The organism is Serratia sp. CY33525 (assembly GCF_052169115.1).
GTDB lineage: Bacteria > Pseudomonadota > Gammaproteobacteria > Enterobacterales > Enterobacteriaceae > Serratia > Serratia sarumanii.
The window spans coordinates 1-55,858 of record NZ_JBJNLK010000006.1; the positions used below are offsets into that span (position 1 = coordinate 1).

53 protein-coding genes (1 of these 53 cut by a window edge) are annotated in these 55,858 nt (G+C 61.0%); 13 read left to right on the forward strand and 40 right to left on the reverse strand.

Going from position 1 to position 55,858, the window contains the following annotated elements:
• Positions 1–39: 39 nt before the first annotated feature.
• The 4 genes from hemG to pepQ are packed head-to-tail and all read right to left on the reverse strand — an operon-like array spanning position 40 to position 4,027.
• Positions 40–573: a menaquinone-dependent protoporphyrinogen IX dehydrogenase gene (hemG, locus tag ACJ8IM_RS15710; protein ID WP_033655124.1), complete on the reverse strand. Its 534-nt coding sequence runs from the start codon at positions 571–573 to the stop codon at positions 40–42.
• 21 nt (positions 574–594) lie between these two features.
• Positions 595–2,046 (reverse strand): Trk system potassium transporter TrkH, encoded by a 1,452-nt coding sequence (trkH, locus tag ACJ8IM_RS15715; protein WP_004934492.1) that lies wholly within the window; start codon positions 2,044–2,046, stop codon positions 595–597.
• A gap of 35 nt (positions 2,047–2,081) precedes the next feature.
• On the reverse strand, positions 2,082–2,696 hold the full coding sequence (locus ACJ8IM_RS15720; protein WP_033649682.1) for an IMPACT family protein: 615 nt from the start codon (positions 2,694–2,696) through the stop codon (positions 2,082–2,084).
• Positions 2,696–4,027, reverse strand: coding sequence for a Xaa-Pro dipeptidase (gene pepQ, locus ACJ8IM_RS15725; RefSeq protein ID WP_033649681.1), 1,332 nt, complete (start codon positions 4,025–4,027; stop codon positions 2,696–2,698). Before pepQ ends, ACJ8IM_RS15720 begins: the two co-directional genes overlap by 1 nt.
• A 430-nt stretch (positions 4,028–4,457) precedes the next feature.
• Here pepQ and fadB point away from each other — a divergent pair, with 430 nt between their 5' ends.
• Entirely contained in the window at positions 4,458–6,647 is a 2,190-nt protein-coding gene (gene fadB / locus ACJ8IM_RS15730) for a fatty acid oxidation complex subunit alpha FadB (protein ID WP_033655125.1), read from the forward strand.
• A 10-nt stretch (positions 6,648–6,657) separates the two neighbouring features.
• The gene (gene fadA / locus ACJ8IM_RS15735; protein ID WP_060425116.1) at positions 6,658–7,821 is read left to right on the forward strand and encodes an acetyl-CoA C-acyltransferase FadA; all 1,164 of its coding nucleotides are present in this window, start codon (positions 6,658–6,660) and stop codon (positions 7,819–7,821) included.
• Between the two features lie 172 nt (positions 7,822–7,993).
• Here the strand turns inward: fadA and fre are convergent, their stop codons facing one another.
• The 3 genes from fre to pepE form a co-directional block, all read right to left on the reverse strand.
• Complete coding sequence (fre, locus tag ACJ8IM_RS15740) at positions 7,994–8,695, reverse strand: NAD(P)H-flavin reductase (protein WP_004934474.1); 702 nt, start codon at positions 8,693–8,695, stop codon at positions 7,994–7,996.
• A 50-nt stretch (positions 8,696–8,745) separates the two neighbouring features.
• Positions 8,746–10,242: a 4-hydroxy-3-polyprenylbenzoate decarboxylase gene (gene ubiD, locus ACJ8IM_RS15745; RefSeq protein WP_025304926.1), complete on the reverse strand. Its 1,497-nt coding sequence runs from the start codon at positions 10,240–10,242 to the stop codon at positions 8,746–8,748.
• Between the two features lie 86 nt (positions 10,243–10,328).
• On the reverse strand, positions 10,329–11,054 hold the full coding sequence (gene pepE / locus ACJ8IM_RS15750) for a dipeptidase PepE (RefSeq protein WP_101455721.1): 726 nt from the start codon (positions 11,052–11,054) through the stop codon (positions 10,329–10,331).
• 245 nt (positions 11,055–11,299) lie between these two features.
• Between pepE and rfaH the strand changes: the two genes are divergently transcribed.
• The gene (rfaH, locus tag ACJ8IM_RS15755; protein WP_004934466.1) at positions 11,300–11,788 is read left to right on the forward strand and encodes a transcription/translation regulatory transformer protein RfaH; all 489 of its coding nucleotides are present in this window, start codon (positions 11,300–11,302) and stop codon (positions 11,786–11,788) included.
• A 45-nt stretch (positions 11,789–11,833) separates the two neighbouring features.
• On the opposite strand, the gene hemB is transcribed toward rfaH, so the two are convergent.
• The 12 genes from hemB to udp all read right to left on the reverse strand — a co-directional run bounded on the left by hemB (position 11,834) and on the right by udp (position 22,454).
• Positions 11,834–12,856 carry a porphobilinogen synthase gene (gene hemB / locus ACJ8IM_RS15760; protein WP_033636707.1) on the reverse strand — a complete coding sequence of 341 codons (1,023 nt, stop codon included), beginning with the start codon at positions 12,854–12,856 and terminating at the stop codon, positions 11,834–11,836.
• Between the two features lie 14 nt (positions 12,857–12,870).
• Positions 12,871–13,653, reverse strand: a complete 783-nt coding sequence (gene tatD, locus ACJ8IM_RS15765) for a 3'-5' ssDNA/RNA exonuclease TatD (protein ID WP_033655127.1) — start codon at positions 13,651–13,653, stop codon at positions 12,871–12,873.
• 53 nt (positions 13,654–13,706) lie between these two features.
• Positions 13,707–14,477 carry a Sec-independent protein translocase subunit TatC gene (gene tatC, locus ACJ8IM_RS15770; protein WP_033649673.1) on the reverse strand — a complete coding sequence of 257 codons (771 nt, stop codon included), beginning with the start codon at positions 14,475–14,477 and terminating at the stop codon, positions 13,707–13,709.
• Positions 14,478–14,480: 3 nt separating this feature from the next.
• Positions 14,481–15,050, reverse strand: a complete 570-nt coding sequence (tatB, locus tag ACJ8IM_RS15775; protein WP_033655129.1) for a Sec-independent protein translocase protein TatB — start codon at positions 15,048–15,050, stop codon at positions 14,481–14,483.
• A 3-nt stretch (positions 15,051–15,053) separates the two neighbouring features.
• Positions 15,054–15,317 (reverse strand): Sec-independent protein translocase subunit TatA, encoded by a 264-nt coding sequence (gene tatA / locus ACJ8IM_RS15780; protein WP_033636704.1) that lies wholly within the window; start codon positions 15,315–15,317, stop codon positions 15,054–15,056.
• A gap of 80 nt (positions 15,318–15,397) precedes the next feature.
• Positions 15,398–17,029, reverse strand: a complete 1,632-nt coding sequence (gene ubiB / locus ACJ8IM_RS15785) for a ubiquinone biosynthesis regulatory protein kinase UbiB (protein WP_033655130.1) — start codon at positions 17,027–17,029, stop codon at positions 15,398–15,400.
• Positions 17,026–17,634, reverse strand: coding sequence for a ubiquinone biosynthesis protein UbiJ (ubiJ, locus tag ACJ8IM_RS15790; protein ID WP_033636702.1), 609 nt, complete (start codon positions 17,632–17,634; stop codon positions 17,026–17,028). Before ubiJ ends, ubiB begins: the two co-directional genes overlap by 4 nt.
• A 13-nt stretch (positions 17,635–17,647) precedes the next feature.
• On the reverse strand, positions 17,648–18,403 hold the full coding sequence (ubiE, locus tag ACJ8IM_RS15795) for a bifunctional demethylmenaquinone methyltransferase/2-methoxy-6-polyprenyl-1,4-benzoquinol methylase UbiE (protein ID WP_025304918.1): 756 nt from the start codon (positions 18,401–18,403) through the stop codon (positions 17,648–17,650).
• A gap of 78 nt (positions 18,404–18,481) precedes the next feature.
• On the reverse strand, positions 18,482–20,029 hold the full coding sequence (rmuC, locus tag ACJ8IM_RS15800) for a DNA recombination protein RmuC (RefSeq protein ID WP_033655131.1): 1,548 nt from the start codon (positions 20,027–20,029) through the stop codon (positions 18,482–18,484).
• A gap of 140 nt (positions 20,030–20,169) precedes the next feature.
• On the reverse strand, positions 20,170–20,700 hold the full coding sequence (locus ACJ8IM_RS15805; protein ID WP_033649669.1) for a DedA family protein: 531 nt from the start codon (positions 20,698–20,700) through the stop codon (positions 20,170–20,172).
• Positions 20,701–20,779: 79 nt separating this feature from the next.
• Positions 20,780–21,562, reverse strand: a complete 783-nt coding sequence (locus ACJ8IM_RS15810) for a tyrosine-protein phosphatase (RefSeq protein WP_033636699.1) — start codon at positions 21,560–21,562, stop codon at positions 20,780–20,782.
• Between the two features lie 130 nt (positions 21,563–21,692).
• Complete coding sequence (gene udp / locus ACJ8IM_RS15815) at positions 21,693–22,454, reverse strand: uridine phosphorylase (RefSeq protein ID WP_004934432.1); 762 nt, start codon at positions 22,452–22,454, stop codon at positions 21,693–21,695.
• Between the two features lie 489 nt (positions 22,455–22,943).
• On the opposite strand from udp, the gene ACJ8IM_RS15820 reads away from it, so the two are divergent.
• Entirely contained in the window at positions 22,944–23,771 is an 828-nt protein-coding gene (locus ACJ8IM_RS15820; RefSeq protein WP_033655132.1) for a dienelactone hydrolase family protein, read from the forward strand.
• 84 nt (positions 23,772–23,855) lie between these two features.
• On the opposite strand, the gene metE is transcribed toward ACJ8IM_RS15820, so the two are convergent.
• Entirely contained in the window at positions 23,856–26,144 is a 2,289-nt protein-coding gene (metE, locus tag ACJ8IM_RS15825; protein WP_080289932.1) for a 5-methyltetrahydropteroyltriglutamate--homocysteine S-methyltransferase, read from the reverse strand.
• Between the two features lie 90 nt (positions 26,145–26,234).
• Between metE and metR the strand changes: the two genes are divergently transcribed.
• The gene (metR, locus tag ACJ8IM_RS15830) at positions 26,235–27,179 is read left to right on the forward strand and encodes an HTH-type transcriptional regulator MetR (protein ID WP_033655133.1); all 945 of its coding nucleotides are present in this window, start codon (positions 26,235–26,237) and stop codon (positions 27,177–27,179) included.
• 22 nt (positions 27,180–27,201) lie between these two features.
• Here the strand turns inward: metR and ACJ8IM_RS15835 are convergent, their stop codons facing one another.
• A complete protein-coding gene (locus ACJ8IM_RS15835) occupies positions 27,202–28,062 on the reverse strand; it encodes a carboxylate/amino acid/amine transporter (protein WP_033649666.1) in 861 nt (286 codons plus the stop codon).
• Positions 28,063–28,213: 151 nt separating this feature from the next.
• On the opposite strand from ACJ8IM_RS15835, the gene ACJ8IM_RS15840 reads away from it, so the two are divergent.
• On the forward strand, positions 28,214–28,543 hold the full coding sequence (locus tag ACJ8IM_RS15840) for a hypothetical protein (protein ID WP_033649665.1): 330 nt from the start codon (positions 28,214–28,216) through the stop codon (positions 28,541–28,543).
• Here ACJ8IM_RS15840 and ACJ8IM_RS15845 read toward each other — a convergent pair.
• The 12 genes from ACJ8IM_RS15845 to ACJ8IM_RS15900 all read right to left on the reverse strand — a co-directional run bounded on the left by ACJ8IM_RS15845 (position 28,524) and on the right by ACJ8IM_RS15900 (position 40,810).
• A complete protein-coding gene (locus tag ACJ8IM_RS15845) occupies positions 28,524–29,480 on the reverse strand; it encodes an AEC family transporter (protein WP_033655134.1) in 957 nt (318 codons plus the stop codon). The genes ACJ8IM_RS15840 and ACJ8IM_RS15845 overlap by 20 nt on opposite strands.
• Positions 29,481–29,540: 60 nt before the next feature.
• Positions 29,541–30,278 (reverse strand): glycerophosphodiester phosphodiesterase, encoded by a 738-nt coding sequence (ugpQ, locus tag ACJ8IM_RS15850; RefSeq protein WP_033649663.1) that lies wholly within the window; start codon positions 30,276–30,278, stop codon positions 29,541–29,543.
• On the reverse strand, positions 30,278–31,348 hold the full coding sequence (locus ACJ8IM_RS15855; RefSeq protein ID WP_033649662.1) for a sn-glycerol-3-phosphate import ATP-binding protein UgpC: 1,071 nt from the start codon (positions 31,346–31,348) through the stop codon (positions 30,278–30,280). Before ACJ8IM_RS15855 ends, ugpQ begins: the two co-directional genes overlap by 1 nt.
• 5 nt (positions 31,349–31,353) lie before the next feature.
• Positions 31,354–32,199 carry a sn-glycerol-3-phosphate ABC transporter permease UgpE gene (gene ugpE, locus ACJ8IM_RS15860; protein ID WP_019455301.1) on the reverse strand — a complete coding sequence of 282 codons (846 nt, stop codon included), beginning with the start codon at positions 32,197–32,199 and terminating at the stop codon, positions 31,354–31,356.
• The gene (gene ugpA / locus ACJ8IM_RS15865; RefSeq protein ID WP_060423382.1) at positions 32,196–33,083 is read right to left on the reverse strand and encodes a sn-glycerol-3-phosphate ABC transporter permease UgpA; all 888 of its coding nucleotides are present in this window, start codon (positions 33,081–33,083) and stop codon (positions 32,196–32,198) included. Before ugpA ends, ugpE begins: the two co-directional genes overlap by 4 nt.
• 78 nt (positions 33,084–33,161) lie before the next feature.
• Positions 33,162–34,481, reverse strand: coding sequence for a sn-glycerol-3-phosphate ABC transporter substrate-binding protein UgpB (gene ugpB, locus ACJ8IM_RS15870; protein ID WP_033636688.1), 1,320 nt, complete (start codon positions 34,479–34,481; stop codon positions 33,162–33,164).
• 188 nt (positions 34,482–34,669) lie between these two features.
• On the reverse strand, positions 34,670–35,857 hold the full coding sequence (locus ACJ8IM_RS15875) for an aminotransferase-like domain-containing protein (protein ID WP_033655137.1): 1,188 nt from the start codon (positions 35,855–35,857) through the stop codon (positions 34,670–34,672).
• A 44-nt stretch (positions 35,858–35,901) separates the two neighbouring features.
• Complete coding sequence (livF, locus tag ACJ8IM_RS15880; RefSeq protein WP_033649661.1) at positions 35,902–36,603, reverse strand: high-affinity branched-chain amino acid ABC transporter ATP-binding protein LivF; 702 nt, start codon at positions 36,601–36,603, stop codon at positions 35,902–35,904.
• Between the two features lies 1 nt (position 36,604).
• Entirely contained in the window at positions 36,605–37,375 is a 771-nt protein-coding gene (livG, locus tag ACJ8IM_RS15885) for a high-affinity branched-chain amino acid ABC transporter ATP-binding protein LivG (protein ID WP_033636686.1), read from the reverse strand.
• Entirely contained in the window at positions 37,372–38,655 is a 1,284-nt protein-coding gene (locus tag ACJ8IM_RS15890; protein ID WP_033649658.1) for a high-affinity branched-chain amino acid ABC transporter permease LivM, read from the reverse strand. The genes livG and ACJ8IM_RS15890 overlap by 4 nt, the downstream gene beginning before the upstream one ends.
• Positions 38,652–39,578, reverse strand: coding sequence for a high-affinity branched-chain amino acid ABC transporter permease LivH (gene livH / locus ACJ8IM_RS15895; protein ID WP_015376290.1), 927 nt, complete (start codon positions 39,576–39,578; stop codon positions 38,652–38,654). Before livH ends, ACJ8IM_RS15890 begins: the two co-directional genes overlap by 4 nt.
• A 116-nt stretch (positions 39,579–39,694) precedes the next feature.
• Positions 39,695–40,810 (reverse strand): branched-chain amino acid ABC transporter substrate-binding protein, encoded by a 1,116-nt coding sequence (locus tag ACJ8IM_RS15900; RefSeq protein ID WP_033636684.1) that lies wholly within the window; start codon positions 40,808–40,810, stop codon positions 39,695–39,697.
• A gap of 405 nt (positions 40,811–41,215) precedes the next feature.
• Between ACJ8IM_RS15900 and panM the strand changes: the two genes are divergently transcribed.
• From panM to ACJ8IM_RS15915, 3 genes are read left to right on the forward strand one after another with little or no spacing between them, the layout of a single operon-like run.
• A complete protein-coding gene (gene panM / locus ACJ8IM_RS15905) occupies positions 41,216–41,608 on the forward strand; it encodes an aspartate 1-decarboxylase autocleavage activator PanM (protein WP_033655138.1) in 393 nt (130 codons plus the stop codon).
• Complete coding sequence (locus tag ACJ8IM_RS15910) at positions 41,605–42,822, forward strand: DUF3142 domain-containing protein (protein ID WP_033655139.1); 1,218 nt, start codon at positions 41,605–41,607, stop codon at positions 42,820–42,822. Before panM ends, ACJ8IM_RS15910 begins: the two co-directional genes overlap by 4 nt.
• Positions 42,823–42,865: 43 nt before the next feature.
• Complete coding sequence (locus tag ACJ8IM_RS15915; protein ID WP_101455720.1) at positions 42,866–44,878, forward strand: hypothetical protein; 2,013 nt, start codon at positions 42,866–42,868, stop codon at positions 44,876–44,878.
• A gap of 63 nt (positions 44,879–44,941) precedes the next feature.
• Here the strand turns inward: ACJ8IM_RS15915 and rpoH are convergent, their stop codons facing one another.
• The 4 genes from rpoH to ftsY all read right to left on the reverse strand — a co-directional run bounded on the left by rpoH (position 44,942) and on the right by ftsY (position 49,371).
• Positions 44,942–45,799, reverse strand: a complete 858-nt coding sequence (gene rpoH, locus ACJ8IM_RS15920; protein ID WP_004934345.1) for an RNA polymerase sigma factor RpoH — start codon at positions 45,797–45,799, stop codon at positions 44,942–44,944.
• Between the two features lie 317 nt (positions 45,800–46,116).
• Positions 46,117–47,070, reverse strand: a complete 954-nt coding sequence (ftsX, locus tag ACJ8IM_RS15925; protein ID WP_033636680.1) for a permease-like cell division protein FtsX — start codon at positions 47,068–47,070, stop codon at positions 46,117–46,119.
• Positions 47,060–47,731, reverse strand: coding sequence for a cell division ATP-binding protein FtsE (gene ftsE / locus ACJ8IM_RS15930; RefSeq protein ID WP_004934337.1), 672 nt, complete (start codon positions 47,729–47,731; stop codon positions 47,060–47,062). The genes ftsX and ftsE overlap by 11 nt, the downstream gene beginning before the upstream one ends.
• A 5-nt stretch (positions 47,732–47,736) precedes the next feature.
• Positions 47,737–49,371 carry a signal recognition particle-docking protein FtsY gene (gene ftsY, locus ACJ8IM_RS15935; RefSeq protein ID WP_101455719.1) on the reverse strand — a complete coding sequence of 545 codons (1,635 nt, stop codon included), beginning with the start codon at positions 49,369–49,371 and terminating at the stop codon, positions 47,737–47,739.
• 242 nt (positions 49,372–49,613) lie between these two features.
• Between ftsY and rsmD the strand changes: the two genes are divergently transcribed.
• A complete protein-coding gene (gene rsmD, locus ACJ8IM_RS15940) occupies positions 49,614–50,234 on the forward strand; it encodes a 16S rRNA (guanine(966)-N(2))-methyltransferase (protein ID WP_101455718.1) in 621 nt (206 codons plus the stop codon).
• Positions 50,224–50,496, forward strand: a complete 273-nt coding sequence (locus tag ACJ8IM_RS15945; RefSeq protein ID WP_004934327.1) for a DUF1145 family protein — start codon at positions 50,224–50,226, stop codon at positions 50,494–50,496. Before rsmD ends, ACJ8IM_RS15945 begins: the two co-directional genes overlap by 11 nt.
• 3 nt (positions 50,497–50,499) lie before the next feature.
• Here the strand turns inward: ACJ8IM_RS15945 and ACJ8IM_RS15950 are convergent, their stop codons facing one another.
• Complete coding sequence (locus tag ACJ8IM_RS15950) at positions 50,500–50,856, reverse strand: DUF2500 domain-containing protein (protein ID WP_033649654.1); 357 nt, start codon at positions 50,854–50,856, stop codon at positions 50,500–50,502.
• 159 nt (positions 50,857–51,015) lie between these two features.
• Here ACJ8IM_RS15950 and ACJ8IM_RS15955 point away from each other — a divergent pair, with 159 nt between their 5' ends.
• Positions 51,016–51,642, forward strand: coding sequence for a lysoplasmalogenase (locus ACJ8IM_RS15955; RefSeq protein ID WP_033636676.1), 627 nt, complete (start codon positions 51,016–51,018; stop codon positions 51,640–51,642).
• Positions 51,643–51,684: 42 nt separating this feature from the next.
• Here ACJ8IM_RS15955 and ACJ8IM_RS15960 read toward each other — a convergent pair whose 3' ends face one another.
• Positions 51,685–52,062, reverse strand: a complete 378-nt coding sequence (locus ACJ8IM_RS15960) for an AprI/Inh family metalloprotease inhibitor (protein ID WP_038874139.1) — start codon at positions 52,060–52,062, stop codon at positions 51,685–51,687.
• A 55-nt stretch (positions 52,063–52,117) separates the two neighbouring features.
• Positions 52,118–53,581, reverse strand: coding sequence for a serralysin family metalloprotease (locus ACJ8IM_RS15965; protein WP_033636674.1), 1,464 nt, complete (start codon positions 53,579–53,581; stop codon positions 52,118–52,120).
• A gap of 681 nt (positions 53,582–54,262) precedes the next feature.
• On the opposite strand from ACJ8IM_RS15965, the gene ACJ8IM_RS15970 reads away from it, so the two are divergent.
• On the forward strand, positions 54,263–55,858 hold the 5' portion of the coding sequence (locus ACJ8IM_RS15970; protein ID WP_230116420.1) for a zinc/cadmium/mercury/lead-transporting ATPase. It continues 723 nt past the right edge of the window; the window shows 1,596 of its 2,319 coding nt (coding positions 1–1,596); the start codon lies at positions 54,263–54,265; its stop codon lies off the right edge, out of view.

Sequence of the window (55,858 nt, forward strand, 5' to 3'; positions counted from 1 at the left end):
GATTTTTTCGGCAAAACGCTGGCCAAACCCGCGTTTTTGTCACTTTTCGTACGGGATCTGGCTAAATTCCTGGGCGAAACGATCGACCTGCTGCCAATCGGTGTACTCCACTTCCTTACTGGTATCCGTTTCACCACCCGTCATACGCATAATAAATTGAATCATGATGCGGTCGAACCAGCGATAGCGCGGATAACGCAATGCGCCGGCAAAAACCGCGCACTGTTTTGGCTGCCACGGCGAGGTCAGCAGAAACTTGCGGGTATAAGCGTTGGTTTGCGGCGAGCGCTTTTCCGGTTTGCGCGCCGTCAGGTTCACGGCAAAGAACGCGCTCGGCATTCGATTCAGCTGCTCGGCATGACGTTTGACGAATTTATCCAGCGCCGGGTTAAAGTGCCCGTAACGGATAGAAGCACCGATCATCACCAACTGATACTGATTAAGGTCGACCTGTTCCGCCTGCAGCAGATCGATCACCTCACAGCGCAGCGTATCCTGCAATTTGCTTGCTATATAAGAAGCGATAGCACGTGTTTGCCCGTCACGGCTCGAATAAAGTATCAATGCCTTCATGGCGTACTCCTTATATCAGGCTCACTCACGCCAGAAGGTTGGCGTGAACAGCACCAGCAATGTAAACACTTCCAGGCGCCCGAACAGCATCGTCACCACCAGGATCCACTTGGCCGCCGCCGGCATCGTGGTGAAGTTATCCGCCACTACGCCCAGGCCGGGGCCGAGGTTATTCAGCGTTGCCGTCACTGCGGCAAACGCGGAGAAATCATCAACGCCGGTAGCAATGATCGCCAGCATGCTGACGATAAACACCAGCGCATAGGCGGAGAAAAATCCCCACACCGCCTCCAGAATGCGTTCCGGCAGCGCGCGGTTGCCCAATTTGATGGTATAGACCGCGTTAGGGTGCACCAGCCTTTTCAACTCGCGCGAGCCCTGCAGGTACAACAGCAGAATACGGATCACCTTCAGGCCACCGCCGGTCGAGCCGGCGCAACCGCCGATGAACGCCGAGCACAACAACAGCATCGGCAGGAACAGCGGCCACTTGGCGATGCTGTCGGTCGTAAAACCGGCCGTGGTCGCCATCGATACCACCTGGAAGAACGCCTGATTGAGCGTTTCCATACCGCTCTTATAGACGCCATGTCCCCAGAGCACCAACGTGCACACCACCACCAGCGTCAGCTGGACGAAGATGAACATGCGGAATTCAGGATCGCGCCCGTATACCTTCAGACTGCGGCCGCTGAGCAAAGCAAAGTGCAGGCCGTAGTTACAGCCGGAAATCAGCAGGAACACGGCGATGATGGTGTTGATGGTCGGACTGGCGTAATAACCGATACTGGCGTCGTGGGTAGAAAAGCCGCCGATGGCGATGGTCGAGAAACTGTGGCCGATGGCATCGAACACCGACATTCCGGCTCCCCAGAGCGCCAGCGCACAGGCTACGGTCAGCAACACATAGATTAGCCACAGGGTTTTGGCTGTTTCGGCGATGCGCGGGCGCATCTTGTTATCTTTCAGCGGCCCGGGCATTTCCGCCCGATACAGCTGCATGCCGCCGACGCCGAGTATCGGCAGTATCGCCACCGCCAACACGATGATCCCCATGCCGCCCATCCATTGCAGCATTTGGCGATAGAACAGAATGGCCTTCGGCAGCGAATCCAGTCCCACCAGCGTCGTCGCACCGGTGGTCGTCAGCCCCGAGAAGGATTCAAAGAAGGCGTCGGTCAGCGACAAGTTGGGCCGTTCAGAAAACAGGAACGGCAATGCCCCCACGCTGCCCAGCACGGTCCAGAACAGCACGACGATCAGGAAGCCTTCGCGGGGTTTCAGTTCGTGTTTCTGTTTGCGGTTCGGCCACCACAGCATCAGACCGATGGTCAGCGCCACGAAGAAGGTTTGGCTGAACGCGCGCCCCGCCCCATCGCGGTAAATCAATGCCACCAGGCCGGGAATAAACATCGTCCCGGAGAACAGGATGACCAGCAGACCAACGATACGGGTTATGGCGCGAAAATGCATTTCAGCACGATCCTTAGCAATTCAATTGGGAGGAATTATTGCGAAATGGGGGTTAATTGCAAATTACCGCGACTAAGATCACGCAATTTATTCCCAAACAGCTCGACCTCGGTGGCCGGCAACGCCAGATGCAGCACGACGGCGGCGCCGTATTCGCCCTGCAGGATCCGACCTGCGGTTTGCTGCAGCAAGTTCTCCACCAACGCCAACTGCGCATAGTCGCACTGCAAGATATATTCGGCTTCCGGCACCTTTTGAGCCAACGCCAGCTGCTTCAACGCCTGTTGAACACCGTTGCCATAGGCTTTCACCAATCCGCCGGTGCCCAACTTGACGCCGCCGTAGTAACGAACGACCACGGCGGTCACTTCCCCGATACCGCTGCCCATGAGCTGCGCGAGGATCGGTTTGCCGGCGGTACCCGACGGCTCTCCGTCGTCGGAGAATCCCAACTGCTGCGAGTCATCGGGGCTGCCGGCGACGAAGGCCCAACAATGGTGCCGCGCCGCCGGGTGTTCATCCCGCACCTGCTGAATAAACGTCTTTGCCGCTTCTACCCCGCTGGTCGGCGCCAGCAGGGTGATAAAACGGCTCTTCTTTATTTCTTCGGTAAAGCAGGTTGCTTCCGCCGGTATCGGATACGGCCGCATCAGGCCAGGTTCAGATCGCGCGTCATGTTCTCGATGCGCTTTTCGTGGATCACTATGTTGTCTTCGATGCGGATGCCGCCATACGGCTTCAGCGCATCGATGCGATCCCAGGCGAAGTGCTGCTTGAACTCACCGCTGCGCCACGGCGCCAACAGAGACTCGATGAAGTACAGACCTGGCTCGATGGTCAATACCATGCCCGGCTGCAACACGCGGGTGCAACGCAGGAACGGATACTTGGCCGGCGCCGCCAGATGGGTGCCTTGCTCGTCCTGCATAAAGCCGGCGGCGTCGTGCACCTGCAGGCCCAGCGGGTGGCCCAGCCCGTGCGGCAGGAACGGCGTGGTGATGCCCGTTTCAACCATCGCCTCTTCGCTGAGGCCGTTCACCAGCTTGTGATTCTTGAGCAGCTTGGCGATGCGCTGGTGCATCTGCACATGGTAGTCGGTATAGCGCACGCCGGTTTTGATGGTGTCGATCAGCGCCAGCTGTTCACCGTTGAGATCTTTCACCAGATGGGCGAATTCGCTGCCGCTTTGCGCTGCGTAGGTGCGGGTCAGATCGGCGGCGTAGCCGTTGTATTCCGCGCCGGCGTCGATCAGGAAACTCAGGGATTCGGCCGGCGGCTGATGATCCAGCTTGGTGTAGTGCAGTACCGAAGCGTGTTCGTTCAGCGCCACGATGTTGTCATAAGGCACGTCGGTATCGCGGTGGCCTGTCGCCGTGAGGTAGGCCAGATTGATGTCGAACTCGCTCATGCCGGAGAGGAAGGCTTCATGCGCCGCACGATGGCCGGTTACCGCCGTCTTCTGCGCTTCGCGCATGCAGGCCAGCTCGTAGCCGGTTTTGATCGAACGGTGGAAATCCAGGTAGTTCAACACCGCTTTCGGGTTGATATTTTCCGAAGGGATGCCGAGATCGCGGGCGCGCTGTTGCGCATAACCGATATAGCCCACGCGCTCGCGCTGCGGCGGAAGCTGCTGGGCGATAGCGTCGGCGTTGGCCAGCGGCATCAATTCAAGGGATTTGGTCCAGAAACTGTCCGGCAGCGGCTCTACACTGTGCCAGTAGTCGACCGGGGAGTAGAACCACAGCTTCGGCTTGTTGACGCCATCAATCCACAACCAGCAGTTCGGCACCGACGTCACCGGCACCCAGGCTTTGAAATGCGCGTTCACTTTGAACGGATAGCTATGGTCGTCCAAAAATACCTTTTGCAGTTCACCGGAGTGAATCAGCAGCGCATCCAACTTGTTGCGCTCCAGCACTTCGCGCGCGCGTTTTTGCAGCTCTGCCAGGTGGTCGTTATACAAAGAAGCCAGCGTTTCCATCACATTACCCTTATGCCTTAGCACGAAAGAAGTCATCTTAACACAGCGCTCCGGCGCACCAACCTCATCGCGTTGGGCATGCGGAGCAGCTCGCAATTCCCGGCAAATGCCGTTACATCCGCAGTTTAACCTTAGCCAGCCGAGTGCCATCGTCAGCCCCGCATCGTCGTCGCCATGACACCAGCCGCCTTATTCATGCCTAACCTCGCCTGAATGATAAATCGCCGCTGGCAAGTGTATGGAGGCCGACAACCGCCAGCAAATGCCGATAGCACATAAAATATAACTTCGTTTTAAATCAAAACGCTAACTTGGTGAGATGTGATCCGACCAGCAAATATGCAATCTCTCATTTGCATATTTTTAACATAAAAACCACACTCCTCATCATCTGGTCATACCAGATCATACGCTGATTCAGGAGATAGACATGCTCTACCAAGGCGAAACATTACAACTGCACTGGCTCGATAACGGCATCGCCGAGCTGGTGTTCAACGCACCGGGCTCGGTCAACAAGCTGGACACCCGCACCGTCGCCAGCCTGGGCGAAGCGCTCACCGTGCTGGAAAACCAGCCTGAGCTGAAAGGGCTGCTGCTGCGTTCCTCCAAAGCCGCGTTTATCGTCGGCGCCGATATCACCGAATTCCTTTCTCTGTTCGCCGCACCGGCTGAAAAGCTGCAAGAGTGGCTGGTGTTCGCCAACAACGTCTTTAACCGGCTGGAAGATTTGCCGGTGCCGACCATTTCGGCCATTAACGGCTATGCGCTCGGCGGCGGTTGTGAATGCATTCTGGCGACCGATTTCCGCGTCGCCTCACCGGACGCGCGCATCGGCCTGCCGGAAACCAAATTGGGTATCATGCCGGGCTTCGGCGGTTCCGTCCGCCTGCCGCGCCTGCTGGGTAACGACAGCGCGCTGGAAATCATCGCCGCCGGCAAAGACGTCAGCGCCAAAGACGCGTTGAAAGTCGGCCTGGTGGATGCGGTGGTGGCACCGGAAAAACTGGCCGAAGCGGCGCTGAAAATGCTGCAACAGGCGATCGACGGCAAGCTGGACTGGCGCGCCGCGCGTCAACCTAAGCTGGAGCCGCTGAAGCTCAGCCCGATTGAAGCGGCGATGAGCTTCACCACCGCCAAAGGCATGGTGCTGCAGACTGCCGGGAAACATTACCCGGCGCCGATGACCGCAGTGAAAACCATTGAAGCCGCCGCCAAACTGGGCCGCGATGAAGCGCTGAAACTGGAAACCGCCAGCTTCGTGCCGTTGGCGCGTTCCAACGAAGCGCGCGCGCTGGTCGGCATCTTCCTTAACGATCAGTTCGTGAAGGGCCAGGCGAAAAAGCTGGCCAAGAATGTGGATGCGCCGAAACAGGCGGCGGTACTGGGCGCCGGCATCATGGGCGGCGGCATCGCTTACCAATCGGCGCTGAAAGGCGTGCCGGTGATCATGAAAGACATCAGCGACAAGTCGCTGACGCTGGGCATGAACGAAGCGGCCAAGCTGCTCAATAAGCAACTGGAGCGCGGCAAGCTGGATGGCTTGAAAATGGCGCAGGTGCTCTCGACCATTCAGCCGACGCTGGACTACGCCGGCATCGAGCGCGCGCAGGTGATCGTTGAAGCGGTCGTCGAGAATCCGAAGGTCAAAGCCGCCGTGCTGTCGGAAGTGGAAACCCTGATCGGTGAGGACACCGTTCTGGCGTCGAACACCTCGACCATTCCGATTAATCATCTGGCAAAATCGCTGAAGCGCCCGCAAAACTTCTGCGGCATGCACTTCTTTAACCCGGTACACCGCATGCCGCTAGTTGAAATCATCCGCGGCGAACAGACCAGCGATGACACCATCGCCAAAGTGGTGGCCTACGCCAGCCGCATGGGCAAAACGCCAATCGTGGTGAACGACTGCCCGGGCTTCTTCGTCAACCGCGTGCTGTTCCCGTATTTCGCCGGCTTCAGCCTGCTGCTGCGCGACGGCGCCGACTTCCGTCAGATTGATAAAGTGATGGAAAAACAGTTCGGCTGGCCGATGGGCCCGGCCTACCTGCTCGACGTCGTGGGCATCGACACCGCGCATCATGCGCAGGCGGTGATGGCTGCCGGCTTCCCGGATCGCATGAGCAAAGACTACCGCGACGCCATTGACGTGATGTTCGACAACCAGCGCTTCGGTCAAAAAAATCAGCTGGGCTTCTACCGCTATAGCCAGGACAGCAAAGGCAAGCCGCGCAAGGACAACGACGAGCAGACCGATGCGCTGCTGGCCGAAGTGAGTCAATCGCGCCAGACCATCAGCGACGAAGAAATCATTGCGCGCATGATGATCCCGATGATCAACGAAGTGGTTCGCTGCCTGGAAGAGAAGATCGTCGCCAGCCCGGCGGAAGCCGATATGGCGTTGGTCTACGGCATTGGCTTCCCTCCGTTCCACGGCGGCGCGTTCCGCTACCTGGATACGCTCGGCACCGCCAACTACGTTGAGCTGGCCCAGCGTTACGCACACCTCGGCGCCCTGTATCAGGTGCCGGCCGGTCTGCGCGCCAAGGCCGAACGCAATGAAAGCTACTACCCGGTGGCGACACCGCTGTCCGACGTCGCTACCCGCCAACCGGCATGAGGTCATAAAGATGGAAAACGTAGTTATTGTTGATGCCGTACGCACGCCGATGGGCCGTTCCAAGGGCGGCGCCTTCCGCCAGGTGCGCGCCGAAGATCTCTCCGCTCACCTGATGCGTGAAGTGCTGAGCCGCAACCCGGCGCTGGACGCCGCCGAGATCGATGACATTTACTGGGGCTGCGTACAGCAGACGCTGGAACAAGGCTTCAACATCGCCCGCAACGCCGCGCTGCTGGCCGAGATCCCGCACCGCGTGCCGGCGGTGACCGTCAACCGCCTGTGCGGCTCTTCGATGCAGGCGCTGCACGACGCGGCGCGCGCCATCATGGTTGGCGACGCAAACGTCAGCCTGATCGGCGGCGTGGAACACATGGGCCATGTGCCGATGAATCACGGCGTTGACTTCCATCCGGGGCTGAGCCGCAGCGTGGCCAAAGCCGCCGGGATGATGGGGCTGACCGCCGAAATGCTGGCCAAGATGCACAACATCAGCCGCCAGATGCAGGATGAGTTTGCCGCCCGCTCCCACCAGCGCGCGCATGCGGCGACGCTGGCCGGCTACTTTAAAAACGAGATCATACCGACCAACGGCCACGACGCCGATGGCGTGCTGACCCGTTACGATTTCGATGAAGTCATTCGCCCGGAAACCACCGTCGAAAGCCTGTCGGCCCTGCGCCCGGCGTTCGATCCGGTCAACGGCACCGTCACCGCCGGCAGTTCTTCCGCCCTGTCGGACGGCGCTTCCGCCATGCTGCTGATGAGCGAATCGCGCGCCAAAGCGCTCGGTTTGAAGGCACGCGCCCGCATCCGCTCGATGGCGGTCGTCGGCTGCGATCCTTCCATCATGGGTTACGGCCCGGTGCCGGCCAGCAAACTGGCGCTGAAACGCGCCGGTCTGAGCGTGCAGGACATCGATCTGTTCGAGCTGAACGAAGCGTTCGCCGCCCAGTCGCTGCCGTGCATCAAGGATCTGGGGCTGATGGACAGCATCGACGACAAGATCAACCTGAACGGCGGCGCCATCGCGCTCGGCCACCCGCTGGGGTGTTCAGGCTCCCGCATCTCGACCACCCTGTTGAACAACATGGAACGTCGCGACGCGCAGTTCGGCCTGGCGACCATGTGCATCGGCCTGGGTCAGGGCATCGCCACCGTCTTTGAACGCGTTTAGCTGTGTCTATCTTGGGATGACCGCGTCACCACTTCAAATCGCGGCATCCCGCCAAGTTTAGTTGCCGTTCTTCCCGCCTGTCAGGGGCGGGTTTTTTATGCCTGACGTTTGCCGGCGCCCAAATAAAAACGGGGCGACCCTCGGCCACCCCGTTCACTGCGCATCGCATCGGTCAGATAAACGAAAACGCGTCACCGAACATATGCGCTTCCAGCGCGCCGCGCTCGGCGCAGAAACGCTCACGGGCGATTTTCGCCATCTCGAAACGCCCGGCGATATAGATGTCGTGCTCCGCCAGCGTGCCGAAATCCTGCAGCACCGCGCTGAGCACGGTGCCGCTGCGGCCGCGCCATTCGGCTTCCGGCTGCTCGACCACCGGGATCACCTTCAGATTCGGATGCTGCAACGACAGCGCTTCCAGCTCGCTCAGATCGTACAGGTGCTTCAGCTCACGCCCGCCCCAGTAGATAGAAATATCTCGATCGGGCTGCTGCTCCAACGCGGTCAACAGGATTGAACGCGCATAAGAGAAACCGGTGCCGCCGGCAATCAGCACCAGCGGACGGCTGCCCTCTTCCCGCAACCAGGCGTCGCCGTGCGGCACGTCGACGGTGATCGCCTGCTCTTTCAGAATGCGATCCATCACCGCCATGGCGTACAGATTCAGCTCCGAAGCGCCGATGTGCAGCTCGATGTAATCTTGCTGCGTCGGGGTAGATGCCAGCGAGAACGGGCGCTTGTCGCGCTCGTCCATTACCACCATCAGATATTGCCCTGCCTTGAAAGAAAACGGCTGCTCGGGCACCAGACGTACCCGATAAACCGTATCGGTAATGGCCTCTACCGAGGTCACTTTACAGCTCAATATTGTCATGCGTTCCCTCTGTCGGGTCATCAATGCAAAGCTGAGAACAGGGTCTGACGCTACAGCGTCGGTTCCCTGTCACTGAAGATTGCGAGCTCATCCCAGATTTCGTCGACGCGCGCACGTACCTTTTCATCCATCTGAATCGGACGGCCCCATTCGCGATCGGTTTCACCCGGCCATTTATTGGTGGCGTCCAGCCCCATCTTCGAACCCAGGCCGGAAACCGGTGAGGCGAAGTCCAGATAGTCGATCGGCGTATTCTCCACCAGAACGGTATCCCTTGCCGGATCCATTCGTGTGGTGATCGCCCAAATTACGTCGTTCCAGTCGCGCGCATTGACGTCGTCATCGCAGACGATAACAAATTTGGTGTACATAAACTGCCGCAGGAACGACCAGACACCCATCATCACGCGTTTAGCGTGGCCGGCGTACTGTTTCTTCATGGTCACTACCGCCAGGCGGTACGAGCACCCTTCCGGCGGCAGATAGAAATCGACGATTTCCGGGAACTGCTTTTGCAGAATCGGCACGAACACTTCATTCAGCGCCACGCCCAGGATCGCCGGCTCATCCGGCGGCCGGCCGGTGTAGGTCGAGTGGTAGATCGCGTTGCGGCGCTGGGTGATGTGGGTGACGGTGAATACCGGGAACTGGTCGATTTCATTGTAGTAACCGGTGTGGTCGCCGTACGGGCCTTCCGGCGCCATTTCACCCGGCTCAATATAGCCTTCCAGCACGATTTCGGCGCTGGCGGGCACTTCCAGATCGTTGGAAAGGCACTTGACCACTTCGGTTTTATTGCCGCGCAGCAGCCCGGCAAAAGCGTATTCAGACAGGGTATCCGGCACCGGCGTCACCGCGCCGAGGATGGTGGCGGGATCGGCGCCCAGCGCCACCGCAACCGGGAAACGCTCGCCGGGGTGCGCCTGGCACCACTCCTGATAATCCAGCGCGCCGCCGCGATGCGACAGCCAGCGCATGATCACTTTATTCTTGCCCAGCACCTGCTGGCGATAGATGCCGAGATTTTGCCGTTCCTTATGCGGGCCGCGGGTCACCGTCAGCCCCCAGGTGATCAGCGGCGCGGCGTCTTCCGGCCAGCAGTGCATCACCGGAATACGGCCCAGATCGACGTCCTCGCCCTGCCATACCTGCTCCTGACAAGGCGCAGACCCCAGCACCTTGGTCGGCATATTCAGCACCTGCTTGAACTTCGGCATTTTGTCGAACAGATCGCGGAAGCCTTTCGGCGGCTCCGGCTCTTTGAGGAACGCCAGCAGTTTGCCGACTTCGCGCAGCGCGCTGATGTCTTCCTGCCCCATGCCCATCGCTACGCGATTGGCGGTGCCGAACAGGTTGCACAGCACCGGCATGTCGTAGCCTTTCGGGTTTTCAAACAGCAATGCCGGGCCGCCCGCCCGCAGGGTGCGATCGGCAATCTCCGTCATTTCCAGGTAAGGATCGATCGGCTGGCTGATGCGTTTTAGTTCCCCTCTCTTCTCCAGCAACGAGAGGAAATCGCGTAAGTCACGGTATTTCATGCTGATCATTATAACGGCCAGTGGGGAGGGCATTATAAGCCCTCTTCACGGTTGTTGCTGCAATTTTGTTAACGCCGCCCGCCATCGGGTGGCCCTCAGCCGCAGTTGAACGGCACCAGCGCAGCCAGCGCACGCGTATCCTGATATTCGCGCGTCTCCTCGCCGTGGCGGAACACCTTGAAGCCCTGCTCGTTGGCGCTGAAGTAACGCAGCTCGTTGCCTTCAACGTGCAGCAGGCTGCCTTCACGCAACGCCACCACCGATTCACTTGGGTTGATCGCGCAGAACTCCGCCAGGCGCTCGTCTCGGGTTTCGCCCATGTGGCCGCTGATATGCGCGTCGATGTAATGCGGGTTGATTTGCACCGGGAACAGCCCCAGCGCCGGCAGCACCACGCTGCAGCGCACCGGCATATCATTGGTGGTGCGAATGCTCGGCGTGGCCACGTTGCAACCGGCGCTCCAGCCGACGTAAGGCACTTCACGCTCGCGCACCGCGCGCTGGATGGGCACGATCAGGCCTTGTTCGTGCAGCATTTGGTTCAGCAACCAGGTATTGCCGCCGCTGACCAAAATGCACTCCGCCTGCGCGATCGCCGCCGCCGGCGAAGCGGCGTGGTGGATACTGGTGACTTCGATGCCCAGCGTTTGCGCCAGCTCCTGCGCACGCTGGTCGTAGTCGTAACGGATCAGCGCATAAGGGATAAAGACGGCGGATTTGATGCCGCGACGCGCAATCATCGCCAGCAGTTGGCTTTTGGCATACCCCAGCAGCTCGGCTTCGCCAGACAGCTTGCCGTTGCTCAACAGAAACAGCTCCATTTATCTTCCCTCGGTCAAAAACGATGAATAGCGTCACAGCCGGTGGCGCAACGCCTTGCCATACTGTGACGGTAACAAATTTTTAGCCCTCTGTTATACCAGCGCCGTATCGATAAGTGTGTGACCCCTCGCTAATAGCCGCATATTCATAGAGATAGGTGATGTTACACGCTGAAACTTGCATCACTATGTATCCGGAAGCGCTTTTGATATGCTTACCGGCTGGCAGAAAGGCATGTGAAATTATGGAATCCTGGTATCTACTTTATTGCAAACGCGGTCAGCTGTTGCGGGCGCAGGAACATCTGGAACGGCAGCAGGTAAACTGCCTCAGCCCGATCATCACGCTGGAAAAGATCGTGCGCGGCAAGCGTATCGCGGTCAGCGAACCCCTGTTTCCCAACTATCTGTTTGTGGAGTTCGACCCGGAGCGCATTCACACCACCACCATCAGCGCCACCCGCGGCGTCAGCCACTTCGTGCGCTTCGGCGCGCTGCCGAGCGTCATCCCGAGCAAGGTGATCGATGAGCTGCGCACGCACGCCAGCGAAACCTATGTCGATCCGGAAACCCCGCAGCCGGGGGATACCGTCCTGATCGTCGACGGCGTGTTCGAAGGGCTGCAGGCGATCTACACCGAGCCGGACGGCGAGGCCCGCTCCATGTTGTTGCTGAACCTGATCAACAAACAGGTCAGCCAAAGCATCGACAACCGACAGTTCCAGAAGATGTAATGCAAAAGGCGCCCTCAGGCGCCTTTTTGTTGGCTCATTTCACGCTTAGCGACGCATCGCGTCGTCGTGCAGCCACTGGGCGACACGCTTGGCGAAGTAGGTCAGCACGCCGTCGGCGCCGGCGCGTTTGAAGCACATCAACGACTCCATCACCGCTGGCTGCTCCTGCAGCCAGCCGTTCTGAATCGCCGCCATATGCATGGCGTACTCACCGGACACCTGATAAGCGAAGGTTGGCACGCCGAAGGTATCCTTCACGCGGCGCACAACGTCGAGGTACGGCATGCCCGGTTTCACCATCACCATATCCGCGCCTTCCTGCAGATCCTGTGCAATCTCCTGCAGCGCTTCATCGCTGTTGGCCGGATCCATCTGATAGGTCTTCTTGTTGCCACCCTTCAGATTGCCGCTGGAACCCAGCGCATCGCGGAACGGGCCGTAGTAACAGGAAGCATACTTGGCGGAGTAGGCCATAATCTGGGTATTCACCAGACCCTGCAATTCCAGACGATCGCGGATCGCCCCGATGCGGCCGTCCATCATGTCGCTCGGCGCCACGATTTCCGCGCCCGCTTCGGCATGGGAAAGCGCCTGACGCACCAGGATGTCTTTGGTCACGTCGTTAATCACATAGCCCTGCTCATCGATTACCCCATCCTGCCCGTGCGTGGTGTAGGGATCGAGCGCTACGTCAGTCAGAATGCCCAGCTCAGGCACCGCGTCTTTCAGCGCGCGCACCGTGCGCTGCACCAGCCCTTCCGGGTTATAGGCTTCTTCCGCATGCAGCGATTTCAGACCTGGCTCAATCACCGGGAACAGGGAGATCACCGGCACGCCGAGTTTGGCGATGGTTTCCGCTTCCTTGACCAGCAGATCGATCGTCATGCGCGATACGCCCGGCATCGAGGCCACTTCTTCCTGACGGTTGCTGCCTTCCATGACAAACACCGGATAAATCAGGTCGTTGACCGTCAGTTGGTTCTCGGCCACCAGGCGGCGGCTGAAGTCATGACGGCGCACGCGGCGCATACGGCGACCAGGGAAGGTGCCCGGAAATGCATAGCTCATAGTTTTCTCCTAGCTCAAACCAGCCGGAATAGCCGGCGGGCGTTCTCATCGGTTTTTTGCCCCAGCCATTGCGGCTCTTCCTGTCGCCAGACGGCGACCTGATGCACGATATGGGGCAGGAAACAGGGTTCGTTGCGGCGAGATGCGGGTTTAGGCTGTAAATCCCGGGGCAACAGATAAGGGGCGTCCGTTTCCAGCAGCAGACGCTCGGCCGGGATCTGCGGCAACAGGGCGCGCAATTCCAGGCCGCGCCGCTCGTCGCAGACCCAACCGGTAATCCCGATCGACAGGCCCAGCGACAGGCAGCTAGTTAATTCTTCGGCGGTGCCGGTGAAGCAGTGCACCACGGCCGCGGGCAGTTTATCCAACCACGGCGTCAGTAGCTCGGCAAAACGTGCGTGTGCGTCGCGGCAATGAAGAAACACCGGCAGCGCCAACTCCGCCGCCAGCGCCAGCTGCGCGGTGAACGCCGCTTCCTGCTGCGCGGGCGTCGAGAAATTGCGGTTGAAATCCAGGCCGCATTCGCCGATCGCCGCCACTTCAGGGCGCGCGGCCAACGCATAAATCTGCTCGGCGGTGTGTTCATCCCAGCCGCTGGCGTAGTGCGGATGCACGCCGGCGGTAGACCAACAGTAGCCCGCATGTTGCCGCGCCAATTCGGCGGCCTCGCGGCTCTCCGCCAGATCGGTGCCGGTAATCAACATCCCCGTCACGCCCGCGGCGCGGGCGCGTTCCACCACCGCCTGGCGATCTTTGGCGAATTGGCTGCTGGTGAGATTAACGCCGATATCAAACATGGTTTTTTCCAAAGCAAAAGCCGCCCAATGGGCGGCTTAGCAATCAATATGGCTCAGGAGGCTGGGGGTTCGTCACCCTCGTCTTCTTCTTCCGCTTGCGGACGACGCTTGCCGGTATAGAAGCGAGCGAAGAATACCCCCACTTCAAACAACAGATACATCGGTATTGCCAACAGGGTTTGCGAGAACACGTCCGGCGGCGTCAACAGCATGCCGACCACAAACGCGCCGACCAATACATACGGCCGTTTCTTCTTCAGATCTTCCGGCGAGGTGACGCCACTCCAGCACAGCAGAATGATGGCGACCGGCACTTCGAAGGCGACGCCGAACGCCATAAACAGCGCCATGACGAAATCGAGGTAGTTTTTAATGTCGGTCGCAATGGTCACCCCCATCGGCGCGGTCTTGGCAAAGAAGCCAAAGGCCAGCGGGAACACGATGAAGTAGGCGAAGGCCATGCCGAGGTAGAACAGCAGGCTGCTGGACACCAGCAGCGGCATCATCAGGCGGCGTTCATGCTTGTACAGCGCCGGCGCGATGAATGCCCACACCTGATACAGAATCATCGGCGCGGAGACAAACACCGAGACGATCATGGTCAGCTTGATCGGCGTAAAGAACGGTGACGCCACGTCGGTGGCGATCATGCTCGCCCCGGCCGGCAACTGCTTGAGCAGCGGTGCAGAAACCAGCTGGTAGATGTCGTTGGCGAAAAACACCAGCACCACGAACACCGCCAGCACGCAAATAATCGAGTTCAACAGCCGCTTGCGCAGCTCTATCAGATGACTGATAAGGGGTTGGGTATCTTCAACAGCCATGTATTAACGATCGCCACTAGGTTGGTGAGACGCTGGGATTTTATCCGCAACAGGTTCGACAGGTGCCGGCGCGGTTTCCACCGGTGCTTTGGCCGGTTGCGCCGCCACGGGCGCAGCCGGGGATGCAGCCGCAACGGCCTCAGGCTCCGCTGCCGGTTTTGGCACGGCGGCGGGCGCGCTGGCGCGGGTTGCCGCTTCCGCCGGCGTCACGCCGTCGTGCAAAGCTTCCGGATCGGTGATCTGCGGGTTATGAATGGTGTTCGCCAGCTCTTCTGTCTCGCCCCGGTAGGTGCGTTTCAATGATTCCGCCGCGTCTTTCAGCTCATCCATCGATGCCTTCAGTTCCGGCGTCAGGTTCTGCAGGCCGGCCTGTTCGGCTTTTTTCAGGCTGTCCTGCAGCTCCTGCAGCTTCAGTTCCTGAGACAGTTCGTGCTGCACCGAGGCCGCCAGCGAGCGCAGCGCGCGGATCCAGCCCGACACCGTTCTGACCGCGACCGGCAACCGTTCCGGCCCCAGAACAATCAGGCCGATCACCAGCACCAGCAGCAGCTCACTAAACCCAATGTCAAACACGGTTTATACCTGCTCTTTGTTCTTCGACTCTTCCGGTTTCACTTCCGGCTGCTTATCGGTAATAGGCTTGGCCGCGAAGTCAGCGTCATCCAGGCTGCTTTTTTCAGCCGTGTTGGGGTTCGACGGCGTATCGTCGCCGATCGCCTTTTTGAAGCCCTTGATCGAGGCGCCGAGATCGGAGCCCAGCGTGCGCAGTTTTTTGGTGCCGAACAGCAGCACCACGATCACTGCGATGATCAACAATTGCGTAATACTAATACCGCCCATTTCAATTACCTCTAATTTTAAAGGGTCTTTTAAAGCCAGCCCGCATTATAGGCTCGGCCTTACCAGAGTAACGAATTAAATCAGGTGGTTCGCTTCCAGCCAATCACCCAGCATACGATGCCGGCGGCCATCATCCAGGCGGGAAACACCTCGATTTGCCCCAGCAGCAACAGCGTACCGCTTACTAACAGTGTAGCGCCAACGCCGAACAAATAACGTGACTGCCCCTGACGAACCCGCTGAGCCTGCATTTGGTTGGTCAGCTTATCAACGCTTTGTTGCAACAGTTTATGCTGCTGCAGGCTGTCGTAAAACAGCTCGGGCAGTTCGGGCAGCTTCTCCGCCCAGAACGGCGCTTTCTCTTTCAGCGCGCGCACCACGGCAGGAATGCCGACCTGATCGCGCAGCCAGCTCTCGAGGAACGGCTTAGCGGTAGTCCACAGATCCAGCTGCGGGTAGAGCTGGCGCCCCAGCCCTTCAACATACAGCAAGGTCTTCTGCAATAACACCAGCTGCGGCTGCACTTCCATATTGAAGCGGCGCGCAGTGTTGAACAGGTTGAGCAGCACGTTGCCAAAGGAAATTTCCGCCAGCGGCTTCTCGAAAATCGGCTCGCACACGGTGCGAATGGCGAATTCGAAGTCTTCCACGTTGGTGTCGCGCGGCACCCAACCGGAGTCGACGTGCAGTTCCGCCACCTTGCGGTAATCGCGGTTGAAGAAGGCGATGAAGTTTTCCGCCAGATAGCGCTTGTCATCCTTGTTCAGCGAGCCGACGATGCCGCAGTCGATGCCGATATAGCAAGGATCTTCAGGATGTTCGTAGCTGACGAAAATATTACCGGGATGCATGTCCGCATGGAAGAAGCTGTCGCGGAATACCTGGGTAAAGAACACCTGGACGCCGCGTTCCGCCAACAGTTTCATGTTGGTGCCCTGCCGTTCAAGCGTGGCGATGTCCGAGACCGGAATGCCGTAGATGCGTTCCATCACCAATACGCTTTCACGGCAGTAGTCGGAATAAACTTCCGGTACGTACAGCATTGGGCTGCCGTCGAAATTGCGGCGCAGCTGAATGGCGTTGGCCGCTTCGCGTAGCAGGTTCAATTCGTCCAGCAGGGTTTTCTCGTACTCGCGCACCACTTCACGCGGGCGCAGACGGCGGCCGTCCGGCAACAGCTTCGGCACCCAGCCGGCCAACCGGTACATCAGCCGCACGTCGGCCTTGATGATCGGCCCGATATCCGGCCGGATCACCTTCAGCACCACTTCCTGGCCGGTGGTTTTCAACCGCGCGGTATGCACCTGCGCGATCGAGGCAGAGGCCAACGGCTGCTGATCGAAATCGTCGAACCAGGTTTCCAGTGGGCCACCCATCGCCAGCTCGATATGTTTACGCGCCAGCGCGCCGTCGAAAGGCGCCACCCGATCCTGCAGCAACGTCAGCTGATCGGCAATGTGCGGCGGAAACAGATCGCGACGGGTCGACATCATCTGGCCGAACTTGATCCATACCGGCCCCAGCTCCTGCAGCGCCAGCCGCAGACGTTCGCCCAGCGGCTTGTCCTTGTGCCGATTCGGCATCCAGAACAGCAGACGGCGGCCAAAGCGCAGCGGCAGCGTCAAACGCATTTTAGGGATCAGTTCGTCCAGCCCATAGCTGAGAAAAACGCGGACGATAAAATACAAACGGCGCAGTTCGCCTGGGGTCATCGCTTGCCCTCCAACTTGTCCATGCGGGCAAACAGCGCTTCCGCGCTGCGGGCGAGAGCATCAACTTCTTCGTTGAACCACACCACTTCCAGTGGCCCCGGCGCCAGGCGCCACTCTTCCGTCAACGTCTCCGCCATGTCCTGCTGCCGGCGCATAAAGCCGGCTTTCAGCAGCGAGGCGCCTTTTCCCAGCGCCTGCGTAATGCCCTGGGCGGCGATATCGCCGATGTAAGGCGCCAGCCACTCCGCCGGATCCCACTCCGCCAGATCGAGCAGGCCAACCAGCTGTTGCACCACCTGAATATCGCCTTCCACCGTCAATTCGCCGCTGCGCATCAGCACCGGCAACTGCTGGCGATCGCGCAGCTTCAGTAAGACGGGAATGCGGCTGCGCACCGTACAATCGGCGCTGTCTTCGGACTGCCCCAGCACGTCCACGCGCAGTTCGCTGAACACCAGCACCAGCGGTGAAGCCAGCTCTTCCAGTTCGATGCGCAGCACCTTGCCCGCCAGGCGTTGGCGAGCGGCTTTCATGCTGCGATCGCGAAACAGCAGGTTATTCAGCGAGGTTTCCAGCGCAGCGGTCAGCAGAGGGGTAAACAGCATCGGCATCTCCCTCTCAGAACTTGAAGCCGCGATGCAGGGCGACAATCCCACCGGTCAGGTTGAAATAGGTGACGTTTTCAAAACCGGCGTTGCCCATCATGCCCTTCAGGGTTTCCTGATCGGGGTGCATGCGGATCGATTCCGCCAGGTAGCGGTAGCTGTCCGGATCTTTCACCACCAGCTCGCCGATCTTCGGCAGCACGTGGAAGGAGTAGGCATCGTAAGCCTTGCTCAGCGGTGCCAGCAGCGGCTTGGAGAACTCCAGCACCAGCAGGCGGCCGCCCGGCTTGAGCACGCGGAACATCGAGCGCAGCGCTTTGTCTTTGTCGGTGACATTGCGCAGGCCGAAGGAGATGGTGATGCAATCGAAGTAGTTGTCCGGGAACGGCAGCGCTTCGGCGTTAGCCTGCACGTAATTGATGTTGCCGACGATGCCGCGATCGCGCAGTTTCTCGCGCCCCATCTTCAGCATCGAATCGTTGATGTCCGCCAGCACCACCTGCCCCTGCTCGCCGACCATGCGGGAGAACTTGGCGGCCAGGTCGCCGGTACCGCCGGCCAGATCCAGCACGCGCTGCCCGCGGCGCACGCCGCTGCAGTCAATGGTGAAACGCTTCCAGATACGGTGGATGCCGAACGACATCAGGTCGTTCATCACGTCATACTTTGCCGCTACCGAATGAAAAACGTCCGCCACCATGGCCTGTTTTTCGTCTCTAGCGACGGTGCGAAAACCGAAATCGGTGGTTTCCTGCGGTTGATCTGCCATTGTCCTGCCTGCTATTCAGTCAATTTTGTGTGGATGAGTGTACCAGAAGCTCGGAGAATACCCCACCTCGCCACGGCCTCAGCCGTGCGAAACGAAGCCCGGTTCCCCGGCGGTATCGTCATCGTCTTTCGTCTGCGGCAGCGCGGCGACATCGTCGTCGTTCGCCTCTTCCGCTTCATCGTGTTGCGCGCCGGCTTGCTGCGCCAACAGCGGGTTTATCGGCCGTTTGACCTCAACCCCCAGCGCGCGGAAACCTTCAATTTGGCCGATAAGATTACCACGGCCTTCGCTCAGTTTGTTCATCGCCTGACGATAACTGCCCTGCGCCTTGTCCAGGCTCTGCCCCAGCGCGGACATATCGTCCACGAACAGCCGCATCTTGTCATACAGTTTCGCCGCGCGATCGGCGATGCGCTGCGCGTTCTGGCTTTGATGCTCATAGCGCCACAGGTTGGTGATGGTGCGCAGCGCCACCAGCAACGTGGTCGGGCTGACCAGCATGATGTTGTGCTTGAGCGCTTCGCTGATCAGCTCCGGTTCGCGATCGATAGCCAGCAGGAAGGCGGGCTCGACCGGAATGAACATCAGCACATAGTCCAACGAGCGCAGCCCCGGCAGCTGCTGATAGTCCTTGCGGCCCAGCATGCGAATGTGGCCGCGCAGCGAGGCGATATGTTCGCTCAGCGCCGCTTCGCGCTCCACCTCGTCTTCACCGTTGAAATAGCGCTCGTAGGCAATCAGCGACATCTTGGCGTCGATCACCACGTCCTTGCCCTGCGGCAAGCGCACGATCACATCGGGCTGCATGCGGCTCTGGTGATCCACCCGCACGTTGACCTGCGTTTCATACTCGTGCCCTTCGCGCAGGCCGGAAGCCTCCAGCACCCGGCTCAGCACCACCTCGCCCCAGTTGCCCTGCGTCTTGTTGTCGCCTTTGAGCGCCTTGGTGAGGTTGATGGCTTCGCGCGCCATCTGCGCGTTCAACTGCTGCAGATTGCGTATCTCGTGCGTCAGCGTGTGGCGCTCCCGCGCCTCCTGACCAAAACTGTCCTGCACCTGCCGGCGGAACCCGTCCAGTTGTTCACGCAGCGGCAGCAGCAACCGATCCAAGCTTTGCTTATTTTGCTCGTCCACCTTGCGGCCACTGTGTTCAAAAATGCGGTTGGCGAGGTTTTCAAACTGGGTGGTGAGGCGCTGTTCGCTGTTGATAAGCAGGCGCTGCTTCTCTTCCGCCGCCATGCGCGTCTCTTCCAGACGGATGGTGACTTCGCGCAGCTCGGCCTCCTGCGCGCTGTTGACCTCGCGCTGGGCGCGCAGCTCCTGATTAAGCAGTTCACATTCGTTGCGCCAATGGTTGAGCTGTTGCAGCTTTTCATGCCCGGCCGCCAGCTGGCTGTGCAGGTTGCGTAGCTCCAGCTCGCTCTGCCGCAGCTGCTGCTCGTGGCGCTGCAGAGCCTCTTGCCGCGCCGCCGTTTCCTGCTGCGCCTGCTGCAACGCTTGCTCCAGCAACCGCAGTTCGGTTTCATGTTGCGCATTCGCCTGCTGCACCCGCAGACTGGCGATCAGCCACCCCAACAGCATGCCGATCGCGACACCGCCAATCCCATAAATCAGACTGGTATCCACCCTGCCTCCTGTTGCACCTTGCCGTTCCGGCGTTTCGCACGCCCATTGCCCGTCACGTTAAGGGGAGGCTGTATGGATGTCCAGCCTGATTTTGCCCGCCGAGCACAATATTGCGCGGCGCTGCGCAATTTAGCGAGAAATCAGCCAAGCCACTGGCTGAGCCACTTGATGCCGAATGCCCCCGGCGCCAGAATGCCGAACGCCCAGATCATCGCCGACGTGACGTTGGCTAACTGGAAATAACGCTGCGGCATGCCGCAAATGCCGCCCACCAGCGGCACCACGGCGCGCAGCGGGCCGAAGAAGCGGCCGATGAAAATGCCCAGCACGCCCCAGCGTTCAAAGAACGCGTGGCCGCGCACCAGCAGCTGCGGATTGCGCGACAGCGGCCACATATGGGCCACGCGATCCTGATAGTGATAGCCGATCCAGTAAGAGAGCCAGTCGCCGAAAAACGCCCCGACGGCGGCGGCGGCCCAAATCGGCCAAAAGGCGATGCCGCTTTCGCCGATCAGCGCGCCCAGCGCCAGCAGGATCACCGTGGCCGGCAGCAGCAGCGACAAAAACGCCAGCGACTCGCCGAACGCCAGGAAGAAGATGATGGGAATGGCCCAGCCTTCGTGCTGACGCACGACGTCGCTGACCCAGTTGATAACGTCATTGAGGCTCAATGCGGGGCTCCTGATACGCGATAATTCGCCGCCTAGGATAGGCCGGGGCGAGTTAAACCCCGGCTAAACGCGCGGCGATTTACTCGAGGTAGAACGCCTGCAGCGCTTCGCGCTGGGCTGCGCCCAGGCCGTATTCCGCTTCCAGCCAGCGGTCGGTGGAACCGTATTGCTGACGGATGCAGCCCAACGCCGTCATCAGGAACTCCTCGCGCGCGCTGAGCACGTAGGCGAATTGCTCCAGCGCCGCCGCATTCAGCTTGATAGACAGCTGATCCAGCATCTGCTCGCGGAAAGTGGCCAGCGTGGTTTCGGTCAGCAGATAGTCTTCCAGCACCGTCGCTTCGTCTGCCCCCAGCGCGAACAGCACCAGTGCCGAACCGACCCCGGTGCGATCCTTGCCGACCGCGCAGTGCTGCACGATGGCGCCGCCGCCAGGATTGCTCAACAGCTGCGCCAGCCGCTGATAGGCCGCATTGCCGAACGGCAGGCGGCGATACAGCTCCAGCATGAACGCGCGGGCGTCGAAGGCGGCCAGCGTTTCGTTGGTGAGCTTCTCCAGGTTGGCGTTGACTTCGCTGCTCAGCGGGTTAGCCGGCACGTGGTGATAGTCGGCGCCACTCCACAGAATATCCGGCTTGGCCTGCACCTCGTCGGCATCACGGTAGTCCAGCACCGAGCGCACCGGCACGCCGGCGAGAAAGGCGCAGTCGTTTTCCGTCAGCCGCTCGAGGGAACCGGAGCGGAACAGCAGGCCGCGCTTGATGCGGCGCCCGTCGGCCACGCCGTTGCCGCCGAAGTCGCGGAAATTGATGCCGCCGTCGAGCGGCGCGAGCGAAGGATGAAGCAGGATCTGGGCGGTCATAAACGTCCTCGTTGTTTTTGTTATGACAACGCGCGGCGGCCATCGGCGCAGCGCTGAGGAGTATCACCGTAACAGATTCGCCGCGAATGGAAAAACGGGCCGCGTCGGCGGCCCGTTGGGGGAAAGGCGATTACAGCAGGCGGCGGGCGGCGTCCACCACGATCTGCACCGCTTTGCTTTCGGTGTTTTTCATGGTCTCGGCGTTCGGGATCTCTTGCTGGGTGCGGTTGACGATCACCCCGGCCACCATGCCGGCACGCAGGCCCTGGCTGGCGCACATGGTCAGCAGCGTGGCGGATTCCATTTCATAGTTCATCACGCCCATCGCCTGCCACTCTTCCATCGAGCCTTTGAAGCGGCTGACCACGCGGCCGGAGTAAGTGTCGTAACGCTCCTGGCCCGGATAGAAGGTATCGGAGGAGGCGGTCACGCCGATGTGCGTGGTGGCGCCGCTGGCCTTGGCCGCTTCCACCAGCGCGGTGGTGCAGGCGAAGTCCGCGACCGCCGGGAACTCCATCGGCGCAAAGTGCAGGCTGGCGCCGTCGAGGCGTACCGCCGCCGTGGTGACCAGTACGTCACCGACGTTGATGTTTGCCTGAATGGCGCCGGTGGTGCCGATGCGCAGGAAGGTGCGAATGCCCAGCTGCGCCAGCTCTTCCACCGCGATAGAGGTAGACGGGCCGCCGATACCGGTAGAGCAGACGATCACCGCCTTGCCGTCCAGCTCCGCGCGCCAGGTAGTGAATTCACGATGGGAGGCCAGATGCACCGGATTTTCCATCAGCTTGGCAATCTTCTCTACGCGCTGCGGATCGCCCGGCACGATGGCAAGCTGGGCCCCTTGTAAATCGTTCTTGGTGAGGCCGAGATGAAAAACGTCAGACTGAGACATACGAGACTCCTCATGGATCATGTTTATTGGGAGGAACAAAAAAGCACTCTACTGAAAATCGCCGCTTAATTACGTGACGACAATCACTATGAAAAGAGAAACAAATTACATGCTACATATTTTTTGTGATTTTTATCACAAAAAAAAGAACTATGACGCATCCGGAACGCGCCGCTAAACCTCAGTCTAGCCGACAAACTCGGCTGCTCCTCGCCCGTTGGTTGCCGGCTGAAACTATTTAGCTCATCAATCCGAAATAACCCCAACTTATCGGTTGCTTAGGGACAAAAAAGCCCTCTAACGCACCTTATGGCACTTACGCGGGGCAAAACGCGTAATAACATGATAAAAAGCGCTTAAAAATGCCGCAAAGCCAGATAATTAGCCGTTTTTTATCGACTTGTCCGAAAGTGCGCCACGCAGCGCCAATAATGGGTAATCTTTCCTATAGTTAATCTCAGCGCTTTTTTCTATTGCACGGAGACCGCAATGAAAACCGAACATGTGATGACATTAGAACAGGCTCAGGGGGGATTCGCCCCGGCCGCCGCGCCATTGGCCGCCTCCGCGATTATCACCGACGAACAGGGCATTCACGCCGGGCAAACGACCATCCCTTCCCAAGGCGATGCGCTGCCGGCCTACGTCGCCAAACCCGCCGACCAGAGCGGCCCTTTCCCCATCGTGCTGGTGGTGCAGGAAATCTTCGGCGTCCATGAACATATTCAGGATCTGTGCCGCCGCCTGGCCAAGCAGGGCTATCTGGCGATCGCGCCCGAGCTCTATTTCCGCCAGGGCGACGCCAACGACTACACCGATATCGGCGAGCTGTTCCAGCAGTTGGTGACCAAGGTGCCGGATCGTCAGGTGCTGTCGGATCTGGATCACGCGGCGCACTGGGCTATTCGCCACGGCGGCGACGCCGGCAAGCTGGCGATCACCGGTTTTTGCTGGGGCGGCCGCATCACCTGGCTGTACGCGGCGCATAACCCGCAGTTGAAGGCGGCGGTCGCCTGGTACGGCAAACTGGTCGGCGAGAAAACGCTGAACTCGCCGAAGCATCCGGTCGATGTCGCCACCCACCTGTCGGCGCCGGTGCTGGGGCTGTATGGCGGGCAAGACAGCGGCATCCCGCTGGAGACGGTGGAAACCATGCGTCAGGCGATCCGCGCCGCCAACGCCGAGGCCGAAATCGTGGTGTATCCCGAGGTCGGGCATGCGTTCAACGCCGATTATCGTCCCAGCTACAACGCCGAAGCGGCGGAGGACGGCTGGCAGCGCATGCTGGCGTGGTTTGCCCAGCACGGCGTCAAATAATTTCCCTCGCATAAAAAAGGGCGCCGAAGCGCCCAATCATCACACCAGTAAATCTATAAGCGGCGGTTTATCCGCCGCACGACATCACGCTTGCTCGCGCAGGCGCTGTGCCGCCAATACCATGTTGGCCAGCGACTGCCGGGTTTCCGGCCAGCCGCGGGTTTTCAGGCCGCAATCCGGGTTAACCCACAGGCGTTCCGCCGGGATGTTCTGCGCCGCTTTACGCAGCAGCGCTTCAATCCATTCCACGCTCGGCACGTTCGGCGAGTGGATATCGTAGACGCCCGGTCCGATTTCGTTCGGGTATTCGAACTCTTTGAAGGCTTCCAGCAGATCCATATCGGAACGCGAGGTCTCGATGGTGATCACGTCGGCGTCCAGCGCGGCGATGGAGTCCATGATGTCGTTGAACTCGCAGTAACACATGTGGGTGTGGATCTGGGTGTCGTCCCGCGCCACGGCGGCGTTCAGTTTGAAGGCGTCCACCGCCCAGTTCAGGTACGCCGCCCAGTCGGATTGGCGCAGCGGCAGCCCTTCGCGCAGCGCGGGTTCGTCGATCTGGATGATGCCGATGCCGGCTTTTTCCAGATCTTCCACCTCATCGCGCAGCGCCAGCGCAATCTGCTTGGCAATCACTTCGCGGGTCACGTCTTCACGCGGGAACGACCAGCACAGGATGGTCACCGGCCCGGTCAACATGCCTTTCACCGGCTTGTCGGTCAGCGACTGGGCGAATTTGGCCCATTCGACGGTGATGGCTTCCGGGCGGCTGACGTCACCGATGATCACCGGCGGCTTCACGCAGCGGGAGCCGTAGCTCTGCACCCAGCCATTCTGGGTAAACACGAAGCCGTCCAGGTTCTCGCCGAAATACTCCACCATGTCGTTGCGCTCGGCTTCACCGTGCACCAGCACGTCCAGCCCAAGGCGCTCCTGCTCGACGATCGCCTGTTTGATGTGCTCACCGATGCTGGTGCGGTAGTTGTTGCCGTCCAAACGGCCCTGTTTGAAGTCCAGACGCAGGCCGCGGATCTCGGTGGTCTGCGGGAACGAACCGATGGTGGTGGTCGGCCAGGCCGGCAGGTTGAAACGTTCGCGCTGCGCCCTGGCGCGCTCGGCGTAAGCGCTGTGGCGTTCGCTGTCCTGCGCGGTGATCGCCGCCAGGCGGCGCTCGACCTGTGGGTTGTGCACGCGGCTCGACTGACGGCGGGCGCGGATCGGCGAGCTGTAGGCGTCCAGTTCGGCCCGTTTCGTCGCGTCAGGCGCGTTCAGCGCCGAGCTCAACAGCGCCAGCTCGGCGCATTTTTGCAGCGCGAAGGCGAACCAGCTTTTCACTTCTTCGTCCAGACGGCTTTCCACGCTCAGATCGATCGGGCTGTGCAGCAGCGAACAGGAGCTGCCGATCCACAGTGGGCGGCTGCCCACCAGCGGCTGCAGACGTTCGAACCAGCGGCTCAGATCGGCGCGCCAGACGTTGCGCCCGTTGATTACCCCCAGCGACAGCAGCCAGTCTTGCGGCAATGCGGCGCTCAGCGCGGCGATATCGTCATGGCCGGCGACCAGATCGACATGCAGCCCCTGCACCGGCAGCGTGCGGACGGTATCGAGGTTGTGGCCGACGCTGTCGAAATACGTGGTCAGCAGCAGCTTCACCTGCCCCTGCAGCGCGTCGTAAGCCGGTTTGAACGCATCCAGCCAGGCTTGCGGCAGTTCCAGCACCAGCGCAGGCTCATCAATTTGCACCCACTCGACGCCGCGTTTCGCCAGCTCGGCCAGCACCTGTTGGTAAACCGGCAGGATGTCTTTCAGCAGCGACAGGCGGTCGAACGGCTCGCCCTTCACCTTACCCAGCCACAGATAGGTCACCGGGCCCAGCAGCACCGGCTTGATGCGATGGCCGAGCGCCAGCGCTTCGTCCACTTCGTCCAGCAACTGAGTCCAGCCCAGCTTGAACTGCTGGCCTTGCTGGAATTCGGGCACCATGTAGTGATAGTTGGTGTTGAACCATTTGGTCATTTCCGCCGCGGCCGCCGGCTCGCCGGTCGGTGCGCGGCCACGGCCGATGCGAAACAGCGTGTCCAGATCGATCGTGCCATCCGCATTCTGATGGCGCGCCGGCACGTTGCCCAGCAGCAGGCTGGTGGTCAACACATGATCGTACCAGGCGAAATCGCCGACCGGCACCAAATCCACCCCGGCCTGCTGTTGCTGTTGCCAATGACGAGCGCGCAGCTCGCGGCCAACCGCCAACAGCTCTTCCTGCGTTGAGTTGCCGGCCCAGTAGCTTTCCTGAGCTTTTTTCAGCTCACGTCGTAGCCCAACGCGAGGAAAACCCAGTGTGTGATTCAAAATTGCCATCGTCATATTCCCCATTTAGCCGTCCAGATGTTTACACATCCATAATCAGCAGGTACTGTATTAACCACAAGCGCAATTTATTCACTGTCAATGTGAAGGACTCTCATGATCGAACTGAAACATTTACGGACGCTGCAGGCCCTGCGCAACAGCGGTTCGTTGGCGGGGGCGGCGGCCCAACTTCATCAGACGCAGTCTGCCCTGTCGCACCAGTTCAGCGATCTTGAGCAACGTCTGGGCTTCAAGCTGTTCGTGCGCAAGAGCCAGCCCCTGCGCTTCACCGCCCAGGGCGAGATCCTGCTGCAGCTGGCGGAGCAGGTGCTGCCGCAGATCCAGCAGGCGCTGCAGGCCTGCCACGAGCCGCATCAGACCACGCTGCGCATCGCCATCGAATGCCACAGCTGCATTCAGTGGCTGACGCCGGCGCTGGACAACTTCCGCCGGCGTTTCCCGCAGGTGGTGATGGACTTTACTTCCGGCGTGACTTTCGATCCGCAGCCGGCCTTGCAACAGGGCGAGCTGGATCTGGTGATGACGTCGGATATTCTGCCGCGCAGCGGCCTGCACTATTCACCGATGTTTGATTTCGAGGTACGCCTGGTGCTGGCGCCGGATCATCCGCTGGCCGGCAAGCCGCACATCGAGCCGGCAGACTTGAGTGACGAAACGCTGTTGATTTACCCGGTGCAGCGCCAGCGGCTGGATATCTGGCGGCATTTTCTGCAGCCGGCGGGCGTTAGCCCGGCGTTGAAGAACGTCGATAACACGCTGCTGCTGATCCAGATGGTATCGGCGCGGATGGGGATTGCGGCGCTGCCGCACTGGGTGGTGGAAAGTTTCGAACAACAGGGGCTGATAGTGACCAAAACCCTGGGTGACGGCCTGTGGAGCCGCTTGTACGCCGCCGTGCGCGACGGCGAACAGCGCCAGGCGGTGACCGAAGCCTTTATCCGCTCGGCCCGCCAGCACGCCTGCGATCATCTGCCGTTTGTGCGCGACGCGGCACGCCCTGGCGCTGCCGGCGCCAAAGCGTTGACGGCCGACGTATAAACGTGCCGGGTGGCCCGCCCGCTTAGCCGAGCCGTTTCGGCGCCACCCAGCGGCGATGCACCCACAGCGAAGCGACGATCACCGCCCCGCCGATGATAAAGCTCGGCCAATGCGGTTGCTGTTGCCAGATGGCCAGGTTGACCAACAAACCGGCCGGCACATGCATGTTGTTCATGATGCCGAGCGTGCCGGCATCCACCTGCGTCGCGCCATAGTTCCACATGAAGTAGCCCAGCCCCGATGCCACCACGCCCAGCCAGATCAGCACGCCCCACTGCAGATTGGTGGTCGGCAGTTGCTGCGGATTGCCCCACAGGAACCAGGCCACCACCGCCACCACCGCCGCCCCCAGGTAGAACCAGGAAAAGGCGGTGTGCTGCGGCAAGGGGTGCACTTCCATCAGGCGCTTATAGCCGACCATGCCGATGGCGAAGCTGATATTCGCCGCCTGCACCAACAGCAGCCCCCACCAAAAGTGTTCGCTCAGCTGGTGATAGCGGATGATCGCCGCGCCCAGCACCGCCAGCAGCGCGCTGAATACGTAGCCCCACCGCAGACGCCGGCCGCTCAGCAAATCGTAGATCAAGGTGATGTACAGCGGCGTCAGCACGGTGAACAGCAGGAATTCGGGCACCGTCAGGTAGAGATAGGCGCGGAAGCTGAACAGGTACATGATGCCCAGTTGGAAGGCGCCCACCAGCATATACAGCAGGATCACCCTGGGCTTGATATTGCGCCAGCGCAGAAACGGCAGGAACACCAACGCCGCCAGCCCGATGCGCACCAGCGCCGAGAACCCGCTGTCGACCTGGCCCGCCAGGTACTCGCCAATCAGGCTGAAAGAAAACGCCCACAGGATGGTGGTTATAACCAAAAGCAGCACGATGGGTTCACCCTAAAAAGACCGAAAGGGCGATTGTAACGGAAGATGCGCGCCGCGTTGGCGAAAAGGCGGTTTACATCTGAACAAAAGACAAACTACCGGCAAAATTTCACCGTTGGGTTAGGCTTAATAAAAAGGCGAGGTAACCATTATGAAAACTTCTCACATCCTGTTTGTTCTGCTGTGGCTGCCCGGCCTTGCTGCGGCGGCCAACGGCGTAACCGACCTGCGCTCACAGCAGCAGTTGCTCAACCAAAACAGCCAACAGGCTCAGCAACAGCGCCTGTTGAACAATCGGCAGATGGATCAACGCCGCCTGCAGCAGCAACGGCAGTTCGACAATCAACGGCAGCAGCTGTTGCAAACCACGCCGAACGGCGGGCAGCTGCTGCCCAACGGCAACCAGCCGCGCGATCCGTTCAATCGCACCGCGCCGGCGGTGCCGCAGGCGCCGATGCCGGCTACGCCCGCACGCCCATAACGGTGAGGATCAGCGGCGTAGTGATCGCCGCCAGCACGGTGGACATCACCAGGCTGGTGGCGGCCGGGCCGGTGAGCGTATTGAACTGGCGCGACATCAGGTAGACGTTCACCCCCACCGCCATCGAGCCCAGCAGCACCACAACGCGGGTTTCCATCGGCGGCAGATCCATCATCCAGGCCAGCAGCCAAATCACTAATGGCTGCACCAGCAGTTTCAGCACGCAGATGGCGCTGCTCAGCCGCCAGCCTTCGCCGATGCGGTACTCCGCCAGCCCCATGCCAAGCACCACCAGCGACAGCGGCGCCGCCACCTGGCCGAGCATGCTGATCGGCCGATCGACGAAGGTCGGCAGCGGCAGGCCGGTCAGGCTGAACAGGGTGCCGGACAGAATGCCGACGATCAGCGGATTGGTCAGCACGCTGCGCGCGGTTTTAACGAAACCGCTCAGCGTCGGCGAGCCGTTGCGCGCCCATTCGATCGACACCGTCACCAGCGTCCACAGGATCAGGCCGTTGAACACCAGCACCAGCGCCACCGACGGGATCGCCGCCTCCCCCAGCATTACGCCGGCGATCGGCAAGCCGAGCATCACGTTATTGGAGAAAATGCCGCCCAGCGCAAACACCGATCCGGCGACGCCATCCAGCCGAAAGAGGTGCCGGGCGACGAGACGGCCGAGCACGAACACGATCAGGCAACTGCCGAAAAACGCGATCAGCAGCCGGGCGTCGACCGCCGGGCGCTGCGAGAAGTCGCACATCATGCGAAACAGCATGGCGGGCAAGGCGAGGGAAAACACGAAGCGCGTCAGGCCATCGGTGATGCCGGCAGGCCATTTCCCCCAGCGAATCAGCCCATAACCCAACGCGATCAGCACAAACAGCGGTAAAGACAGCACGATCTGGTGCCACAGTGACATCATAAAGCCAGGCATCGCATTCCTTCCGGTGGTGCGGCGGCAAGGCTTGTCGTCGCGGGATTCATCGGCGCCGGATTAAAAATCCGGGCCGATTAAATCTATCCGGTCGGTGCAAATGCAGTCAACGCCCCAGTCGAGCAGCAGGCGCGCGCGATCCGGCTGGTTGACGGTATACACCAGAATGCGCAGCCCGGCGTCTTTCAACGCTTTTACCCGCTCGGCGGTCAGCGCTTTGTGATCGATATGCAGCGAGACGCAATCCAGGCGTTCGGTCAGCTCGCGCCAGTTGTCGTCCCAGTCCTCCAGCAGCAGGCCGCGCGGCAAATCCGGCACGGTGCGCTGCGCCGCCGCCAGCGCGTCCACCGAGAAGGAAGAAAGCAGCGGATCGGTCTGCCCTTGCCACAGCAGCCGCGCCGCCAGCGCCACCACCCGGCCGGTTTCATCGTCGCTGCCGGTGGTCGGCTTGATCTCGATATTGGCCATCAGACCGTGTTCCTGGCAGCGTTCTGCCACCTCCGACAGCAGCGGCAGCCGCTCGCCCTTGAAGGCCGAGCTGTACCAGTTGCCGGCGTCCAGCTGCACCAGTTTGTCCCACGGCAGCTCGCCCGCCACGCCCCAGCCGTTGCTGGTGCGATCCAGCGTGTCGTCGTGCAGCAGGAAAATTTGCCCGTCCTGCGCCAGCTTGGCATCGAACTCGATCATCTTGTGGCCGTGGCGCGCGCCGACGTCGATCGCCGCCAGGGTGTTTTCCGGCGCCAGAGAACCGCCGCCGCGGTGGGCGACAATATGAGGGTAAGGCCAGTGTCTGGTCATCAATCCATCCGTAATCCGCTGTCGGTGTCAAAGAAGTGCAGCGCCTGAGCAGGCAGCTGCAAATATAGCGTACTGCCCGCCGCCGGCAAGGTTTCATGCGACAGCCGCACGATCACCCCGTGGCCGCCCCACTGGCCGTGCGCCAGATTATCGGCCCCCAGCAGCTCCAGCGTCTGCAGCTGCAGCGGCACGCCCTGGCCTTGCGCCACCAACTGAATATGCTCCGGCCGAATGCCCAACGTCAACGGCCGCCCCGCCCACTGCGGTTTGGCCACCGGCAACGGCAGCGCCATGCCGTCCGCCAGCAGCAGCTGGCCGCCGTCGGCGCTCAGGGTGCCTGGCAGCAGATTCATCGCCGGCGATCCGATAAAGCCGGCGACGAACAGCGAAGCCGGCCGCTGATACACCTCGCTCGGGGTGCCGATCTGCTCCGCCACGCCCTTGTTCATTACGATCACCCGCTGCGCCAGCGTCATCGCCTCCACCTGATCGTGGGTCACGTACAGGCTGGTGGTTTTCAGACGGCGGTGCAGCTGTTGCAGCTCCAGGCGCATCTGCACCCGCAGCTTGGCGTCCAGGTTGGACAGCGGCTCATCGAACAGGAATACCGCCGGTTCGCGCACGATGGCGCGCCCCATCGCCACGCGCTGGCGCTGGCCGCCGGAAAGCTCGCGCGGTTTGCGTTTGAGCAGCGGCTCCAGCTCCAGGATGCGTGCCGCTTCTTCCACCCGCTGGCGGATATGATCCTTGCCGAAACCGCGGATCTTGAGGCCGTAGGCCATGTTGTCGTACACGCTCATGTGCGGATAGAGCGCGTAGTTCTGGAACACCATCGCGATGCCGCGATCCTTGGGTTCCAGATCGGTCACGCGCCGGGTATCGATATAGATATCGCCGCTGGTGGTGCGTTCCAGCCCGGCCACCATCCGCAGCAGCGTGGATTTGCCGCAGCCGGACGGGCCGACCATCACGATGAATTCGCCGTCCGCCACGTCGAGGTCGATCTGTTTGATCACCGGCGTTTTACCGTCGTAAGACTTGGTGACCGCCTGTAGTTTTAATCCTGCCATCGTCGTTATTTCTCGCTATCAACCAGACCGCGCACAAACCAGCGCTGCATCAGAAGCACCACCGCCAGCGGTGGCAATAAAGTCAGAATCATCGCCGCCATCACCTGGTTCCACTGGGTCGGCGCGCCGGAGGTGGAGATCATGCTCTTGATGCCCGCCACCGCGGTGCCCATCGAGGCGTCGCTGGTGATCAGGATCGGCCACAGGTATTGGTTCCAGCCGTAGATAAAGGTGATGACGAACAGCGCCGCCAGATTGGTTTTCGACAGCGGCAGCACGATGTCCCAGAAGAAACGCATCGGCCCGGCGCCGTCGATACGCGCCGCCTCCAGCAGCTCATCCGGCAGCGTCATGAAGAACTGGCGCAGCAGGAAGGTCGCGGTGGCCGAGGCCATCAGCGGCAGCGTCAGGCCGGTGTAGCTGTCCAGCAGGTTGAGGTTGGAGATCACCTCCACCGTCGGGAAGATACGCACCTCCACCGGCAGCATCAGGGTGAGGAAAATCAGCCAGAAGAACAGGCTGCGCAGCGGGAAGCGGAAGTACACGATGGCGTAAGCCGACAGCACCGACACCGCGATCTTGCCGAAGGTGATCGCCAGCGCCATGATCACGCTGTTCAGCAGCAGCAGCGAGAACGGCACCTTGAGGTTGCCCACGCCGCCCTGCCAGATATTGCGGATGTTCTCCCACAGGTGGCCGCCGGGCACCAGCGTCATCGGCACCTGAAACACCTGCTTGTCGTCCAGCGTGGCGGCGACAAAGGCCACGTACAGCGGGAACAGCACCACCAGCACGCCGATAATCAGCATCACATGGCTGAAGATATCCAGCCCGCGTCGATTCTCAATCATTGATAGCGCACCTTACGTTCAACGAAGCGGAACTGGATCACCGTCAGGCCGATCACCAGCAGCATCAGGATCACCGACTGCGCGGCGGAGCTGGAGAGATCCAATCCGGCGAAGCCTTCGCGGTAGATCTTGTAGATCAACGTGGTGGTGGACTGCACCGGCCCGCCGCCTGTGGCGGCGTCGATCACCGGGAAGGTATCGAAGAAGGCGTACACCAGATTGACCACCAGCAGGAAGAAGCTCACCGGCGCGATCAGCGGCAGCACCAGATGGAAGAAACGCCGTATCGGGCCGGCGCCGTCGATGGCCGCCGCCTCCACCAGCGAGCGCGGGATCGACTGCAGCGCCGCGAGGAAAAACAGGAAGTTATAGCTTATCTGCTGCCATACCGAGGCCAGCACCACCAGGAACATCGCCTGGCCGCTGTTTTGCGCATGGTTCCAGTTATAGCCCAGCCCGTTGAGGAAATGGGTGATCAACCCCAGGCCGGGGTTGAACAGAAAGATCCACAATACCGCCGCCACCGCCGGCGCCACCGCATAGGGCAGGATCATCAGCGTGCGATAGAGGCGGCTGCCGCGCAGCACGTAGTCCACCAGCGCGGCGAAGAACAGCGAAACCGCCAGCCCGATGCCCGCCACCAGGAAGCTGAAGATCAGCGTGGTGTAGAACGAGTCGAGGTAGTAAGGATCCTGAAACAGCTGCTTAAAGTTATCCAGCCCGACAAACTGGCTGGACAGGCCGAACGGATCGAGACTCTGCACCGAATACCACAGCGCCTCGCCGGCGGGCCATAAAAAGAAGACGGCGGTAATCAGCAGCTGCGGCAGCACCAACGCATAGGGCAACCAGCTGCAGCCGAAACCGGGACGGGAAGATGACATAGCAGTTAAACCATTAATCGGGTACGGAAGGATCGGCGTGAAGACGCAAGCCCGGTCTGCCGGGCCCGCGACGCAGGGTTACTTGGTCGATGCTTCGAAACGGCGCAGCAGCACGTCACCGCGCTGCACGGCGGCGTCCAACGCCTGCTGAGGCGTTTTCTTGCCGGTCCATACGCCTTCCAGCTCCTCATCCACCACGCTGCGGATCTGCGGCATGTTGCCGAGGCGCAGGCCCTTGGTGAACGGCAACGGCGGCTTGTTCAGCATCTGGCGAGTGGCGACGTCGGCCCCCGGGTTCTTGTCGTAGAAGCCCTGCTGCTTGGTCAGATCGTAAGCCGCGGTGGTGATCGGCAGATAGCCGGTCTTCTGGTGCCATTCGGCGGCGATTTCCGGCTGCGCCAGGTACTGCAGGAACTCGGCCACGCCCTTGTAGGTGGCGGCGTCTTTGCCGTTCATCACCCACAGGCTGGCCCCGCCGATGATGGCGTTCTGCGGCGCGTTTTTCGCATCGGCGTCGTACGGCATCATGCCGACACCGTAGTTGAATTTGGCGTAGTGCTTGATGTCCGCCAGCGAACCGGATGACGCGGTGGTGATGGCGCAGTCGCCGTTATAAAACTTCTCGGTGGATTCGTCTTTGCGGCCGAAGTAGGTGAAATCGCCCTTCTTGTTCATCGCTTCAAGCAGCGCGATATGCTTGACCTGCAGCGGCTTGTTGAACTCCAGCTTGGCGTTGGTGCCGCCGAAACCGTTGTTTTCGCTGGCGAACGGCACGCCGTGCCAGGCGCTGAAGTTCTCCAGCTGGATCCAGCCCTGCCAGCCGCTGGCGTAGCCGCACTTCATGCCGGCCTCACGCAGTTTGGCGGTATCCGCCGCCAGCTCTTGCCAGGTTTTCGGCGGCTGATCCGGGTTCAGGCCGGCCTTCTTGAAGGCGTCTTTATTGTAGTACAGCACCGGCGTGGAGCTGTTGAACGGCTGCGATAGCAGATGGCCGCTCTTGTTGTCGGTGTAATAGCCGGCTACCGTCGGCACGAACACCGACTCGTCGAAGTTGATGCCGGCCTCTTTAAACACTTCATAGACCGGTTTGATGGCCTTGCTGGCCATCATGGTGGCGGTGCCCACCTCGTAAACCTGCAGGATCGCCGGCGCCTTGCCGGAGCGGTAAGCGGCGATGCCCGCCGCCAGGCTCTGTTCGTAGTTGCCTTTGTAAACCGGCACAATCTTGACGTCGCTGTGCGACTGGTTGAAGCGATCCGCCAGGGAGTCCACTTCCTTACCCAGTTCGCCTTCCATCGAATGCCAGAACGGGATCTCGGTCGCCGCCAGCGCCTGAGTGCTGACCGCCAGGGTCAATGCGACGCACAGCGTGGTTTTGCGAATAGCGTAGGTGAGCATGCCTAACTCCTGAAAAAAGCTGGTGTAAAAGCGCGTGAGCGAAAAGAATCAGTTTTTTGTTCGGAAGCTAACATGCCATGCGCGGATGACAGAAAAATAACTAAAAAGTGACAGCCATGTGACAGGAGAGTGAAGTGAAGATGGCAGTTTGATGTCGGCGGCGGGCATGGTCTCCGCCGCCGCGGGGATTACAGCGAACGGCGCAGGCGCGCCACCGCTTCCTGCATTTGTTGCTCGGTGGCGGTGGCGAACGACAGGCGGAAGGTCGAACGATCCGGGTTGTCGGAGAAGAAGTATTCCCCCGGCACGAACACCACGCCCTGCTGCAGCGTGGTATTCAGCCATTCGGTGGCGTTGAACGGCTGGCGGAAACGCGCCCACAGGAACATGCCGCCCTTCGGCTTATCGAAGGTGATGTAGTCGCCCAGCTCCTGCTCCACCAATCCGGCCAGGATCTCGCCCTTCTGTTTGTAGGCGGCGCGGATCTTGTCGATCTGCGCCGGCAGGCGATCCAGGCCGAGGTAGCATTCGACGATGCTCTGCGACAGCGCGCTGGCGTGCAGATCCGCCGCCTGCTTGATGATCGCCACTTTATGCAGCAGGAACGGCGGCAGGATCGCCCAGCCCAACCGCAGACCCGGCGCCAGGATCTTGGAGAAGGTCGAGGTATAAATGATGTGGTCGGTGTTGCCCAGCACCCGCTGCGACACCTGATGCAGCGTCGGGTGGCGCTCTTCGGTGAAACGCAGCTCGCCGTACGGATCGTCTTCGATGATCAGGAAATTATGTTCGGCGGCCAGCTTCACCAGCAGTTCGCGGCGCGCGGCGCTCAGGGTGATGCCGCTGGGGTTGCCGAAGTTCGGCACCACGTACACGCCCTTGATGCGCTGGGTTTTCAGCAGCTCGGCCAGCTCTTCCACCACCATACCGTCGCAGTCTGACGAGACCGACATGATGTTGGCTTCCGCCAGCTCCAGCGTTTGCAGCGCCGCCAGGTAGGTCGGGCGCTCCACCACGAACACGTCGCCGGGGTTGACGATGGCGCGCATCACCAAATCCAATGCCTGCTGCGAGCCGGCGGTGACCATCACCTCTTCCGCGCGCGCGGTGACGCCGCGCTCGGCGCACAGCGCGCAAATGCGCTCACGCAGCAGCGGGCTGCCCTCGGTCAGGCCATACTGGAACGCGCTTTTCGGCTGTTCGGTGATCGCCTGCTGGGTGGCGATGCTCAATCCTTCGAAATCGAACAGCGCATCAGAGGGGATGCCGCCCGCCAGCGAAATGACGTGTTCCATCTTGCTGTGTTTAAGCAATTCACGGATGGCCGAACTTTTTACGTTAACGATGCGCTGCGCGAGTAACCCTTCTGTCTTCATTTCTTCTTCTCGTACCTGATTATTTTAATTCGTAGGGGGGCGGATTAACCGCCCAGATACGCCGACCTCACTGCTTCGTTGGCTAACAATGCAGCCCCCGTATCTTCCAACACCACGCGGCCGTTTTCCAGCACATAACCGCGGTCCGCCAATTTCAGCGCCTGATTGGCGTTTTGCTCCACCAGGAAGATGGTCATGCCCTCTTCCCGCAGCTGCTGAATGATGTCGAAGATCTGCTGGATGATGATCGGCGCCAGCCCGAGCGAGGGCTCGTCGAGCAGCAGCAGCTTCGGCTGGCTCATCAGCGCGCGGCCGATGGCCAACATCTGCTGTTCGCCGCCGGACATGGTGCCGGCGCGCTGGCTTCGGCGCTCCAGCAGGCGCGGGAACAGAGTGAACACCCGTTCGATGCGCTGTTGATACTGCCGGCGATCGGCGAAGAAGCCGCCCATCGCCAGGTTTTCTTCCACCGTCATGCGCGAGAAGACGCGCCGCCCTTCCGGCACGATCGCCACCGCTTCGCGCATGATGCGCGAGGTTTGCCACTGGGTGATGTCCTGATCCTGAAAGACGATGCTGCCTTCGCTGGCGCGCGGCTCACCGCACAGAGTGCCGAGCAGCGTGGTTTTACCGGCGCCGTTGGCGCCGATTAACGTCACGATTTCGCCCTGGCTTATCGTGAGACTGACCTGATGCAGCGCCTGAATTTTGCCGTAATGGGCGGATACCTGATTGAATGACAACATATTATTCTTCGCCCAAATAAGCCCGGATCACGTCCGGGTTGTTGCGGATCTCCGCCGGTGTGCCCTGCGCCAGCGGCGTGCCCTGATTCACCACATAAATGCGGTCGGAGATGCCCATCACCAGCTTCATGTCGTGCTCGATCAGCAGCACCGATACCTTATGCCGATCGCGCAGCTCGACGATCAGGTGGTCCAGCTCGTCGGTCTCTTTCGGGTTGAGGCCGGCGGCCGGTTCGTCCAGCATCAGCAGCTCCGGCCGGGTCACCATGCAGCGGGCGATCTCCAGCCGCCGCTGCTGCCCGTAGGCCAGGTTGCCCGCAGAACGGTTGGCCATCTCCAGCAGGCCGACGCGCTCCAGCCACTCCGCCGCGTGCGTCAGCGCCTCGGCTTCGGCGCGGCGGAAGGCCGGGGTTTTCAGCAACCCGGCAAACACGCCGCTTTTCAGGTGCTGATGCTGCGCCACCAGCAGGTTCTCGATCACCGTCATTTCACGGAACAGCCGCACGTGCTGGAAGGTGCGCACCACGCCCATGCGGGCGATGGCCTGCCCCGCCAGCCCTTCCAGGTGGCGATCGCGCAATTTGATGGTGCCGCCGGTCGGGCGGTAAAAACCGGTCAGGCAGTTGAACACCGTGGTCTTACCGGCGCCGTTGGGGCCGATCAGCGACACGATTTCGCCTTCGTTCAGCGTCAACGCCACGTTGTTGACCGCCAGCAGCCCGCCGAAACGCATCGACAGGCCCTCCACCTGCAGTAAAGGTTGAACGCTCATGCCTGCTCCCCCTTGCCCGCCTGAATGTCCGCCGCCTGCAGCTTCAGCTGCGGCCGTTTCATCGGCAGCAGCCCCTGCGGCCGCCAAATCATCATCAACACCATCAGCGCACCCAGCAGCAACATGCTGTATTCATTCAGATCGCGCATCAGTTCGCGCGACACCACCAGCAGGATCGCCGCCAGAATGACCGCGAACTGCGAGCCCATGCCCCCCAGTACGACGATCGCCAACACGAAGGCCGATTCGACGAAGGTGAAAGATTCCGGGCTGACGAAGCCCTGGCGCGCGGCGAACAGCGTGCCGGCAAACCCGGCGAAAGCGGCGCTGATGGTAAAGGCGGTCAGCTTGATGCGCGTCGGGCTGAGGCCCAGCGAGCGGCAGGCGATCTCGTCTTCGCGCAGCGCTTCCCAGGCGCGCCCCAGCGGCATGCGCAGCAGGCGGTTGATGACGAACAGCGTCAGCACCACCAGCAGCAGCGCCACCAGATACAGGAATATGATGCGATCGCTCGGATCGTATTTCAGGCCGAAGAAGTTATGGAAGGTATCCCAACCGCCGTCGCGCACGCTGCGGTTGAACTCCAGGCCGAAAAAGGTCGGTTTCGGGATCTGGCTGATGCCGTTCGGCCCGCCGGTGATCTCGGTATTGTTCAGTAGCAGGATGCGCACGATCTCACCGAAGCCGAGCGTCACGATCGCCAGATAGTCGCCGCGCAGCCGCAGCACCGGGAAACCGAGCAGGAAGCCGAAGGCGGCGGTGACGATGCCCGCCAGCGGCAGGCTCTCCCAGAAGCCGAGGCCGTAATAGTGATTCAGCAGCGCGTAGGTGTAAGCGCCGATGGCGTAGAAACCACCGTAGCCGAGCACCAGCAAGCCGGACAAGCCCACCACCACGTTGAGGCCGAGGCCCAGCATCACGTAGATCAGCGTCAGGGTGGCGATATCCACCGTGCCGCGCGATACCAGGAACGGCCAGGCGACCGCCGCGACGATGAGCAGAGCCGCCAGCAGCTTTTGCCGCGGCGTGGTGCCGTCGAAGCTCGGCAGCACGAACGCCGGGCCGGAGACTTTTTTCAATCCCTGCTGCAGCAGCGGGCGCAACAGCTGGAAGAAAAAGACGATGACGCAGCCGATGCCGATCCACATCCAGCGCACTTCCGCCGCGCCGTGCACCACCAGCTTGGTGCCGTCCAGGCTAAGCTGCATGCCCATCAGGAACGACGCCATCACGAACAGCACCGCCGTGGCGATCAGCGCATTGAGCAGATTGAGTTTCATACTTTCTCAACCTCCGGACGCCCGAGGATGCCGGTCGGCATGATCAGCAGCACCACGATCAGCAACGCGAACGACACCACGTCTTTGTATTCGGTGCTCAGGTAGGCGGAGGTCAGCGCTTCCGCCACGCCCAGCACCAGGCCGCCGATCATCGCGCCGGGAATGCTGCCGATGCCGCCCAGGACCGCGGCGGTGAAGGCTTTCATGCCGGCCATAAACCCGATGTAAGGGTTGATGACGCCGTAGAACTGGCCGAGCAACACCCCGGCCACCGCCGCCATCACCGCCCCGATGACGAAGGTCAGCGAGATCACCCGGTCAGTGTTGATGCCCAGCAGGCTGGCCATCTTCAGGTCTTCCGCACAGGCGCGGCAGGCGCGGCCCATGCGCGAATAGCGGATAAACAGCGTCAGCGCCAGCATCGCCAGGAAGGTCACGAGCCAGATGGTCAGCTGCATGGTGCTGATGGTGGCAGCGAAGCCGTTGCTTTCCCCCAGCACCCACTGGCCGGTCACCAGGCTGGGCAGCGCCAGATCGCGTGAGCCCTGCGTCAGGCTGACGTAGTTTTGCAGGAATATCGACATGCCGATGGCCGAGATCAGCGCAATCAGGCGCTTGGAGTTGCGCACCGGCTTGTAGGCCACCCGCTCGATGCTCCAGCCGTAGGCGCTGGCGATGACGATCGAGACCAGAAACGCGGCACCGATCAGCAACCAGCCGACGTCGATGCCGAGCATCATCAGGGCGGCGATAACGATAAAGGAGACATAGCTGCCGATCATGTACACCTCGCCGTGGGCGAAGTTGATCATGCCGATGATACCGTAAACCATGGTGTAACCGATGGCGATCAATGCATAGGTGCTGCCCAACGTTAAGCCGTTGAACATCTGCTGCAGAAAATAGAGGAGTTGCTCTGACATACTCTGAACCCTTGGCTGCGAAACCCGCCGGCGGAGAACCGGCGGGTAAAGGGAGACGGGGCCGGCAAGCCGACCGCCGGGCGCAGCGAGCCGCGCCCCACCCTAATCATTATGGCTTATTTGATCGGTGTGGACGTGCCGTTGGCATGCCACTCGAACACGCCGAACTCGAAGCCTTTCAGATCGCCCTTGTCATCCCAGCTCAGCGGCCCCATCACGGTCTCCACCGGCTTGCCGGTTTTCAGATCCTTGACGATGTCCGCCGGCTCCTGGCTGCCGCTGCGCTCCATGCCGGTGGTCAGCGACTGCAGCGCGGCATAGGTGGTCCAGACGAACGGGCCGGTCGGATCCAGCTTCTTGGCTTTCAACGCATCGACGATCGGCTGGTTGGCAGGCACCTGATCGTAGCGCTTCGGCAGCGTCACCAGCATGCCTTCCGAAGCGGCCCCGGCGATGTTGGACAGCGAGGAGTTGCCCACGCCTTCCGGCCCCATGAAGCGGGTGGTCAACCCGGCCTGCTTGGCCTGGCGCAGGATCTGGCCCATTTCCGGGTAGTAACCGCCGAAATACACGAAGTCGATATTCTCTTTCTTCAGGCGCGCCACCAGGGTGGAGAAGTCTTTGTCGCCGGCGGTGATGCCTTCGAACATCGCCACTTCGGTGCCCTGTTTTTTCAGGCTGTCGCGCACCGAGCGCGCCAGGCCTTCGCCATATTGCTGCTTGTCGTGCACCACGGCGATGCGCTTCGGCTTGATGTCGCTGAGGATGTATTTGGCGGCGGTCGGGCCCTGATCCGAGTCCAGGCCGGTGGTGCGCATGATCATCTTGTAGCCGCGGGTGGTCAGATCGGCGTTGGTGGCCGCCGGGGTAATCATGATCACGCCTTCGTCTTCATAAATATCGGACGCCGGCTGGGTGGAAGAGGAGCACAGGTGGCCGATCACGTAGCGAATGCCGTCGTTGATCACCTTATTGGCGACCGCAACCGCCTGTTTCGGGTCGCAGGCGTCGTCGTATTCCACGCCGACCAGTTTGTCGCCCTTGATGCCGCCCTTGGCGTTGATGTCGGCAATCGCCTGGCGCGCGCCGGTAAACTCCATGTCGCCATACTGCGCGACCGGGCCGGACATCGCCCCGACGATCGCCACCTTGATGTCTTTCGCCATGGCCGCCTGGCTCATGGCCATCGCAATACAACCCGCCAGCAGTGCCTTACCTGTTGTTAATTTCATCCGCAAATCCCCATCTGTCGTTGTGAACGTACCTGTTGTGTTTGCCTGCACCGGATCGTTATTGACCGCTTTTGTTATAAGTAATAATGATTTAGGCGCTTTGTCGGCATTATTTTCTAATAAGACTTTATTTTTCATGCCATTAAACAGGAATTTTCTTCTGCAAATCAACTTCATCAGGCAGAAACAAGCGGTGTAAACAGGATAAAATTCGAATTAAATCTGCGCTCTTTACCTTGAGGCGTAGTGCGTTGTGCTGGTTAACAATCCGTTTACTAACTATTTACTCGGAAAATGCCCCGTGCAAAAAACATATTGCACAGTAATCGTACAGAAAAACTTACACAACGCTCTGCACAAGATCTATTACACTGTCGGCATCATTTAGCTGCGCGGAAATTCTGCATGAAACTGACCATCGAGCGCCTGACCGCGCTGTCCCCGCAAGACCTTATCGACCTCGGCAAAATTTGGCCGCACCAGCAGCCGGAACAGTGGCAGAGCTGGCTGAGCGACGGCAAGGCGCTGTTCGCCGCCCGCTTCAACGAGCGGCTGCTGGGGGCGGTGAAAATCGCGCTGCAGGACGACCGCGCCGAGCTGCAGGACCTGCTGGTACGCGAAGTGACGCGCCGCCGCGGCGTCGGTCTTTACCTGGTACAGGATGCGCAGCGTCAGCTGCCGCAGATCGCCCACTGGCAGCTGTCGACCGCCGGCCTGGCGCCGCGCGAACGCGGGGAAGTCGATAACTTCATGCGCGCCTGCGGCTTCGCACCGCAGGGCGATCTCTGGCAAAAATGAAACGCCGGCTGGCGGCGCTGATCTTGATTGCGCTGGGGCTGGCGGCCGCGCTCCTCGGGCGCCAGCAGGCGCTGCGCCTGGCCTCAGGCTGGGATCAGCAGGTTTATATCTGGCAGCGGGTCTGGACGCCGCAGCACGCCGATGCGCTGGCGCGCAGCCGCGATCTGTTCGGTGGGCTGCGCGTGCTGGCGCTGCAGGTGCATCCGCGCGAGGGCTGGCGGGAGATCCCAGCCGATCTCAGCCTGCTGAAGCAGGACGGCCGCCCGCTCTGGCTGGTGGCGCGCCTCGACGGCCAGCTGCCACAGCTGGACCAAGAAGCCATTATCCAGCGTCTGCTGGCGCTCACCCAACGCTGGCAGGCGGCCGGGCTGCCCGTCACCGGCGTCGAGATCGATCATGACGCCGCCACCGCCCGCCTGCCGGACTACCAACGCTTTCTGCAGCAACTGCGCCAACGGCTGCCCGCCGCTTTGCAGCTCGGCATCACCGCCCTGCCGGCCTGGATCGGCTCACCCGCTCTGCCCGGCGTACTGCAACAGGCCGACAGCTCCGTCCTGCAGGTGCACGCGGTGCTCTCGCCGCAGCAGGGGCTGTTTGACGGCTCCTTGGCGCTGCGCTGGGTGCGGCAGTACGCCTCCGTCACACCGAAGCCGTTTCGCGTCGCGCTGCCGGCCTACGGCATGGCGCTGCTGGGGTTTGATGCGCAGGGCGCGCAGGTGGAGAGCGAGTCCTCGCTGCGCGTGGCGGGCAACGGCCGCGAGCTGACGGTCGCGCCGCAGCAGATCGCCGATTTTCTGCAGACGCTGGCGCAGCAAACGCCGCCCCGGCTGCGCGGCATTATCTGGTTCCGCTTGCCGCTGGCGGACGATCGGCGCGCCTGGTCGCTCGCCACGCTGCGAGCGGTGATCGAACGGCAGCCGCTGAACGTCGACTGGCAGATAAAATTTAGGCCTCAGCCACAGCAAAACGGGCTGTATGATCTGATAATTCATAACAACGGGCCGGTGGACGCCCCGCTGCCGCAAGAGGTGGCCATCCGCGCCGACGACTGCCTGGCGGCGGATGCGGTCGGCAACTACCGGCTGGAATCCGCACCGCAGCGGCAACGCTTTATTCGCATCAGCGGCGATCAGCTGCGCGCCGGGCAATCCCGGCCGCTGGGCTGGCTGCGCTGCCAACAACTGACGCCAGGAGGCACCCTTGTCACACCTTGATACGCGCGCGGCACGGAACACCCGCCGCCTTCTTCCGCTGGCCATGCTGATCGGCGCCGCGCTGCCGCTGAGCGGCTATGCCTGCGGCCCGGATTTCCCTAACCGGCTGCTGATCGACCGCAACGGCACCCTGCTGTATATGCCGGAGGGCAATTTCGCCTTCGAAGCCGGCCGACTGGTGCCGGCGGATAAACAGCTACCGCGCTGGCAAGCCCCGCCGCCGATGCCGCCGAAACCGATGCCGCAGTCGCCGGAAACGGTGGCGATCGGCAAAATGCGCGCCGCCAAAACGGTGGAAGAGGCTGACGCCGTCAATACTCAGGGATTGTCCAACGCCGCACGCCTTTATCAACTGGGCGCCGTCGCTTTCGCCAGCCACGATCCGCGCGCCACAGACTATTTCCAGCAGGTGCTGAAGCTCCCGGCCGCCGAACAGGGCGACTGGGGGCTGCGGGCGCAGTATTCACTTGGGCGGGTGTTGATGGCTGACCACGGTACGCCGGTGAATGAATCGGGTGAAGCGGCCCCCGCCGCCGAGCATCCACCTAAAGCCGAACTTGAACAGGCGCTGGCGGCGTTCCAGCAGGTGATCGATCGGGTGAAAAGCGGCGCCGCCGATCCCGACCAGCTGGCGCTAAGCAGCCTCGGGCAGCAGGCGCGCATCCACCTGTGGCTGGGTGACGTCGCCCCCGCTGCCCACCTGTACGCACAGCAGGCGGCGCAGGGCGATCCGAGCGGCGGGCAGTCGCTGCAGTACGTCTCCAGCTACCTGGTCAATCCCGACCATCTGGAAACGCTGAAGCAGGTGATCGGCGATCCGTTGATCCAGCAGCTGGTGACCATTGAGCTGTTCGCCCGCAGCGGCAACCTGCAAATGGCGGATACCGACGGCAACGGCCGCTCTGCCCAGATCATCAGCCAGATCCTGACGCTGCTGGACGGCACGGTGAAAAGCGGCTTCGCCGGCAGCGATCGGCTGGCGGCATTGGCCTACCGTTCCGGGCAGTACCCGATGGCGGCGAGCCTGCTGAAAAACGCCGGCGACAGCGGCCTGGCGTGGTGGCTGCGCGCCAAAATGGCGCTGCGCGACGGCGACGTGAAAGCCGCCACCGCCGCCTACGCCAAGGCGGCAAGCGCGTTCCCCGCCGACGAAAGCTGGGGCGAACAGCGCAACGCCGACTTCGTCGCGGAAACCATCGTCCCCGAGTGCCGGGTGGCCGGCGAACAGGCTATCCTGGCGCTGAACCGCGGCGACTATCTGCAGGCGATGGACCTGCTGTATCGCGGCAAGGCGATCTACTGGGCCGACGTGGCCGACGTGGCGGAGCGCGTGCTGACCGTCGATGAGTTGAAAGGCTTTGTCGATAAGTACGCCCCGGCGCCGACGACGCCGCTCAAGCCGGTTAACCCGGACGACTACGGTGGTGGCCAGCAAATCACGCCGGAAGTGCAGCTGCGCGAACTGCTGGCGCGGCGCTTGATGCGCGCCGGGCGGGCCGCGGAAGCGCAGGCCTATTTCGATATCCCTAACTACCGGCAAGCGGCGCAGCAGTACGCCGATGAGCTGAAGGCCGCCAAGGACAAGTCCGCCGCGCCGCTGGCACGCGCGCAAGCTTACTATCGCGCGGCCAACCTGCTGCGCGCCCAGGGGCTGGAGTTTACCGGCTATGAGATGACGCCGGACTACGCCATCTATGGCGCCGGCTATTCCTATCTGGGGGATGCGTTCGATACTCGCGAGCTGAAGCACAAAAGCTGGATCGACAGCGCAGAAGCGGCTCGCGCCAAGGCGGCGCTGCCGGCGCAGGACAACCGTTTCCTGCACTATCGCTGGCAGGCAGTGGGGCTGGCGCAACAGGCGGCCGATCTGCTGCCGCCGAAGAGCCAGGCCTATGCCGCCGTGCTGTGTAACGCCGCCAGCTGGGTTATCAAGCGCGACGCCAAGACCGGCCGGGCGCTTTATCAACGCTACATCAACACCGGCACTCGCTACCCGTGGGCGGCGAAATTCGGCTACGACTGCCCGGCGCCGGACTTTACCGCCGTGGCGCCATAACGCCGAATTTCAGGCATGAAAAAGCCCGGCTTGCCGGGCTTTTTTTTCGAATATCGCATCGACTCAGGCTTCGATCGCCATTTTCAATTTCTTCATGGCGTTCTTTTCCAGCTGGCGCACGCGTTCGGCGGAAACGCCGTACTGATCGGCCAGCTCCTGCAGCGTCGACTTGTTGTCGTCGTCGAGCCAGCGGGCGCGGATGATATGCTGGCTGCGCTCGTCCAGACCTTCCAGCGCATAGGCCAGTTTGTCTGCGGCGTTGCTTTCCCAGTTATCTTCCTCAATGCCTTCAGCGAAGTCGGAGCTCTTGTCCTGCAGGTACAGCACCGGCGCCATCGACTGGCCATCGCGGGCCTCGTCGTCCGGAGTCGGATCGAACGTCATGTCCTGCGCCGCCATGCGAGATTCCATCTCGCGCACGTCTTTGCTGGTTACGCCCAGCTCGCGGGCCACCAGTTCCACTTCGTCCTGGTTGAACCAGCCCAAACGCTGTTTGGTTTTGCGCAGGTTAAAGAACAGCTTGCGCTGCGCTTTGGTGGTCGCCACTTTCACGATGCGCCAGTTGCGCAATACGTACTCGTGGATTTCGGCCTTAATCCAATGCACCGCAAAGGAAACCAGACGCACGCCGACTTCAGGGTTGAAGCGGCGAACGGCTTTCATCAGGCCGATATTGCCTTCCTGAATCAGATCCGCCTGTGGCAGACCATAGCCTGAATAGTTGCGGGCAATATGAGCGACAAAGCGCAGGTGAGACAGGATGAGCTGCTTAGCGGCATCCAGATCGCCCTGATAATGCAGCCGTTCAGCCAGCTCCCGCTCTTCCTCTGCCGTCAGCATCGGATAGGCGTTGGCTGCCCGGATATAGGCTTCCAAGCTACCTTGGGGTACTAAGGCTAAAGTTTGCATTTCTTTGGTCATTCAAACCCTCTCTATGAGAATACAAAATCATGCAGGTGATTATTACAGCGGGGAAATGATTGATTCTACGGCAGTTGCTGAAGCAAAAGCGGTTCCACACGCCGGGCACCTTAACATTTGCTGCAATTTTTGACCGTACTCCGCCCTATAAGTTCACCCTTTTTTGCAAGCATTGTTGCTGACAATACGTGACGAAGGTGCAGGCCGATAGGGAATTTGTGCGCTAAGAAGAGAGGTGTGGTGCTGACTTCGCTTGAGGTCACTCTTCTCCCGCAACGCGATCAAAAGCAGCAGGAGAAGAGTATACCAAAAAAATCTTACTGTGGTGTAAATCGGCGTAAATGTTGCACCGTCGCCAGCCAGGCGGCGATCCAACCGATCATCGCGGAGATGATCAGCAGCAGCAGCGCCTCGTCCCAGCCCAGCCCGTGCAGGGTGAAGGTGGTGCCGAACACCTTGGCTACCCCGGCGACTACCGACTCCAGCTGCCACACCAGCGCGCCGGAGAGCACCAGCGACAGCAGCGCGCCGGCAAAGCCGAGCATCGCCCCGCCGTTAAGGAACGGCCGCAGGATAAAACCGTCGGTGGCGCCGATCAGCTTCATCACGTTGATGGTGTCGCGGCGGCTGAAGATGCTCAGACGCACGCTGTTGCCGATCACCAGGAACACCGCCACGATCATCAGCACGCCGATGATCGCCGCGATCTGGCCCGCCAGCCCGGTCAGCGCCGCCAGGCGGGCAAACCAGCTGTCATCCATACGCACTTCTTCCACGCCCTGCACCGCCGCCACGCGATCGCGCAGGGTGTTGAGGGTATCCGAACTCTGGAAGCTCATCTTCGGCGTAACGATCGCCACCGCCGGCAACGGGTTCTCTTCCAGCATGTCCAACGCGCCGCCAAAGCCAGACCAGTTGCGGAACTCGCCGCGCGCTTCTTCACGCGACAGGTAATTCACCTTCTCCACGCCGGCTTCCGCCTTGATGGCGTCGAGCACTTTCAGCGCCGCGTCGTCGTCGAGCGATTTATCCAGGTAGACCGTCAGCTGCGGCGTCGGGTACCACTGGCTGGCCGCGGTGCTGACGTTTTTCCACACGATGTAGCACACGCTCGGCAGCGTCAGGGAGATGGCGATCACCATCACCGTCAACAGCGTCGCCAACGGCTGGCGCAGCATGTCTTTGATGGCGTTCATCCAGGCGTAACGCCACTGCTCGCGCCAGCCGCCGCGCAGCGCCTTGCTCTTGGCGGTTTTTGCGTTATTGGCCATGGTGAGCGCCCCCTTGCATGCGGCCCTGGCTCAGCGTCAGGATGCGGTAATTGCGGCGGGCGATAAGCCCGGTGTCGTGCGTCGCCATTAATACGGTGACGCCGACGCGGTTGAATTCTTCAAACAGGCGCAGAATGCCTTCCGACAGCGCGTCGTCCAGGTTGCCGGTCGGTTCATCCGCCAGCAACACCGCCGGCTTGTTCACCACCGCACGGGCGATGCCCACGCGCTGCTGCTCACCGCCGGACAGTTGAATCGGGAAGTTCTTCGCTTTATCCAGCAAACCGACCTTGTCCAGCGCGGCGGAGACGCGGCGGCGGATGTCTTCGGTACTGGCGCCGGCGATGATCAGCGGCATCGCCACATTGTCATACACCGTGCGATCCAGCAGCAGGTGGTGATCCTGGAAGATCATGCCGATCTGCCGACGCAGGAACGGCACCTCGCGGTTTTTCAAACGACTGATGTCGTGGCCGCCAAACCAGATGTGGCCGGCGCTGGGCCGTTCGATACCACAAATCAGTTTCAGCAGGGTACTTTTCCCCGCGCCGGAATGGCCGGTCAGAAACGCCATTTCCGCCGGTCGCAGATGGAAATCGACCCCCTGCAGCGCTTGCCGTCCGCCCAGATAAGCTTTACTGACCTGTTCAAAGCGAATCATCCGTATTAATCCTCTCGGGCAAAAAGTGCCTCAATAAAATCGTCAGCCTTAAACGGCCGCAAATCTTCGATGCCTTCCCCGACGCCGATATAGCGAATCGGGATACCGAACTGATCGGCGATGGCGAAGATCACCCCGCCCTTGGCGGTACCGTCCAGTTTAGTCAGCGTGATGCCGGTTAAGCCCACGGCCTCATTAAATAATTTCGCCTGGCTGACCGCATTCTGGCCGGTGCTGGCATCGAGCGTCAGCATAACCTCATGGGGGGCCTGGTCGTCCAGTTTTTTCATGACGCGGACGATCTTCTTCAGCTCTTCCATCAGGTGCGATTTGTTCTGCAGACGGCCGGCGGTATCGGCGATCAAGACATCGATGCCGCGCGCCTTGGCGGCCTGCACCGCATCGAAGATCACCGAAGCGGAATCCGCCCCGGTATGCTGCGCCACCACCGGAATGCGGTTGCGTTCGCCCCACACCTGCAGCTGCTCCACCGCCGCGGCGCGGAAAGTATCCCCCGCCGCCAGCATCACCGACTTGCCTTCCGCCTGGAATTGGCGCGCCAGCTTGCCGATGGTGGTGGTTTTACCCACGCCGTTCACGCCGACCATCAGAATGACATACGGGGTTTTCCCGCTGACATCCAGCGGCTGATCGACCTTGGCCAGAATTTCGGACATTTCCTCCTTCAGCTTGCCGTACAGCGCTTCGGCGTCTTTCAGCTGCTTGCGGCTGGCGTGCTGGGTCAGGGAGGTGATGATCTTGCGCGTGGTCTCCACGCCGACATCGGCGATCAGCAGCTGTTCTTCCAACTCGTCGAACAGGTCGTCGTCGATCTTTTTACCGCGGAACAGCCCCATAAAGCCGGAGCCGAGGTTTTGCTTGGTTTTCAGCAGGCTGCGCTTCAGGCGAGCGAAGAAGCCCTCTTTGGTCGGCCGCTCCTGCTCTTGCGCAGCGGCCGGCACCACAGGTTCAAGCGGCGCTTCTTCTTCCGGTTCCGGTTCTGGTTCGACGACCGGCTCGGGCTCAACGGCCGGCTCGGGCTCAACAACCGGCTCGGGCTCGACAACCGGCTCGGGCTCAACGACCGGCTCGGGTTCAACGACCGGCTCAGGCTCAACAACTGGCTCGGGCTCGACAACCGGCTCGGGTTCAACGACCGGCTCAGGCTCAACGACCGGCTCAGGCTCAACGACCGGCTCAGGCTCAACCACCGGCTCAGGCTCAACGACCGGCTCGGGCTCAACCACCGGCTCGGACTCGACGACCGGCTCGGGCTCAACCACCGGCTCAAGCTCGACGACCGGCTGCTGCTGCGCCACTACCTGCTCGGTCACGCTGACAATCTCTTCGGCCAACGCTTGCGCCGTCGGGTGTTCGGCCGCCGCCGGCAGGTTTTCCGCGATGGGTTCGCCGGCCTGGCCGCTATCCCACTCTCCCGGGGTGTCGACGGAGGCGGCAGGTTCAGATTCCTGGGCGGGGAGCTTGTCATCCAGCTTGGCGGTGGCCGGTTCAGCCGGCGTCTCCGCGGCCTGAGGCTCCGCCTGCTCTACCGGCTGCTCAGGTTGCTGTTGCTCTTCTTCCTTTTCCTTCTGGCCAAACCCCAGCCAGGAGAAAAACCCACGTTTCTTATCTTTTGCCATGTTATGACTCTACTCCGTACCGAAGGCTCGCTTACCCTACATACCTGAAGGATATATGCTGACAATAATCCGCCGAGTCTATCACTTTCCCTCGCGCAGCAACACGCATCCGGCATGCTTTCCGGTGTGAAATCAGACAACAAAGTTTTACCGTTCCCCCCGAAGCCCGTCACCGGTAGAATAGGGGCAACTTTTCGTTAACCTCTACGGCTCCGCGCCGCAAAAGAAATCAAACAACGCTTATGACAAGACTCTCGCCACGGGCGGCGGCCAAAAAACCGCCCCAGGCCGCAGCCGGACAGATCCGCATCATCGGCGGCCAATGGCGCGGTCGCAAGCTTCCGGTGCCGAACAGCCCGGGGCTGCGCCCCACCACCGATCGGGTGCGCGAAACCCTGTTCAACTGGCTGGCGCCGGTGATTCAGGGCGCGCGCTGCCTGGACTGTTTCGCCGGCAGCGGCGCATTAGGGCTGGAAGCGCTGTCGCGCTACGCCGGCAGCGCCACGCTGTTGGAATTCGAACGGCCGGTGGCGCAGCAGCTGGAAAAAAATCTGGCGCTGCTGCAGGGCAAGGGGGTGGTTATCAACACCAACGCGCTGAGCTGGCTGGCGGGCGAGAGCCAACCGTTCGACGTGGTGTTCCTCGATCCGCCGTTTCGCAAAGGCCTGCTGGCGGAAACCGCCTTGCTGCTGGAGCAGCAAGGCTGGCTGGCCGACGAGGCCTGGATCTATGTAGAAGCCGAGGCGGAAAGCGCCGCGGCGGACGTGCCTGCCAGCTGGCAGCTGCACCGGGAGAAGGTCGCCGGCCAGGTGGCCTATCGCCTTTATATTCGTTCGCAAGAGAAAACCGACCATGCTGATTAATCTGGGCCGCCTGCTGATGCTGTGCGTGTGGGGCTTCCTGCTCTCTAACCTGTTCCATCCTTTTCCCAAGCCGCTGAAGTATTTCATCGACGTGGCGCTGTTCTTTATGGTGGTGATGCACGGCCTGCAGCTGGTGCTGTTGAAATCCACCCAGCCGAAGGATCAGCCAATCAGCTACTGGCAAGAAGCCAAGATCTTTATCTTTGGCGTGTTCGAGCTGCTGGCCTGGCAAAAGAAACAGCCGCCCATCAAGAAGAAATGACCGCTACGGCTGAACGCTGAAAGAGACGAAGCGCGTGCCCTGCATGTTCAACGTGCCCTGCGCGCCTTTTTCTATCGGGTTGTATTGCCACTGTTTCAGCCGAAGCGTGATGTCTTCACCGCCCTGGTTCGGGCTGAACACCACCTCGTAATACATCGGCTCATTGACCAGCGGTTCGCGCTGCGGCGCGCGGGTCCTGGCGACCGGGAAGCTGCGCTTGTCGCTCACCGTCACCTGCAGGCTGCGCATCGGCGCGCGATCGTTTTCCGCCTCCCGCTGGCGCTGTTTGAAGTAGCGTTGCGTGGCCAGCACGGCGATCAGCGCAATCACGGCGACAAAAAATAACGGTGGCTTGCTCATCGGTTTCCCATTTCTTTCACGGCCAAATCGGCGTAAACATAGCATTCTCAAGAAAGCATTGTCGATCGTCGGCAGGCTACCTACACTGAAATAAGAAGTGACATTGGTGACAGTTTGGAGCCGGTTGTTGCGGCTCCCTCATGCATAAGGAAGACATAAATGAGTTGGCCGTTCCTTGCCGTATTCTTTTCCGGTTGGCTGTTCGTCGACGCCTCATACCGTGGCCCGCGCTGGCAGCGCTGGGTGTTCAAACCCGTCACGCTGCTGCTGCTGTTGCTGTTGGCCTGGCAGGCGCCGGTGCTCGGCGCAGCAGGTTATCTGATCGTGCTCGGCCTGCTGGCGACGCTGATCGGCGACGCGCTGCTCCTGTTGCCGCGCGAGCGGGTGCTGTACGCCATCGGCGCCTTTTTCCTGTCCCATCTGCTGTATACCCTGAGCTTCGCCAGCCAGATGACGTTCAGCCTGTTCTGGCCGCTGCCGCTGGCGCTGCTGGCGATCGGCGCGTTGCTGCTGGCCACCCTTTGGACCCGGCTGGAAGAGATGCGCTGGCCGATCGTCACCTACGTGGCGATGACGCTGCTGATGGTCTGGCTGGCGGGCGAGCAATATTTCCTGCGCAGCACCGATTTCGGCTTCTCGCTGCTGACCGGCACCTCGCTGCTGCTGCTGGCCAACGTGGTTTGGCTGCTCAACCGCTACCGTTTCACCTTCCGCGCGGCGGACGCCATCGTGGCTTTCTGTTACTTCTCCGGCCACTTCCTGATCGTGCGTTCGCTCTACCTGTAACTCTCTGCCGCGGGTTCGGCGCGCCGAACCCGTTTTTCATTATCAAGCCAGCGCTTTCAACGTCAGGGCATCATCGGCGCCCAGCTGATTGCGATACAGATCGCCGTCGCGCGAGAAGAACGCCAGCGTGCTGCCATCCGCCCGCAGCAGAGCGATGCCGTCCGGCGCCGGGCGCCAGCCCACGACTTCCGCCGCAAACACGCTTTGCAAACACCGTTGCCGATCCACCAGCTGATAGCCGTTGGTCTCGCTTTGTTCATTCGCCAGAAACTCGATTTGGCATTGCCGCTCGCTGTCGGCCACCTGCCATTGCCCCGCCAGCGACTGCGCGGTCGGCAGCGCCAGGCTGCCGGCCATGACCGCACTCGTCACCATCATGCCGCCCGCCGCCAAAGCGGTGCGCGTTAAAGTACCTTTCATACCGGGCTCCCGCATCACGCCCGGCCGAGACTGCGCCGGGCGTTCCGTTGCTGTGTTACACGATAAAGTCAGTGGCGACGTCAACCTGGCCGACGATTTTCACCAGGAAGTCCGGCGCCTGATGGCCACCGATATTCACCGACAAATCGGTCACGTTGTTGGAAGCGTTGTAGCTGAGCAGCGCTTCGCCGGCCGTGCCGCTGAAGTGATCGACGAAGTGAATGAAATCGCTGCTCTGCGCCTCTTTGTTGAAGAACGACAGGTCAATTTTGTCGATCCCTTTCTGGAAGTCGCGGATCCAGTCTGAAGCGCCCGGTGCGGAATCGCCGGCGGCAGAGAACACGAAGATGTCTTTGCCGGCACCGCCCCACAGCTCATCCGCCCCGCCGCCGCCGAACAGCACGTCGTTACCCGCGCCGCCTTTCAGCACGTTGTTGGCCGCGTTGCCAACGATCACGTCGTTGCCGGAACCGCCAATGGCGTTCTCGATGGTCACACCGGCAGCGATCGAGACGTTGCCCTTCAGGCCGCCCACGTCGGAGAACGATTTCTCGTTCAGGTTGATGCGCTGGTTAGCGGTGTAACCGGAGAAGTCGAAGGTATCGTTACCGCCCGCATCCCAGGCCGCAAAGATCACTTTCTGCGAGTTGCTGGTGGTGCTGAGGAAGTCGCGACCGGTGTTGGAGTTAAAACCGTACACGGTGTCGCCGGTGCGGGTCGACAGGTTGGCGCCATACAGATGCTGAATGGCGGCGATGTCATCCAGCAGCGGAGCCGCGGCATAGTGGCCGCCGTTGTCGCCACCGGTGTTGGTTTCACTCCAGTAGCTCATCAGGCTGAACTGGCGGGTATCCTCCGCATAGGTGACGTCGCGATAGGTCGGGTTACCCTCACCGGCGTTGTAGTCGCCCGGGTGGCTCAGGCCCAGCGCATGGCCAATCTCATGGGTGAACGTCTGACGGCCGTAGTCTTCGGTCGCCGGATGCTTCACGTTGGATTGGTTGACGTTGTACCAGGTCTGGCCGCCCAGATCCTGGCCCTGCCAAATGGTGTTCGGCAGGAAGGCGTAGGCCTGGGTGCCGTAATCATAGTGGCCGGGACGATCCTGGCTGTAGTTGCCGAAGGTGATGTTGGCCTTTTGTCCGGCCGCCACTTCGGTGAAGGTGATATTGGCGACGTCCGCCCAGGACTGCAGCGACAGCTTAGCCTGCTGCTGCTGTTCCGCGCTGAACTTGCTCAGCCCGGTGTCGCCGGCGACGTTGGTGGAAGAGAACTTATAGTCCGGGAAGGAGAAGGTTAATTTGACCGGCTGGCCAAATACCTTGTAACCGTTCCAGGTTTGGTTCTCACGGGTAATAAACAGCCCAGCTTGCTCGTTAGAAAATGAATCCTTGCCATTAATCTGAATCCCGTTGCCCCGCTCATGATAATGCAGCAGGTCGTCTACAGCATCGTAGCCGGTTGTCGCGGCCGCAAGGCTGGATTCAGTAATTTCAATTGCCTTTTTAGTAGATTGCATTGGTTCGATTCCACTCATTACCTGATTGATATCAATCAGACAGATAGACATAACCTCCCCGTAAGCCACGGTTAATGAACCTCAGGCCTGCTGGAAGGGGCTTATGCGCCGTTGCCGGCAGTGTGTTAGGTAGAATTAATGCATATATATCAGCAAATAAGATCACCATTAAAAATGGTAATCGATTCCAATTATAGGCAGGGTCGCAAAAACGCACATAAAATAATCAACCATTTATTATCGCAACGAAAGTTTGTTATGCTGCTTTTCTGGCTTCTTTACAAAACAAATGAAACTTGATGAGGAGAAGTTGGCACCAAACTTCAATAACAATGCGGCCTGCAGACTCAAGCGAATCATGCTGGCTTTCCCCAGGGTAAAAGGTAAATTTTGCTAAAGCGTTATAGATTAATAACTCTTTATTATTAGGTCGGGCGATTTTTTAGTTTCTATAGGAATATTATTTTCTTATTTAAACTATCGGCGGCGAGCCTGTTTCCCCAAATAGGGAATAAGAAAAGCCGATAGATTAAAATTCGCATTATTCATTATTGAATGAATCCCCCTTTCTACGCTTAAACGCCGTTAGCAATAATTCTCATCCGGCGCTTGACTCTGGAGTGGACTCCAGGGTGTAGAGTCAGTTGAGCAAACCCGTTTAACAGCCCGAAGGGGGACGTTATGCACAATCAGCAAAACCATAATCATCAGGAACATCACCACGCCGAAGGCGGATGCGGCTGCAACCACAGCCACAGCAAAACGCAGCATGGCTGCAGCAGCGAACCGAAAAACGCCGCCGCGCAGGCCGAACAGGCCCACCATCATCACGATCATGGCGATAGCGGCTGCTGCGCCGCCACGCCCGACGATCCGGACGAGGAAAGCGACAGGCTGGCCGCCGCTCCCCCTTCCGGTAGCCAACGTTTCAGCTGGAAAGTCACCGGCATGGACTGCCCCAGCTGCGCCAAGAAAATCGAAAATGCCGTCACCGCACTCCCCGGCGTCGACAGCGCGCGGGTGCTGTTTGCGACCGAGAAACTGGTAGTCGACGCACAGTCCGACATCAGCCTGCGGATCCAGGACGCGGTCGCCCAGGCCGGCTTTACCCTGCTCGGCACTCAGAACGCCAAAGCCGCCGCGCCGAAAACCTCACGCTTCGGCGAATTCGCACCGCTGCTGCTGTTAACTACCCTGATGGTCGTCAGCTGGGTGCTGGATCGGGTTAACCCAGAGCTGGGGCGCATCGCCTTTATCGCCACCACGCTGGTCGGATTGGCGCCGGTCGCCGCCAAGGCGCTGCGTTTGATCCGCTCCGGCACGCCATTCGCCATCGAAACGCTGATGAGCGTGGCGGCCATCGGCGCGCTGTTCATCGGCGCCACCGCCGAAGCGGCGATGGTGCTGCTGCTGTTTATGGTCGGCGAACTGCTGGAATCCTACGCCGCCAACCGCGCGCGACGCGGCGTGACGGCGCTGATGGAGCTGGTGCCGGAAGACGCGCTGCTGCTGCAAGGCACGGAACGCAAACGCGTGCCGGTCGCCAGCCTGCGCCCTGGCGACGTGATTGAAATCGCGCCCGGCGGGCGCCTGCCGGCCGACGCCGAGCTGCTCAATCCGTTCGCCAGCTTCGACGAAAGCGCCCTGACCGGCGAATCGGTGCCGGTCGAGCGCCAGCAGGGCGAGAAAGTGGCCGCCGGCAGCCTGTCCGTCGATCAGGCGGCGCAGATGAAGGTGATCTCCGAGCCCGGCAAAAACGCCATCGACCGCATTCTGCAGCTGATTGAAGAAGCCGAAGAGCGCCGCGCGCCGATCGAACGCTTCCTCGATCGGTTCAGCCGTTATTACACCCCGGCCATTATGCTGCTGGCCGTCGCGGTGATCCTGGTGCCGCCGCTGCTGTTCTCGCAGCCGTGGGATACCTGGATCTATCGCGGCCTGACGCTGCTGCTGATCGGCTGTCCGTGCGCGCTGGTGATCTCGACCCCTGCGGCCATTACATCCGGGCTGGCGGCCGCCACGCGGCGCGGCGCGCTGATTAAAGGCGGCGCGGCGCTGGAGCAACTGGGCCAGATACAAACCATCGCCTTCGATAAAACCGGCACCCTGACCGAAGGCAAGCCGACGGTGACCGACGTGCTACCGATCGGCGCGCTCACCGAACAGCGGCTGCTGCAGCTTGCCGCCGCGGTGGAGGCCGGCTCACATCACCCGCTGGCGCAGGCGATCATCAACCGCGCCGCCGCAAGCGGGGCCGAGTTGCCGCTGGCGCAGGCG

What these genes read in the sequence shown, in the direction of transcription:
- ftsE (WP_004934337.1), bottom strand. Translation starts at nt 47,731, where the DNA reads ATGATTCGCTTTGAACAGGTCAGTAAAGCTTATCTGGGCGGACGGCAA.
- hemB (WP_033636707.1), bottom strand. Translation starts at nt 12,856, where the DNA reads ATGAGCTATGCATTTCCGGGCACCTTCCCTGGTCGCCGTATGCGCCGC.
- ftsY (WP_101455719.1), bottom strand. Translation starts at nt 49,371, where the DNA reads ATGGCAAAAGATAAGAAACGTGGGTTTTTCTCCTGGCTGGGGTTTGGC.
- hemG (WP_033655124.1), bottom strand. Translation starts at nt 573, where the DNA reads ATGAAGGCATTGATACTTTATTCGAGCCGTGACGGGCAAACACGTGCT.
- ubiB (WP_033655130.1), bottom strand. Translation starts at nt 17,029, where the DNA reads ATGACCCCAGGCGAACTGCGCCGTTTGTATTTTATCGTCCGCGTTTTT.
- ACJ8IM_RS15910 (WP_033655139.1), top strand. Translation starts at nt 41,605, where the DNA reads ATGAAACGCCGGCTGGCGGCGCTGATCTTGATTGCGCTGGGGCTGGCG.
- ACJ8IM_RS15960 (WP_038874139.1), bottom strand. Translation starts at nt 52,062, where the DNA reads ATGAAAGGTACTTTAACGCGCACCGCTTTGGCGGCGGGCGGCATGATG.
- metE (WP_080289932.1), bottom strand. Translation starts at nt 26,144, where the DNA reads ATGGGGAATATGACGATGGCAATTTTGAATCACACACTGGGTTTTCCT.
- fadA (WP_060425116.1), top strand. Translation starts at nt 6,658, where the DNA reads ATGGAAAACGTAGTTATTGTTGATGCCGTACGCACGCCGATGGGCCGT.
- panM (WP_033655138.1), top strand. Translation starts at nt 41,216, where the DNA reads ATGAAACTGACCATCGAGCGCCTGACCGCGCTGTCCCCGCAAGACCTT.
- livG (WP_033636686.1), bottom strand. Translation starts at nt 37,375, where the DNA reads ATGAGCGTTCAACCTTTACTGCAGGTGGAGGGCCTGTCGATGCGTTTC.
- tatC (WP_033649673.1), bottom strand. Translation starts at nt 14,477, where the DNA reads ATGGCTGTTGAAGATACCCAACCCCTTATCAGTCATCTGATAGAGCTG.
- ACJ8IM_RS15965 (WP_033636674.1), bottom strand. Translation starts at nt 53,581, where the DNA reads ATGCAATCTACTAAAAAGGCAATTGAAATTACTGAATCCAGCCTTGCG.
- ACJ8IM_RS15845 (WP_033655134.1), bottom strand. Translation starts at nt 29,480, where the DNA reads ATGCCTGGCTTTATGATGTCACTGTGGCACCAGATCGTGCTGTCTTTA.
- ACJ8IM_RS15900 (WP_033636684.1), bottom strand. Translation starts at nt 40,810, where the DNA reads ATGAAATTAACAACAGGTAAGGCACTGCTGGCGGGTTGTATTGCGATG.
- ubiE (WP_025304918.1), bottom strand. Translation starts at nt 18,403, where the DNA reads ATGGCAGATCAACCGCAGGAAACCACCGATTTCGGTTTTCGCACCGTC.
- ACJ8IM_RS15945 (WP_004934327.1), top strand. Translation starts at nt 50,224, where the DNA reads ATGCTGATTAATCTGGGCCGCCTGCTGATGCTGTGCGTGTGGGGCTTC.
- livF (WP_033649661.1), bottom strand. Translation starts at nt 36,603, where the DNA reads ATGTTGTCATTCAATCAGGTATCCGCCCATTACGGCAAAATTCAGGCG.
- ftsX (WP_033636680.1), bottom strand. Translation starts at nt 47,070, where the DNA reads ATGGCCAATAACGCAAAAACCGCCAAGAGCAAGGCGCTGCGCGGCGGC.
- ACJ8IM_RS15720 (WP_033649682.1), bottom strand. Translation starts at nt 2,696, where the DNA reads ATGCGGCCGTATCCGATACCGGCGGAAGCAACCTGCTTTACCGAAGAA.
- metR (WP_033655133.1), top strand. Translation starts at nt 26,235, where the DNA reads ATGATCGAACTGAAACATTTACGGACGCTGCAGGCCCTGCGCAACAGC.
- pepQ (WP_033649681.1), bottom strand. Translation starts at nt 4,027, where the DNA reads ATGGAAACGCTGGCTTCTTTGTATAACGACCACCTGGCAGAGCTGCAA.
- rpoH (WP_004934345.1), bottom strand. Translation starts at nt 45,799, where the DNA reads ATGACCAAAGAAATGCAAACTTTAGCCTTAGTACCCCAAGGTAGCTTG.
- ugpE (WP_019455301.1), bottom strand. Translation starts at nt 32,199, where the DNA reads ATGATTGAGAATCGACGCGGGCTGGATATCTTCAGCCATGTGATGCTG.
- ACJ8IM_RS15840 (WP_033649665.1), top strand. Translation starts at nt 28,214, where the DNA reads ATGAAAACTTCTCACATCCTGTTTGTTCTGCTGTGGCTGCCCGGCCTT.
- ugpQ (WP_033649663.1), bottom strand. Translation starts at nt 30,278, where the DNA reads ATGACCAGACACTGGCCTTACCCTCATATTGTCGCCCACCGCGGCGGC.
- trkH (WP_004934492.1), bottom strand. Translation starts at nt 2,046, where the DNA reads ATGCATTTTCGCGCCATAACCCGTATCGTTGGTCTGCTGGTCATCCTG.
- ACJ8IM_RS15915 (WP_101455720.1), top strand. Translation starts at nt 42,866, where the DNA reads ATGCTGATCGGCGCCGCGCTGCCGCTGAGCGGCTATGCCTGCGGCCCG.
- ubiJ (WP_033636702.1), bottom strand. Translation starts at nt 17,634, where the DNA reads ATGCTGTTTACCCCTCTGCTGACCGCTGCGCTGGAAACCTCGCTGAAT.
- ACJ8IM_RS15810 (WP_033636699.1), bottom strand. Translation starts at nt 21,562, where the DNA reads ATGACCGCCCAGATCCTGCTTCATCCTTCGCTCGCGCCGCTCGACGGC.
- ugpA (WP_060423382.1), bottom strand. Translation starts at nt 33,083, where the DNA reads ATGTCATCTTCCCGTCCCGGTTTCGGCTGCAGCTGGTTGCCCTATGCG.
- ACJ8IM_RS15820 (WP_033655132.1), top strand. Translation starts at nt 22,944, where the DNA reads ATGAAAACCGAACATGTGATGACATTAGAACAGGCTCAGGGGGGATTC.
- udp (WP_004934432.1), bottom strand. Translation starts at nt 22,454, where the DNA reads ATGTCTCAGTCTGACGTTTTTCATCTCGGCCTCACCAAGAACGATTTA.
- tatD (WP_033655127.1), bottom strand. Translation starts at nt 13,653, where the DNA reads ATGTTTGATATCGGCGTTAATCTCACCAGCAGCCAATTCGCCAAAGAT.
- ACJ8IM_RS15875 (WP_033655137.1), bottom strand. Translation starts at nt 35,857, where the DNA reads ATGAAGACAGAAGGGTTACTCGCGCAGCGCATCGTTAACGTAAAAAGT.
- ACJ8IM_RS15950 (WP_033649654.1), bottom strand. Translation starts at nt 50,856, where the DNA reads ATGAGCAAGCCACCGTTATTTTTTGTCGCCGTGATTGCGCTGATCGCC.
- ACJ8IM_RS15955 (WP_033636676.1), top strand. Translation starts at nt 51,016, where the DNA reads ATGAGTTGGCCGTTCCTTGCCGTATTCTTTTCCGGTTGGCTGTTCGTC.
- ACJ8IM_RS15890 (WP_033649658.1), bottom strand. Translation starts at nt 38,655, where the DNA reads ATGAAACTCAATCTGCTCAATGCGCTGATCGCCACGGCGGTGCTGTTC.
- pepE (WP_101455721.1), bottom strand. Translation starts at nt 11,054, where the DNA reads ATGGAGCTGTTTCTGTTGAGCAACGGCAAGCTGTCTGGCGAAGCCGAG.
- tatA (WP_033636704.1), bottom strand. Translation starts at nt 15,317, where the DNA reads ATGGGCGGTATTAGTATTACGCAATTGTTGATCATCGCAGTGATCGTG.
- ACJ8IM_RS15855 (WP_033649662.1), bottom strand. Translation starts at nt 31,348, where the DNA reads ATGGCAGGATTAAAACTACAGGCGGTCACCAAGTCTTACGACGGTAAA.
- fadB (WP_033655125.1), top strand. Translation starts at nt 4,458, where the DNA reads ATGCTCTACCAAGGCGAAACATTACAACTGCACTGGCTCGATAACGGC.
- ugpB (WP_033636688.1), bottom strand. Translation starts at nt 34,481, where the DNA reads ATGCTCACCTACGCTATTCGCAAAACCACGCTGTGCGTCGCATTGACC.
- rsmD (WP_101455718.1), top strand. Translation starts at nt 49,614, where the DNA reads ATGACAAGACTCTCGCCACGGGCGGCGGCCAAAAAACCGCCCCAGGCC.
- rfaH (WP_004934466.1), top strand. Translation starts at nt 11,300, where the DNA reads ATGGAATCCTGGTATCTACTTTATTGCAAACGCGGTCAGCTGTTGCGG.
- fre (WP_004934474.1), bottom strand. Translation starts at nt 8,695, where the DNA reads ATGACAATATTGAGCTGTAAAGTGACCTCGGTAGAGGCCATTACCGAT.
- ubiD (WP_025304926.1), bottom strand. Translation starts at nt 10,242, where the DNA reads ATGATCAGCATGAAATACCGTGACTTACGCGATTTCCTCTCGTTGCTG.
- livH (WP_015376290.1), bottom strand. Translation starts at nt 39,578, where the DNA reads ATGTCAGAGCAACTCCTCTATTTTCTGCAGCAGATGTTCAACGGCTTA.